Origin of the sequence: Carboxylicivirga mesophila, assembly GCF_018271975.1 — a bacterium.
Classification (GTDB): Bacteria; Bacteroidota; Bacteroidia; order Bacteroidales; family Marinilabiliaceae; genus Carboxylicivirga; species Carboxylicivirga mesophila.
The window spans coordinates 1-57,671 of the sequence record NZ_JAGUCN010000019.1; the positions used below are offsets into that span (position 1 = coordinate 1).

36 protein-coding genes (1 of these 36 running past the window's edge) are annotated in these 57,671 nt (G+C 41.8%); 17 read left to right on the plus strand and 19 right to left on the minus strand.

Annotated features, from left to right (window positions below):
* Positions 1 to 202: 202 nt before the first annotated feature.
* Positions 203 to 2,854, minus strand: a complete 2,652-nt coding sequence (locus KEM09_RS15495; protein ID WP_212229658.1) for a hypothetical protein — start codon at positions 2,852 to 2,854, stop codon at positions 203 to 205.
* 219 nt (positions 2,855 to 3,073) lie between these two features.
* Here KEM09_RS15495 and KEM09_RS15500 point away from each other — a divergent pair, with 219 nt between their 5' ends.
* From KEM09_RS15500 to KEM09_RS15525, 6 genes are all read left to right on the plus strand, one after another.
* Complete coding sequence (locus KEM09_RS15500) at positions 3,074 to 4,186, plus strand: efflux RND transporter periplasmic adaptor subunit (protein ID WP_212229660.1); 1,113 nt, start codon at positions 3,074 to 3,076, stop codon at positions 4,184 to 4,186.
* A gap of 152 nt (positions 4,187 to 4,338) precedes the next feature.
* Entirely contained in the window at positions 4,339 to 7,503 is a 3,165-nt protein-coding gene (locus KEM09_RS15505; protein ID WP_212229662.1) for an efflux RND transporter permease subunit, read from the plus strand.
* Positions 7,493 to 8,842, plus strand: a complete 1,350-nt coding sequence (locus tag KEM09_RS15510) for a TolC family protein (protein ID WP_212229664.1) — start codon at positions 7,493 to 7,495, stop codon at positions 8,840 to 8,842. Before KEM09_RS15505 ends, KEM09_RS15510 begins: the two co-directional genes overlap by 11 nt.
* A gap of 3 nt (positions 8,843 to 8,845) precedes the next feature.
* Positions 8,846 to 9,904, plus strand: a complete 1,059-nt coding sequence (locus tag KEM09_RS15515; protein ID WP_212229666.1) for a sensor histidine kinase — start codon at positions 8,846 to 8,848, stop codon at positions 9,902 to 9,904.
* Positions 9,897 to 10,664 (plus strand): LytR/AlgR family response regulator transcription factor, encoded by a 768-nt coding sequence (locus tag KEM09_RS15520; protein ID WP_212229669.1) that lies wholly within the window; start codon positions 9,897 to 9,899, stop codon positions 10,662 to 10,664. The genes KEM09_RS15515 and KEM09_RS15520 overlap by 8 nt, the downstream gene beginning before the upstream one ends.
* A gap of 90 nt (positions 10,665 to 10,754) precedes the next feature.
* Positions 10,755 to 12,401: a diflavin oxidoreductase gene (locus KEM09_RS15525; protein WP_212229671.1), complete on the plus strand. Its 1,647-nt coding sequence runs from the start codon at positions 10,755 to 10,757 to the stop codon at positions 12,399 to 12,401.
* A 31-nt stretch (positions 12,402 to 12,432) separates the two neighbouring features.
* On the opposite strand, the gene dnaB is transcribed toward KEM09_RS15525, so the two are convergent.
* Positions 12,433 to 13,983 (minus strand): replicative DNA helicase, encoded by a 1,551-nt coding sequence (dnaB, locus tag KEM09_RS15530; protein WP_212229673.1) that lies wholly within the window; start codon positions 13,981 to 13,983, stop codon positions 12,433 to 12,435.
* A gap of 150 nt (positions 13,984 to 14,133) precedes the next feature.
* Between dnaB and KEM09_RS15535 the strand changes: the two genes are divergently transcribed.
* From KEM09_RS15535 to KEM09_RS15545, 3 genes are all read left to right on the plus strand, one after another.
* Entirely contained in the window at positions 14,134 to 16,563 is a 2,430-nt protein-coding gene (locus tag KEM09_RS15535) for a LamG-like jellyroll fold domain-containing protein (protein WP_212229675.1), read from the plus strand.
* Positions 16,564 to 16,640: 77 nt separating this feature from the next.
* Entirely contained in the window at positions 16,641 to 17,108 is a 468-nt protein-coding gene (locus KEM09_RS15540; RefSeq protein ID WP_212229677.1) for a DoxX family protein, read from the plus strand.
* A gap of 97 nt (positions 17,109 to 17,205) precedes the next feature.
* Positions 17,206 to 18,708 (plus strand): Gfo/Idh/MocA family protein, encoded by a 1,503-nt coding sequence (locus KEM09_RS15545; protein ID WP_212229679.1) that lies wholly within the window; start codon positions 17,206 to 17,208, stop codon positions 18,706 to 18,708.
* A gap of 333 nt (positions 18,709 to 19,041) precedes the next feature.
* On the opposite strand, the gene KEM09_RS21960 is transcribed toward KEM09_RS15545, so the two are convergent.
* Both KEM09_RS21960 and KEM09_RS15555 read right to left on the minus strand, forming a co-directional pair.
* Entirely contained in the window at positions 19,042 to 22,374 is a 3,333-nt protein-coding gene (locus KEM09_RS21960) for a 3-keto-disaccharide hydrolase (protein WP_244825049.1), read from the minus strand.
* Positions 22,375 to 22,432: 58 nt separating this feature from the next.
* Positions 22,433 to 23,749: a Gfo/Idh/MocA family oxidoreductase gene (locus KEM09_RS15555; protein ID WP_212229681.1), complete on the minus strand. Its 1,317-nt coding sequence runs from the start codon at positions 23,747 to 23,749 to the stop codon at positions 22,433 to 22,435.
* Positions 23,750 to 23,938: 189 nt separating this feature from the next.
* Here KEM09_RS15555 and ispE point away from each other — a divergent pair, with 189 nt between their 5' ends.
* Positions 23,939 to 24,754: a 4-(cytidine 5'-diphospho)-2-C-methyl-D-erythritol kinase gene (ispE, locus tag KEM09_RS15560; protein ID WP_212229683.1), complete on the plus strand. Its 816-nt coding sequence runs from the start codon at positions 23,939 to 23,941 to the stop codon at positions 24,752 to 24,754.
* A gap of 32 nt (positions 24,755 to 24,786) precedes the next feature.
* Here the strand turns inward: ispE and KEM09_RS15565 are convergent, their stop codons facing one another.
* From KEM09_RS15565 to tgt, 4 genes are all read right to left on the minus strand, one after another.
* A complete protein-coding gene (locus KEM09_RS15565) occupies positions 24,787 to 25,110 on the minus strand; it encodes a biotin/lipoyl-containing protein (protein ID WP_212190620.1) in 324 nt (107 codons plus the stop codon).
* Between the two features lie 11 nt (positions 25,111 to 25,121).
* Positions 25,122 to 26,666: an acyl-CoA carboxylase subunit beta gene (locus KEM09_RS15570; protein WP_212190618.1), complete on the minus strand. Its 1,545-nt coding sequence runs from the start codon at positions 26,664 to 26,666 to the stop codon at positions 25,122 to 25,124.
* Positions 26,667 to 26,837: 171 nt separating this feature from the next.
* Complete coding sequence (locus KEM09_RS15575; RefSeq protein WP_212229684.1) at positions 26,838 to 27,920, minus strand: LptF/LptG family permease; 1,083 nt, start codon at positions 27,918 to 27,920, stop codon at positions 26,838 to 26,840.
* A gap of 125 nt (positions 27,921 to 28,045) precedes the next feature.
* The gene (gene tgt, locus KEM09_RS15580; RefSeq protein WP_212229686.1) at positions 28,046 to 29,176 is read right to left on the minus strand and encodes a tRNA guanosine(34) transglycosylase Tgt; all 1,131 of its coding nucleotides are present in this window, start codon (positions 29,174 to 29,176) and stop codon (positions 28,046 to 28,048) included.
* 217 nt (positions 29,177 to 29,393) lie between these two features.
* On the opposite strand from tgt, the gene KEM09_RS15585 reads away from it, so the two are divergent.
* The 7 genes from KEM09_RS15585 (at position 29,394) to KEM09_RS15615 (ending at position 35,269) form a co-directional block, all read left to right on the plus strand.
* Positions 29,394 to 30,512, plus strand: a complete 1,119-nt coding sequence (locus KEM09_RS15585; protein WP_212229688.1) for a glycosyltransferase — start codon at positions 29,394 to 29,396, stop codon at positions 30,510 to 30,512.
* Positions 30,503 to 31,111 carry an RNA polymerase sigma factor gene (locus tag KEM09_RS15590; protein ID WP_212190605.1) on the plus strand — a complete coding sequence of 203 codons (609 nt, stop codon included), beginning with the start codon at positions 30,503 to 30,505 and terminating at the stop codon, positions 31,109 to 31,111. Before KEM09_RS15585 ends, KEM09_RS15590 begins: the two co-directional genes overlap by 10 nt.
* A 59-nt stretch (positions 31,112 to 31,170) precedes the next feature.
* Positions 31,171 to 31,791: a 16S rRNA (guanine(527)-N(7))-methyltransferase RsmG gene (gene rsmG, locus KEM09_RS15595; RefSeq protein ID WP_212229690.1), complete on the plus strand. Its 621-nt coding sequence runs from the start codon at positions 31,171 to 31,173 to the stop codon at positions 31,789 to 31,791.
* Between the two features lie 190 nt (positions 31,792 to 31,981).
* Positions 31,982 to 32,140 (plus strand): 50S ribosomal protein L34, encoded by a 159-nt coding sequence (gene rpmH, locus KEM09_RS15600; protein WP_212190601.1) that lies wholly within the window; start codon positions 31,982 to 31,984, stop codon positions 32,138 to 32,140.
* Between the two features lie 171 nt (positions 32,141 to 32,311).
* A complete protein-coding gene (locus KEM09_RS15605) occupies positions 32,312 to 33,100 on the plus strand; it encodes a PASTA domain-containing protein (protein ID WP_212190599.1) in 789 nt (262 codons plus the stop codon).
* An 86-nt stretch (positions 33,101 to 33,186) separates the two neighbouring features.
* Positions 33,187 to 34,266: an RluA family pseudouridine synthase gene (locus KEM09_RS15610; RefSeq protein ID WP_212229692.1), complete on the plus strand. Its 1,080-nt coding sequence runs from the start codon at positions 33,187 to 33,189 to the stop codon at positions 34,264 to 34,266.
* 31 nt (positions 34,267 to 34,297) lie between these two features.
* The gene (locus tag KEM09_RS15615; protein ID WP_212229694.1) at positions 34,298 to 35,269 is read left to right on the plus strand and encodes a D-alanine--D-alanine ligase; all 972 of its coding nucleotides are present in this window, start codon (positions 34,298 to 34,300) and stop codon (positions 35,267 to 35,269) included.
* A gap of 116 nt (positions 35,270 to 35,385) precedes the next feature.
* On the opposite strand, the gene KEM09_RS15620 is transcribed toward KEM09_RS15615, so the two are convergent.
* The 11 genes from KEM09_RS15620 to gcvP form a co-directional block, all read right to left on the minus strand.
* Positions 35,386 to 36,402 carry a hypothetical protein gene (locus KEM09_RS15620; RefSeq protein WP_212229696.1) on the minus strand — a complete coding sequence of 339 codons (1,017 nt, stop codon included), beginning with the start codon at positions 36,400 to 36,402 and terminating at the stop codon, positions 35,386 to 35,388.
* A gap of 170 nt (positions 36,403 to 36,572) precedes the next feature.
* Positions 36,573 to 37,292, minus strand: coding sequence for a helix-turn-helix transcriptional regulator (locus KEM09_RS15625; RefSeq protein ID WP_212229697.1), 720 nt, complete (start codon positions 37,290 to 37,292; stop codon positions 36,573 to 36,575).
* Between the two features lie 627 nt (positions 37,293 to 37,919).
* Positions 37,920 to 42,293 carry a hypothetical protein gene (locus KEM09_RS15630; RefSeq protein ID WP_212229700.1) on the minus strand — a complete coding sequence of 1,458 codons (4,374 nt, stop codon included), beginning with the start codon at positions 42,291 to 42,293 and terminating at the stop codon, positions 37,920 to 37,922.
* Between the two features lie 21 nt (positions 42,294 to 42,314).
* Complete coding sequence (locus KEM09_RS15635; RefSeq protein WP_212229702.1) at positions 42,315 to 47,048, minus strand: hypothetical protein; 4,734 nt, start codon at positions 47,046 to 47,048, stop codon at positions 42,315 to 42,317.
* 163 nt (positions 47,049 to 47,211) lie between these two features.
* Positions 47,212 to 48,492, minus strand: a complete 1,281-nt coding sequence (locus tag KEM09_RS15640) for an MSCRAMM family protein (protein ID WP_212229704.1) — start codon at positions 48,490 to 48,492, stop codon at positions 47,212 to 47,214.
* A gap of 361 nt (positions 48,493 to 48,853) precedes the next feature.
* Entirely contained in the window at positions 48,854 to 50,407 is a 1,554-nt protein-coding gene (locus tag KEM09_RS15645) for a hypothetical protein (protein ID WP_212229706.1), read from the minus strand.
* An 80-nt stretch (positions 50,408 to 50,487) separates the two neighbouring features.
* The gene (locus tag KEM09_RS15650) at positions 50,488 to 51,975 is read right to left on the minus strand and encodes a hypothetical protein (protein WP_212229708.1); all 1,488 of its coding nucleotides are present in this window, start codon (positions 51,973 to 51,975) and stop codon (positions 50,488 to 50,490) included.
* Between the two features lie 40 nt (positions 51,976 to 52,015).
* Positions 52,016 to 53,404, minus strand: a complete 1,389-nt coding sequence (locus tag KEM09_RS15655; protein WP_212229710.1) for a hypothetical protein — start codon at positions 53,402 to 53,404, stop codon at positions 52,016 to 52,018.
* 196 nt (positions 53,405 to 53,600) lie between these two features.
* Complete coding sequence (locus tag KEM09_RS15660) at positions 53,601 to 54,209, minus strand: response regulator transcription factor (protein WP_212229712.1); 609 nt, start codon at positions 54,207 to 54,209, stop codon at positions 53,601 to 53,603.
* Between the two features lie 357 nt (positions 54,210 to 54,566).
* Positions 54,567 to 55,583 (minus strand): DUF4097 family beta strand repeat-containing protein, encoded by a 1,017-nt coding sequence (locus tag KEM09_RS15665; protein WP_212229713.1) that lies wholly within the window; start codon positions 55,581 to 55,583, stop codon positions 54,567 to 54,569.
* Between the two features lie 126 nt (positions 55,584 to 55,709).
* Positions 55,710 to 57,671 carry the 3' portion of an aminomethyl-transferring glycine dehydrogenase gene (gene gcvP / locus KEM09_RS15670; RefSeq protein WP_212229714.1) on the minus strand. Its footprint extends 909 nt past the window's final position, so the window shows 1,962 of its 2,871 coding nt (coding positions 910-2,871); the start codon falls outside the window, past its right edge; the stop codon is at positions 55,710 to 55,712.

The following is a 57,671-nucleotide window of genomic DNA, read 5'->3' on the forward strand; positions in this document are numbered from 1 at the left end:
TTGCTTATGAAATAATATGAGCACTTTATTCGTTCATTATCAATCCTTTATATAAAATCATTCCGCTTAACAATAAAGCGTATAAAGGGTAGTTCACCAAGGGGGAAATCCATTAGGCATTTAATATTGCACGATGCCGCCTGGGGTAATAAGTTCAAGGTAAAATCTTGAAATCAGGTTGTTATAATGCAACAACAAGTTCTTAATTAATCACCTCATCGATGCTCACCGTACGTTTGGTATGGTCGGTATCGTAGTCGAACACCATTTCACCGTTAGGTGCTAATGCAATAGAGTTTAAATCGTACCACACAATAGCTTTACCCACCTGTACACCATTCAGGCATTTCACCAAATAAGCGTTTTCTTCCGGCCTGGTAATTTGCAGGTTACTATTGTTTTTAATCTTCATAGAAAACAGCGACACATTACGTCCTTTGTAGGTTTCTACCTTCACAACACCTCCATCATTAATCACAAACTGCATACTCAGGAGACTTTTATACACATCCGGGTTATTCTTATAAAACTCGGGATTGTGCTTATTCATCAAGTTGCGCACGGTGATGCCCGATATGCGTCCGCCGTTTTGCGATAATAATTGCAAGGTGGAGAACAATGCCACCATGTGCCGGTTGACATCCTGCTGGCGGTAGTTATTCATGTAGCTTTCTATCTGGTCTTCGGCACTAAAAGTGGCACTCGACAACATGATAGGCACATCTTTGGTGAGGCCTTCAATCTCGCCAACCACACCACGCACGACCACTTCATTACGCGAGTCAACCGTAATTTTAGGTTCAAAATTCACTTTATCAGTCGGGAACGACAACAGATCTATCTTAGTACCATCGGCTTTGTACTTACCATAGAAGGCCAGCTTCTTACCCTCAGGCGCTTCAAAGGTGAGATTTTCGCTCAGGATGGGTTGCGCCCGATTGGACAAGCCCAGTATCAGGTGAGCTGCTTTGTCACTGCGAGCTACCTCACGCCGGTTGATATTAACCGAACCAGTGTAGTTAATCAAGGCATATACATTGCCCTCCTTGCCTACGTTAAAAGCCTGGGTAAACAGGTTATCCGTACAGCTCACCGGCTGAAACCATTCGAGTGATCCACCCTGATCGAAGGTGGCAAACCACAGGTCGCGGGTACCACCATAGGCCGCATAATCACGATTACCAACGGTTACCGTATTACTGAACCATCCCGACACCATGAACTTGCCATTCTCAGCCACTGTACGATCCGCTATGAAAATATTGCCTTCATTGCCCTGCTCCACCGAACGGGCAATCATCTGCCAGATATTATTCAGTCGGCTATCATTATTTATTTTAATGGCCAGCGGCGTGTACTTTTCATACTCAGGCATTACCGAGCCAATAGGCGCATTAATATAGGTTGGATCAGCAATGGTATAACGGCGGCCATCCACTAATATGGAATAGCCTTCAACCGGCTCGCTAAAAGCAACAGCTGCTGCCATATGGCTGAAATAGGTTAATGCAACCGCATCGAGTCCTAAGAGCTCATTCACCAAACGGGTAAACAGCACAGTGCGATCTTCACAGTCGGAGTATGGGTAATAAAACAGCTCATCGGGGAAAAACATTTTCTCCCGGTTAAACTGATCCCGGTCGGTTTTATATTCGAACGCATGCAGGTAGTTGAGCAGGTAGGTAACAGCCTGTATTTTGCTCTTGCCCTGCAGGCGTGGCGCCATATAATCATACAGCGTCTCCTTAACTGATACCGACATGGCTGCATTCAAATAGACGGTATTCACCGTTTGAGGGTAGCTGTTCAGAAAAGCCATTACGGTTTTATCCATCTTCAGTTGCAGAGGCTCAGTCTCATTGGGCAAAGTAGTCTTTCGCACCACTGTATTCGATTCATCGGTGTAGTTGAGGGCAAAAGGCAAGTGCAGATCAATCTTTTTGGTAGCACCACCAAAGTCTTCAGTGTAGGTCATCATATTACTAATACCCTTCTTGTTACTCATCAGGTAAAAGTTGCTGCCATCAATGCTATAATAGGGTTTTTCATACACTTCCTGCATAAACGGCAATAACAGGTACACTGAGGAACCTGAATAGCCAATTTTAGCCTGATAACCGGCCTGATTAAGTATGGCCCAGCTCCACATCACCCGGCTATTGGCCGATGAATAAATTTGAGCTGCAGTCTTATCAACCAGCTGATAGATCCCCCAATCATTCAGGTTTTTCTCTTCGGCGTAGTTCACCAATGATTCGATGTACACCTGGTAGTAGGTCGCTGTAAAATCATCCCAGTATGCAGCAAAAGCATTTGGTTTCACCGACGAAAGAGATAAGTTGTGCATGCGCTTATCAATGACCAGGGGCGCCGCACTACCAAAAAAGTCAACGCTAATAGTACTTGCATAAGTCTCCGTACCTTCGGGTATGCGATAAATGGGACTGATGGAATAGGCGGCTGCTTCGGCAATCACCACTTCCGGTTTCACGGGCGGTGGGGCAACTACCGGCTCCAGCTTATCAGCCGGCTTTACTTCCGCCACATCGGGTTCATATTTGGGTTGTTCTATGGGCTTGGGCACCTCCACAGGTTTTACCTCGGGTGGAGTTTGCACTACCTCCTCAAAACCTTTTCGCAGGTAACGCTTAAAGGCCACATTCATCTGCTTCAGGTGGGCATCATACTCCTCCTGCATGCGCTTGAGCGTAGCTTCATAATCCTGATTCATTTGATTGAGGCGGGCATTGTATTTATCATCCATTTTCTTAAACGGATCATCCTTATCAATTTGCCCCTCTGCCACAAACAGCAGACCTGTGAGTACACACAATAACACTAATAATCGTTTCATAGCTTTGCTTTTGATGGTTAGCAATGACCCTTCGCCGGGTCACACAAAGTTACGTTATTCAAAAACTGTTCCAAGAACTAATTTTATATCATACCCCATATTCCGGTTTCATTCATCATTTTTCTTCCTTCATTGTTACAATGATAAACAGTATTATAAAGATACCTCATCTTTGCATGGTTGAAACGTAAAAAACCAACTTAAAATACAATCACAGTTATGAAGAAAAAAGGAGTGTCTCTGGTTATTGCTATCGTAATTATTATAGTAGCAATTGTATTTGTAAAGGCCATTACATCATCCAAAGACAGTAAAACGAAAGCCATCAGTGAAAATGCGGGTATGCTGGTTAATGTGATGTACCCACAGCCTGAAACCATTGAACAATACTACAAAGGCACAGGCAAGCTACGGGCTGTTGACCGCTTTGAAATTGTTGCCCAGGTAGAGGGACAGCTGCTGGCTTCGGCACGTACCTTTAAAGAAGGTAACAGCTACCAAAAGGGCGAGCTGATGCTGGAAATCGATCACCAGGAGTTTTACATGAACCTGCTGGCACAGAAAAGTGAGTTTATCACCCAGGCCACGTCCATTCTGCCCGACCTTAAATCAGACTATCCGGATGCATACCCTCTCTGGAGAAAGTATGTTTCTTCCATTGATGTAAATACCCCTTTGGCTGAAATGCCCAAAGCACAAAGCGAACAGGAACATTTTTACCTCTCGGGCAAAGGCATCCTAAGCAAATATTACTCGGTAAAATCGGCCGAAGAAAAACTGTCTAAATACATTATACGCGCGCCGTTTACAGGCGTTGTAACGGCTGTGAATGCAGAAGCCGGTAAGGCTGTTCGCCCAGGATCTGAAATGGGTACCATGATTAGCACCGCCCATTACGACCTGGAAATAACCATACCGCTTGGCAGTATGCAGCAGATAAAAGTAGGGACTGAAGCTCAACTTAGCTCATCGGATATAGCAGGCAACTGGCTTGGCAAAGTGGTGCGCATCAGCGGTGATATTGATGAGCAGTCGCAAAGCGTGAAAGTATTTATACGCACCCGGGGCGCAGAGCTAAAAGAAGGTATGTACCTGAATGCTGAGATAGCGCAGAAACCGTTGGAAAAAGCCATTAAGATTCCACGTAAAATGGTAGACGATAACAACCGCCTCTTCATAGTTGAAAATAATGCTCTGAAGAGTATTGAAGTAGAGGTTATCAGCCGTCAGAGTGATTATGCCATTGTTAAAGGACTACCTGCTGGCACCCCTGTTCTGACCACGGTAGTAAAAAGTGCCTATGATGGCATGCCGGTACGTGTGAATGAATAAGCAAGACATATACAGTAAGCTTTAACGGTAATCAATCATTGCTACCGCCCTTTATACGCTTAATTTTTACAACAATCATCCAGTAGCTTGATAGATATTTTACAGGCACATCAAATGAATATCTACTGACTACTGACCAATAAATAATACACATGAAAAACCTTATAGCCTACTTTATGAAATTTCCGGTGGCAGTCAACCTCATTATGGTGATGGTACTGCTATTTGGTACATTCTCATTAATTGGCATCCAAAAGAATTTTTTCCCCAATATCGCACAGCGGTACATCTATGTGGATATTGTTTATCCGGGTGCTTCTCCCGAAGAGGTGGAAGAAGGCGCCATTCTGAAAATAGAAGAAAATGTTAAAGGCCTTGAAGGGATGGAACGCATCACCTCCGTATCGCGCGAAAACAGTGGTACCGTAACCATTGAGATGCTGAAAGGCACCGACATGGACGAAGCACTGATTAAAGTAAAGAATGAGGTCGAACGTATTGCTTCCTTTCCGGTAGGTATCGAGTCGGTGGTGACTTACAAACATGATGATGTAAATTTCTCCATCAACTTTGTGATAACACCCAATGAAGGCAAGCATGCCAGCCTGAAACAGCTCAAATCCACAGCCCGGCAGATGGAACACGATCTCCTGCGTAAAGAGGGTATCTCAAAGATCTCCATTGGGGGCTATCCCGACGAAGAAATTGCCATCCTCTTAAAAGAAGATGCGCTTGAAGCCTACAACATTACGTTTACTGAGATTGCGCGTGCTATAGCCAAAACCAACCTGCTGATGACTGGCGGTAGTATTAAGGATGGCCAGGAAGAGCTGTTTATTCGTGTTCGCAATCGTGAGTATGAAGGAGAAGGACTGGAAGATATTGTTATTCGAAACACACCTGGAGGCGGTATTATCCGTCTTAAGGATGTAGCTACCATAAAAGACCAGTGGGCCGATTCACCTTCAGAAGTGTATTTCAATGCCAGGCAAAGTGTGGTCATCACCATACAAAGCACCTTCAGCGAAGATGTGATTACCGCTACCGATGCTGTTAAAGAATACATTGAAGAATTCAACAACAGCCAGGATTTATATACCGCCACCGTCATACGCGATTCCAGCGATCTCCTGAACCAACGCATCAATCTGCTGGTTAAAAATGGCATCATCGGTATTGTTCTGGTATTACTATTCCTATCCTTATTCTTAAATCCACGAATAGCTTTTTGGGTAGCAATAGGTATCCCCTTTTCCATGCTGGGTATGTTTATTATCATACCGGGCACGCCTGTTACCATTAATATGCTGTCCCTTTTCGGGCTAATACTGGTACTCGGTATATTAGTAGATGATGCCATTGTAGTCGCCGAAAACATCTACCGCCACTGGCAGATGGGGAAAACTCCTATACGGGCAGCCGTGGACGGCACACTGGAGGTAACGCCTGCTGTTGTTTCAGGTATTCTAACTACCATGATGGCCTTTTCTGCCTTCATCTTCCTGGACGGGCGCATGGGCGATATGTTTAAAGAAATCTCCATTGTTGTGATTGCCATCCTGTTTGTATCGCTTATTGAAGGATTGATTATTCTGCCGGCTCACGTGGCACACTCCAAAGCTCTTAAAAAAGGCTATAAGAGCCAATGGGTTAAGTACATGGGCTGGGCCGAGACAGGTCTGCTCAAATTGCGCGACATTACCTATAAACCATTGGTAGAAAAAGCCATTCAATACAAAACCATCACCTTTGCGGTGTTTACGGCCCTGTTTATTATTTCAATCGGTATGGTATCTGCCCGCTGGGTCAACGTCACATTCTTTCCTCAGGTGGATGGCGATAACATCACCGTGAGCTTAACTATGCCATCGGGTACTGATGAAACGGTTACGCAAAAGCAGGTTGATAAAATCACCAAGGCCATATGGGAGGTTAACGAGGATATGCGCGTGCTGCAACCCGACAACCAGAGCATCATCAAACAAACCTTTCAGCAGTTTCAGGGCATGGGTAGCAAAGCCACTGTTCAGATAACCCTGCTGGATGGCGAATCGCGCAACTCTACTACCGACGATGTGGTGCTGCGTCTGCGCGAAAAGGTGGGCGATGTGCCTGGTGCCGAAGCCTTACTCTACGAAGGCTTTAACCCCTTTGGCAAAGCATTGGTTATCTCATTATTGGGAGATGACAACGACGTTTTACGCGCTGCCAAAGAAGAATTGAAGCGTGGATTGAATGAAATGCCTGAGGTCACCGATGTTTCGGACAACACACCCATTGGTTACCGTGAAGTAGAGTTGCAACTGAAAGAGAAAGCACACCATCTGGGCATCAGCCTGCAGGACGTTATCGGGCAAGTGCGCGAAGCCTTCTGGGGCAATGAGGCACAGCGCCTGCAGCGCGGAAAGGACGAAGTGAAAGTGTGGGTGAAATATTCGGAAGATAACCGCCGCTCAATTGGGCAACTGGAGGATATGAAGATCAGGCTGAGCAATGGCACTGCCTATCCTTTATCTGAACTGGTCACTCTGAAAACAGTTAATGGCTTCTCAAATATTCAGCACCTCGATTTTGAGCGCGAAGTGCAGATTGAAGCCAACCAGTCGGATCCCAACGCTTCCTTACCTGATGTTATCAAAAAAATTGAGAAGGAAATTCTACAACCTATTTACGCGAAATACCCGGGTGTAAAAGCCGATTACGAAGGTCAGAAACGTGAAAGTGGAAAAGTAGCCAACTCAATGCAACAAGTGATGCCAATTATTCTGTTACTGATGTTCTGCGTGGTGATACTGACCCTTCGCTCTGTTACGCAATCCATACTGGTTTATATGATGATTCCTTTAAGTTTGGTCGGTGTCATCATTGGACACTGGATACACGGCATGTCACTAAGTTTGATGTCGGGTATGGGCGTTATAGCCTTGATTGGGGTAATGATCAACGATTCGCTGGTGCTAATCAACGCCTTGAACATTAACCTCAAGGAAGGTATGAAATACGAAAAAGCGTTATTGGATGCAGCCATTTCCCGCTTCCGCCCAATTCTATTAACCACCTTGACTACTATTGCGGGTATGGCACCTATGCTGCTGGAGACGAGCATGCAGGCCCGTTTCCTTATACCTATGGCTATTTCGGTGAGTTACGGCATGGCCATGGCCACCACTACAACTCTGGTGCTGTTACCAGTAATGCTACTCATTGCCAATGGCACTAAACTTAAATGGCAACAATTACGCAGTAGAGAAGTCACTCGTGAAGAATTAGAACCCGCAATTAAAGAAATGAAATACATCGAAGAATATGAAAACTAAATATATCTCAACACTTCTGCTAGCATGGATATGCCTGTCCGCTAATTCGCAGGAGGCATTACCTGATTCCAGCGAGCAACTGACACTGCAAAAAGCAGTGGAAATTGCCATGGTTAATAACTATGACATAAAAATAGCCAGTGGTGAGTTGCAAAAGGCTCAAAACCTGAACTCAGCCGGTAATGCCGGGCTTCTGCCTTCAGTGAGTCTTAGTGGTGGAGCCGACTACTCCAACAAAGACACCGAGATGGAACTGCTTAGCCAGGGAAGCGACGGCTCTGCATCGAGTGTAATTATTGAGCAGGACAATGCCGCATCAACCACTTACAATGCTAATGCTCGCATTGATTACACCCTGTTTGATGGATTTGGCAATATTTACACCTATAAAAAATTACAGAGTGCCGATGCTTTGCAGGAAACTATCTTCAGGCAGCAGACCGAAGCCACAATTGTGCAGGTAGCCCAGGAATACTACCAGGTATGTCGCTCGCAACAGAACCTGCATCTGGCCAAAGAATCGATGCGCATCTCACGGGAGCGCTGGCAAAAAGCCATTGACCAAAAGGCATATGGCCAGGCCACTCAACTCGACGTGCTCAATGCCGAGGTGGACATGAATAATGACAGTACAACTGTGCTACAAACCGAGCAGGCCTTTATTCAGAGTCTCAAAAACCTCAATCTGGTTCTGGGTATTCCCATACAAAGCTCCTATGAAGTTGATAATTCCATCAGCTATCGCGATGATTTAACGGCCGATAATGTAATTGCAGGTGCCCTGATGAACAACGCCAGACTGGTAGCACAACAACAGCAGGAACAAATAAGTGAGTTTGATGTTAAAATTGCCAATGCCGGCAAATACCCAACTCTTTCGGCCTATGGACAATATGGCTATTACAGGCAGGATAATGATGCCGGTCAGTTGCTGTATAACCAAAACCTTGGCACAACAGCGGGTGTTTCGCTGAAGTTTAATGTGTTCAATGGCAGCCAGCAGCGAACTCGTGAAAAAAATGCCAAACTAGATTTCATCAATCAACAGGAACGCACCTATCAGGTTAAATCAGAAATTGAACGTGATGCTTCTAATGCTTATACTGACTATATTTACAAACGGCGAATTGTAGAATTGCAAAAGAGCAGCCTGGAGCAGGCCCGGCTTAACTTTGAACAAACGCAAGAGTTGTTTCAACTTGGACGTGTGACATCTATAGAGTTCAGAACGGCACAGCAAAACCTGCTAAAAGTAGCCGCTAACTATAACGATGCGCAATTTCAGGCCAAAACAGCTGAATTCTACTTGTTACAGTTAACCGGTCAATTAGTACAATAAGTAATGACTAACAATATTATTTTCAGAAACAAGCGACTAAAGCTATTGCTGACGCCATTTATATTATTTGGCATCATACTGATAGCAATGGCACTTACTGTTGTATTTCAGTACCGAACCATTGAGGAAATAAGCCATATGCCACTCGAAAGAATGGCTATTGGCTTCCTCGAAGCCTTGGGCCTTGTATTTTTATACAATTACCTGGTTCGCAAGCTAAATGTCAGCTATCCATGGAAGCGCAACTGGCTTATTCGCTCCATTATCGACTTTGGCATAACCATTATTATCCCAACCATTTTAATTGGGACGATTAATTTTGCCATTAATGCCGGCTGGATGCCCGAACACCAGAATGAAGAACAATTCCGAATTATTGTTTTCATTATGCCACTAATGGTTAGTGCCCTGTTAATGGTTGTGGTTGAAATGATAGTGGCCACTGAGGAACGCAACCAACTGGAACTGAAAATAACGCAACTCGAAAAAGAGCAAATTAATACCAAATACACTGCCCTGAAGGAGCAATTGGATCATCACTTCTTATTTAACAACCTTAGCGTTCTATCGTCACTGATATACGAGAGTACAGAGAAAGCCGATAAGTTTATTCAGGACTTTGCGGCCATCTATCGTTATGTGCTTTCTATTAACAAGCAAGACCTGGTGACAGTAGAAGAGGAAATGGAATTTATTAAAACCTACCTCAACCTGTATAAGTATCGATATGAGGATCGCTTCGATTACCAATGCAACATCGAACGAGAACTTGCCGACTACCTCATCCCGCCCCTCTCATTGCAGGTTGTGATTGAAAACGTTTTAAAGCACAATGTGGTTTCACAGCAACATCCTTTAACCATCACTATTGAAACAACAGATGGCAAACTTATCATCAAGAACAACCTGCAGCTTAAAACGGATAAGTTTGTATCAACACAAACAGGCCAGGCCAACCTCATTGAAAAGTTTAAATTACTAAATTGCGAAGAACCGCTGTTTTACAGTCAGGATAATCATTACATCTCATTAATCCCACTTATTCCCCCGAGCCATGACTAATGTATTGATTGTAGAAGACGAGATGCCCTCAGCACGCAAACTCAAAAGTATGCTTGAATTGGTTGCACCTGATTTAAAGGTGCGTGAGATAACTGATTCGGTGCAATCTACCATTGCGTTTTTAAGCAATAATACGGTCGACCTCATTTTTTTGGACATCCATCTGGCTGACGGCAACAGCTTCCAGCTTTTTGAGCAATTAAACATTGAGACACCGGTTATTTTCACCACTGCTTACGATCAATATGCCATCCAGGCATTTAACCACAACAGCATTGGCTACCTGCTGAAACCTTTTGGCAGCGATAAATTAAAAGCCGTTGTTGATAAATACCGTCTCAATACAAAATCACCCATAGAACATTCCATTGATTATCAGCTATTGGGCAAGATGATTGCTCAACAACAGGTACAGCCCGAATACCGCGAACGCTTTCTGGTGCATTACAGAGGTAAATTAAAACCTGTTCCGGTTAACGACGTGGCCTACATCTATGCTGAAAACCGCGGGGTTTTTATATGCACGCACGAAGGCCGCATCTATGATATTAACCAAACACTTGAGCAGCTGACTGAGGAGTTAAATCCCCGACAGTTCTTTCGGGCCAATCGTAAATTCATCGTCAGTGTATTAGCCATTGTGGAGGCACACCTTTACTCAAAAAGCAAGCTGAAACTGGAGCTTAAGCCAGCTGCCAATACTGAGGTTATCATCTCAAGTGATAAAGCCAGTAAATTCAAGCAGTGGCTGGCCCGATAGGCAAACATTTTCATCCCAATATTTGTTAATATTAAGAAGGCTCACCTTACCGAAGCCTTCTTTTTTTTAATAATAAAACACGCATCATATATGGGATTTTTCAGCGCTCTGCTTAAAAAGAAAGATAAACCACTTAACCTCAACATTAAGGCTGACATTAAATGTCCGCCAATCACTATTTTATATGGCACTAAAACAGGTAATGCACAGCTGGTGGCCCAACAAGCCCACAAATATTATCATCAGTGCGGCATTGAAAGCGAATGCTACAACATGGAGAAATATGATGTGGGGCGCTTACCCGCAGAGCATAAACTATTAGTGGTTGTCAGTACAGATGGTGAAGGCGAATTACCACCGAATGCACGTAAGTTTTTTACCCTTTTGCAACATGAAGAAATGCCCATGCTGCCCAATCTGCAATACGCGGTTTGTGCCTTGGGCGATTCAAGCTACGACAATTTTTGTGGCGCTGGCAAAACCATTGAAAAACAACTTCAAAAACTAGGAGCACAAGCCATCATGAGTCGCGTCGATTGTGATTTAGACTTTAAAAAACCAGCACTTCAATGGATTCAGAACAGTTACGATACCATTACCGGTATTAAGAAGGAGGCACCCATAGCTGAACCTGAGATTACTGAGCCAGACTTTATTTCAACAACATTAACCAAACGACAACAGCTCACAAAAGGAGAAACCCCACAAGCTGTATATCATATCGAACTGGATAACACCACAAATAAGGTAGATTATGCAGCGGGTGATTGCATAGAAATCATCCCAAGTAACCCGATAAAACTGGTTGATCAGATTATTGATACACTTAACCTGGATCAGTCGCAGCAGTTGATTTCCAATAGCCATACACTTGAATACGCATTACTGCACCAGTTTGAGATTACTAAGTTAACACGTCCTGTCATCAGGCGATACATGAAAATTAATACCAATGAAAGGCTGAAAAGACTTTACAATGATAAAGAAGCACTACGAGATTACCTGGTATCATCTGATGTGCTGGACTTAATTAAAGACTATCCGTGCCAAATGGATGCAGATGAGTTTATTAGTATTTTGCAACCACTGCACTCGCGCTACTATTCAATTGCATCAGGTGCTAAAGCTAAAGCCAATCAAATTGATCTGACAGTTAAAACCATTCGCTTTCAACAGAAAGAACGGGAATATGAAGGCGCTGGCTCAACCTATGTTAATGAAAGTCTGGAGGAAGGAGCCGAAATTCATTTCAGGCTGGTTGCCAATCCCTCCTTTCACTTACCTGACGATGCGGCAACACCGGTTATTATGATTGGTGTTGGAACCGGCATTGCTCCCTACAGAGCATTCCTGCAGGATTTAGAGGCTCAAGGCATCAAAAATAAAGCCTGGCTCATTTGGGGCGATAAACACCAAACCTCCGACTTTTTATACGAAGATGAGCTGATTGATTACTACAAGAATAATACCCTGGCCTTTATCAATACGGCATTCTCACGTGATCAGGAGCAGAAAGAGTATGTACAACAACGCCTAATCGATTATCAGGATCGCCTACTAGAATGGCTGGATGATGGCGCTATGATTTATCTTTGCGGGCACAATAAGATGGGTGACCAGGTGAAGCAAACATTGGTACACATATACATGAATGCTAAAGGCATGAGTGAACAGGAGGCCAGAGCCTATCTGCGTGAGCAACGCAATAATAATATAATCCGCGAAGATTTATATTAATCTATATCTGAAGCAATAAATCAACTACAGCTTAAAAAGGCACATCACTATTAAAGCCCGGGCCATCAGGAAACTCGGGTAATTGTTGCCCACCCGGTTGCGATACAGCATCTGACTCGGCATTTTGATTCATTTTAGAACCAAATGTCTGAGAGGGCGCACTCTGCCCAAAACCGCCATCATCAAATTCAGCATCTTCCACATCCTGGAAGCGTGCCAGTTCGGCGCGGAATCGTAAGCGCACATCAGCTGTTGGTCCAGCACGGTGCTTGGCTATAATTATCTCAGCCATACCAATTAATGAGTTACCCTGCTCATCCTCAGTAATACGATAATATTCAGGACGGTGAATGAAACACACCATATCGGCATCCTGCTCAATCGCACCCGATTCACGAAGGTCGGACAGCTGCGGACGCTTTCCTTCGGCTCCGGCACGGCCTTCCACACCACGGTTAAGCTGTGACAGGGCAATAATTGGCACATCCAGTTCTTTAGCCAAACCTTTTAGGTTACGTGATATCAAACTCACCTCTTCCTGACGAGAGCCAGGATTCATACCACTGGCATTCATCAGCTGCAGGTAGTCAATAATCACACATTGTATATCGTGCTGCTTTTTTAGTCGACGACATTTGGCACGTAACTCAAACACCGATAAGCCGGCTGTGTCATCCACAAAAATAGGAGCATCAATCAGGTTCTGTATTTTATGGTCAAGCTGTTCCCATTCATATGGAGCCAGATTACCTTTCTTGATTTTATCTGCCGAGAGCTCTGTTTCCGATACAATCAATCGGTTCACCAATTCGACATTAGACATCTCCAGCGAGAAGATGGCCACCGGAATCTTATGATTCAGCGACATCTGACGGGTCATGGATAACACAAAAGCTGTTTTACCCATCGCCGGACGTGCCGCAATAATAATCAAAGCCGAGCCCTGCCATCCGGATGTTATACGGTCCAAAGCTGTAAATCCTGATGCCACACCACTTAAACCATCCGAACGCTCAGATGCGGCCTTAATACGATCAATTGCATCCTGAATAACCGGGTTAATCTGCGTAGCATCGCGCTTCATGCTTCCCTGAGAAAGCATAAAGAATGTGCTTTCTGCCTCTTCCAGCAGGTCATTTACATCAATACCATCGTCGTAAGCTTTACTCTGCAGATCGCTTGAGATGTGAATCATCTGACGCTGCAAGTATTTCTGCCAGATGATACGCGCATGGTATTCGATGTGGGCAGCCGACGCCACTTTACTGGTCAATTGCGTGATGTAGAAAGCACCTCCGCACTCCTCCAGCTTACCCATTTTCTTAAGCTGTTGTGTCACCGTCAACATATCTACCGGCTGTTCATGCGCCTCCAAATCCATAATGGCTTTATAGATATGCTGATGGGCTTCCTTATAAAAATGCTCTGGTTTCAGTAGTTCCGACACATTTAGGAAAGCCTCTTTTTCCAGCAATAAAGCACCCAAAACCGCTTCCTCCAGGTCAGTTACCTGTGGTGGTAGTTTACCCATTTCTAAGCCCGCAACAGGCTTCTTGCGATTTGAATATCTATTATCTGCCATATATCTAACTTGGAAAAATTCGGAGAGGCAAAGATACAAAAAGCACACAAAGATATGTCTGTTTACATTTATTTTAATCCACGATTATTACCTAAGCAGAATTCATTTACTCTTTAAAAACTTATATTTGCCTTACAACACTAATTATCTATGAACCCAGAAATTCGCTATCTACAGCTCGTATTAAGTCTTCTTTTTTCCACCTGTCTATATGCTCAATCTACATTAGATAAAAACATGCTGGGGTGTAATAGTAGAGTTGTACTAGAAGTTGAATCGGCGTTGGAAGCAACATCAGGTATTGAAAAAGGTATTGATACTTTTATTCCGACATGTACTGATTATAACTGTTTAGAAAGAATTTTTAAAATACTATCAAGAAAATTTGAACAAGCCCCCAATTCGCATTTCATCATAATCAATCAGCATCATAGTGATGATGTATGGAATAAAGCCATTGAAAAAAGCGCTCTTGATAAATTACTTATTGAAACTAAACAAAGACTCAGTAAACAACTATACACATGCACATTAGACTCAAGCACTCTCATTTCTTTCTCAAATAAAACAACTCGTTATAGTTTTAATTTCAATGATTATATAACTAACAGTGGTGATCGTATTTCATTCCATGAAAGAGCTAATGACTTCCTACTAACAAAATTAAACCTTGATTCTTCAGACACAATTATTAATGAACCATTAAACACCTGGGTTAACAGTTTAAATACCGATTATAGCCAACCAGTTATTAACCTGTTAAAGCTTTGGGATAACACTGGTAAACGACCGCATTTTATTGTCTGTAAAAGTCATGAAGCGGAACAAGGCATAAGCATCACCAATATCATTAATCAAACGGCCTTTAGAACGGTTAAATTCACTATGGATAACAAGGTGTTTGCGCCGGTAAAAATCAGTGAGAAACCAGATTTCTTAAGCGGAGGTCGTGTTAGCTTCCCCATTGCGCCAGAGCAACAGTACAAATTCGAAATTACACCTAAAGCAAAAGGCTACAGATTCTCTCCGGATATTTTCAGATTTACGGCAGAACATGAAATGATTGAAGTACCTATAACTGCTATTCCTTTACCACTTAATCACAAGCAAATAATACTATTTAACTTTGATAATTCTGAGGCGCCAGGTGCTAATCATGTCGATAACGTATATGCATCGTCAAATGCTATGTTGCAAAAAGACGATGAGCGAGGCAAGGTGTTTTATTTTGATGGCCATGGAGATTATATTGATTGTGGTTCTCATTTAAACATTGATTTTAAAAAACCTATTACCATAAGCATCTGGGTGAAACCAGAAAAGATGGATCAAGACCATAGTCTGGTCGGTTTGGCAAATATCTTTTCAATGAAGATTAGAAATAATCGATTAACCTTTACACATACGGATGTTTTAGATATAAACTTTAAAGACTACCCAATTGAACCCAACAAATGGCATCATCTGGCAATTGTTAACGAACCAAATAATCAGCTCACATTTTTTCAAAACGGTGAAAAGATTGGAATATCCAAAATAGGTGAGATAGAAAATACAGACCATGCCCTTTTAATTGGCACAAACATCTGGGGTGAATACTACCAGGGATTTATGGATGATTTAATTATCTGGAACCGGGCACTTTCTGACAACGAAATTATTCAGCTTAGCCAACTTGAAACCAGTCATAAAAACCATAATCTAATTATTGTTTTAATTGCACTTGCTTTAGCAGCTCTGACATCTACTATTTGGTGGCTCAGAAAACGATCGCCAAAATCAATAAATCAGCCTGATAAAGTCAGTAATACGACAAACTCCCCGGCAATTAATACAGAGCAGACTCGCCAGGTGAATTCTTGCATATCAACATTCGGCGAATTTCGGATCATCACCAGCGATGGTCATAACCTGGCTACGGAATTATCGCCAAAGGAAAAACAATTGCTGATTTATCTGCTGTGGCACACCTATCGAAACAACAAAGAAGGTGTTTCATCCAGACAGCTATCAGAAGACCTCTGGCCCGGTATTTCTAAAGACAGGGCAAAGAACAACAGGAGTACCTACATGCAACGATTAAGGAAATTATTAAATGATTCAACAGGTATACAAATCACCTACTCATCCAATAAAAAATGGATTTTAGAGCTACCGCCTTCTTATACATGCGATTTAGTCACCTACGAAAAGGTTAAACAACAACTGAGCAAAGAACGTAACATCGACAACCTTCAGATGTTTCTTAACACTTTGCTTGATGGTAATTTTCTATCGCAAACCCGAAATGAGTTAATCGACACCTTTAAAAGTGAAATTGAAAATGAAATCATTTTACTTTTAACTGATCCTGATATTATTGAAATAGCTAAAAACTCCAATCGAATTATTCCAATAATTACTGCCGCGATCAGGAAGTACGATCCCTTAAGTGAAACAGCCTTATCACTAGAAATTAATTGGCTATCTAACATCGGGCACCATGGGCGGGCACTTGAAACTTACCAAAAATTCTGCAACGATTATGAAGCTTTATATGGTGAAGTTTTTAATCGAAAAATGGATAAACTGCTCACTTAATTAAGGAATTACCCTATTCATTACTCCTTCCTTTTATCCTTCAAACCTCATCTTAGTCAATATTTAATAGTATTAAGATGAGGAATAATAAATCAGAGAAAATTGCTTTAACCTTATTAAGAATAGCTATTGGCTGGTTATTTTTTCATGAGGGCATCAACAAACTTATCACTGAGGGATGGACAGCAAAAATGTACCTCTTGCAGTCAAATGGTCCGCTACAATCCCTTTATCATTGGATAGTCTCCAACGAGTCTATTCTGCAATTCACCAATTACAGTTTAATCGTTGCTCTAACGCTAATCGGGCTGGCTCTGATAATTGGTTTATATGAACGATTTTTCACAATCGCCGGCATCATTATTCTGGCTTTGTTTTACTTTGCTTACCCACCCTGGGGCGAATTAATCAATAACCATACTGAAGGTAATTACCTGCTGGTAGATAAAAATATGATTACCGCCTGTGCTTTACTGGCGCTATTTCACTTTAACATTGCTAAGGAATTTGGTCTCGATCGATTCCGTTTCAAACCTAATAATTAATCCGGTTCAAGCTGAAACGAACCTGTAAATCGGATTCTAATTGCTCAGTTAAAAATCGATTTACGAGTTCTGCTTGAACTTAAAAAAAATTCAAATCATGAAGAGACGAGATTTACTTAAAGGGCTGGCAGGAGTTCCTTTTTTAGGAGCTTATGGCTATCTGCTCTTAGATAAGATAAAACATACTCCAGATATAAATGACAATCCATTTATTCATTTTTTAGAAAAGAAACTACCATTACCGGCAGAACAAACACCGTATTCTAGCGATGGTAAAAAATTAAGAATCGGAATTATTGGAACAGGCAGCAGAGGCAGCTATTTAATGAAAGCTTTAGGCTTTTTGCCACCTGAAAGCATTGATCAGATGAATGAAAAACAGCAACTGCTTTTTAGTGAACAGCCCGATCTTAATGTTGAAATTGTTGCCATTTGCGATCTTTATCAACCTCGCGCCGAGAAAGCAGCACTGGCAGCAGCAAACATTGACAGGCATGGCACACTAAAATTCAATAGGCCAGCTGTTAGAATCTATGCATCATATATGCAATTAATTGCTGACAATACTGTAGATGCCGTTGTGATTGCAACAAGTGACCAATGGCACGCCCCCATTACAATTGAAGCTGCCAAAGCCGGTAAACATGTTTATTGCGAAAAAGCCCTCACGCATAATCTGGAAGATGTTTTTAAGGTAAGGGATGCGGTGCTTAGCAACAGAATTACCTTTCAATTGGGACATCAAAACAGGCAAACTGAAAATTATATCCGTTCTAAACAAATTGTAGATGCCGGCCTGCTTGGAAAGGTTAATCTGGTTGAAACATCAACTAACCGTAACTCAGAAAATGGTGCGTGGCTTTACAATATACCTGAATCAGCCAACGAGCAAAATGTGGACTGGAAACAATTTCTACGCAATGGAAATAGACACTTCAATAAAGAACACTTTTTCAGATGGCGTTTATTTTGGGAATACAGCACCGGTCTTGCCGGCGACTTATTAACTCACGAATTTGACTGTATTAACCAAATCCTTGGAATGGGTATACCCGAAAAAGTAAGCGCTTCGGGAGGTATATACCATTGGAAAGACAACCGTGAAGTACCTGACGTTTTTCAGGTCATGATGGAATATCCAAGTAAGAACATGTCTCTGATGTACTCAGCATCTCAGGCCAACAGCGCCAACCGGCCACGCCTGATTATGGGAACCGATGCATCACTTGAAATAGGCGGAAAAATTAATTTAAACGTCGATCCGGGCTCCAGACTCTATCAAAAATATTTAAAAAATAACCTGGTACAGCCAAACAATGCTGTCTGCTTAAACAATGCTGAATCATTGAAACTTGATGGTATTAGTTCGGCTACTGAAAAATATTTTGCTTCACGAGGATTATTATATACAACGCATAATGGTAAAATGATGGATACTACCCACCTGCATTTGGCTGAATGGTTACATGCCATCAGAACGGGTTCAAGCACCAGTTGCAACATTGATCGCGCATTTGAAGAAGGCATTACAGCACAAATGGCCACTTTAGCCTACCGCGAAGAAAAAGTCAAAAAGTGGGATGGTGACAGAGTCATTTAACCTGAGTTTGATTTAGATATTAAGATGCCGATTAAAATAAACACTTGAAACCACGACGAAAAGAGATGCAACGGAAGAGAAAACATACTTTACCAGCGTCAAGGTGCGTTTCGCTCCGGTTTGGTGATTTTCGCTCACATTTGGAGCAGTTCGCTCGCATTTAGAGCAGTTCGCTGCTGACGAGTAAATGTTTTCCTTTGGCGTGAAGTATATTTATTGCCTTCCATAGGTGTTCGCTCTAATGTGGCGTCCTTCGCCTTGCATTAACACAGAATGTATAAAAAAGCCTCGCAGAAACTATCATCTACGAGGCTTTCTTATTTCTCTTTAATTCTACAACTCCTTAATTCTAATGTTTCTAAAAAAGACCTCAGAACCATGGCCTAAAAAGCCAATATGCCCTTTTGTACGCTTAAGTCCCGGATGATCTTTCCCATCCAAAGTACCATTGGATGATGCTTCAGCAATATCACCATCCACAATTACTTCACCGTTCAATATTACTTTTACTTTGTTACCTTTTACAATCACTTCTTCAGTATTCCATTCTCCAACGGGCTTTAAGTAACCTCTTTTGGCAGCTATAACACCATAAACCGAACCATGATACTGGTAAGGCTGCAGCTTAGCATAGACAGGAGCCGTATTATCCAGAATCTGCAACTCCATCCCCACATAGGCTGCATCTCCTTCCAATGGTGCCCTGATACCCAATCCATTATTAGCCCCAGGTGTTAGTTTAAATTCAAAGCGGTAAATAAAATCAGCATATTCCTTTTCGGTGTATAAATTACCATGGCCTCCATTCTTTGGTTTTATTACAATCTCGCTATTCTCAACCAGGTAATCCGTTTTATTACCAACCCAGCCATTCAGGTCGGTCCCATTGAATAAGGCTACAAACCCATCAGCTTTTTCTTCTTCAGTCAGGTTAAAACCGGCCACATCCAGCTCCCTAATGTACACATCCCGAAAGGCCAGGTCGGTACCATGAGCCTGCAACTCAATTGGACCGGAGGCAAAAATAGGTAGTGAACGATCCCAGTAGTTTTCCATCACCACATTATCAACTACCAGCTGTCCATTCAGGTATACCGTTACGCGTTCGCCAACCATGCGAATCCTAAAGGTATTCCATTCACCAATTGGATTATCTGCCACTAATAATGGCTTGCTTTCATGCTTCTGGTTATTGTACAGTCCACCAGAGCCAACCTGTGCCCCAACATCAACCCGTGAAGTATCCCATACCTGCACCTGAGGCGTTCCTCGCAGATAAATACCACTGTCGCCATGCTTCGTTATTCGCCAATCAACTATCATTTCAAAGTCACTGTACTCTTTCACCGAACACAAATTATGACCTTTACCATTAAACACGATATGCCCATTCTTCACCGACCAGTTCTGAGCCATCTTCTTATCGGCTTCCTTTTGTAACTGACTAAGTTTATAAGGAGATAACTTCTTAAGCTTAATCGGATTGTCAACAAACCCTTGCCAGCCACTCAGGTCTGTGCCATTAAACATTGACACATAGCCTTTATCAGTCGTCATAGAAGCCAGATAAGTCTCAATATCAATTTTTAAATACTGGCTATCAGGACCTGTTATCAGTGGAAGAGCTTTCATTAAACCATCCCTGATGATGTTACCATCCAAGCCATTTCGTTTCCCTGCATCATGCATAGCCACTTTCACCAAAGCATTGGCTGCTTCATTTTTCAAGGCACTATCATCAAGATAAGTTGACAAGTAGATGAACGTCAGATAGGTCTTAACTGATGACAAGGCATTCAGCACCTCTTTTTTCTCTGCATTTCCTTTTGCCAGAGGCATTACCTTGCGCATTAACAACAGTTTTTGATCATCGGGCAATTGCGATGATGCAACTTTACTAACATAGCCACTGAATGCCTTTTTGTATGTTTTGTCAGATGACGCCCCTTCGACAATGGAGTACAAAGCAGGCAATGCAGCTGTTCCGCTCCATTGTACCAAAGCCTCCAATGCTGCTGGTGAGTGTTCATTTTGATAAGCCTTATACACCAATTGAACAGCTTCCTTGCCACCTATCGCGCTGTACACCGGAATAAACTTATTGAACTCATCATACTTAGCCGCCTCAAATATTTTATTCTTTGCTACCTCTTTCTTTTCCGTTTGCTCGTAAGCAGCAACAATGGCTTTAGCAATTAGCTCACTATCCTCAGATGCTTTTACGCCTTGAAATAATGCTAATAAAGCTTCCAGATCCTTTTCTCCCGAAACTGAGGCCAAATTTTGCAATGCCACACTGCTTTGCTCACCTCCCTCTTTGACTATATCCATCATCTTATCAAATGCACCTTTATACTGTTTGGCACCCCAAATGTCCATTAACACAGCTTGCCCCACTACCGGAACCTGATTAAAAATGTTTAAAGTCTGCTCAACATTGTTTTTACTAACACTTAATAACAGCGCCTGTCTGGCTGCCTCCACATCCGCCTTAGCCGTATGGTTTGCCAGAAAATCAAGAATTACAGTAATACCTTCTTCCCCGTTGAGAATTGCATAACAAATGAGTGCCTCCTGACGAACACCGCCATCCTTTGAATTTACCAACACCTCAACAGATGTAGCATCAGTTGCCTTTCCAGTCTGTGATACCAGGTAGAGAATTTCTTTTTGCACTTCCGGTGATTTTCTGCGTTGCATTTGCTTAACCCATGGTTCCAAAGGTGTCTTCTGTCGAATAGATTCTTCAATAGCTGCTCCTCTATAAACCTTATCCTTACTCTTTAATGCTCCTAACAGGAGAGCATTCGTTTGAGCCATATCGCTCAGCTCGCACATCAGTATCAACGCACCGGTTTTAACCTGCACGGTCGATGTTTTTTTATTAATTGTTGTAGCTATCTGCATAGCTTTTACAGGATCTGTTGATGCTATTTGCTCAACATAGTCAAGTAATGCAAAAACAGCCTGGTTAGCTGAAGGATTGTAACTTGCTACTTTGGCTTCCTGCATTATCAATTCTTCTGAAGCTTCGCACGGCATACTTGCCAAAGCACGTAAAACATCTGCTTTAAGCTCGGTTGTTCCATTCGGATATAAACCAGCTAATTGACTGGCATAGCTAACATCATTACATTGCCCCAGAGCTTTAACCAAACTAAGTTGAGCGGAACTTCCTGCATTTCTTAAAGCCTCAGAAAAGTACTGAGCCGACTTAGAAGCATCTGATAATAGCATGCTTTTAACGGCTGGCTCCCTCAGCACATCATCACTTAAATAGCTGCTTAAAGCTTGTACACATTCCGAAGAACCAACAAATTCCAGTTGACGAATAAAAAAGGCTTTCACCTCATTGGTTGTTGACTGTTCAATCATTTTCAATAACTGATGTTCCCATTCTTTGGACGCGTTCTTCTCCAATGATTGGCTGATATACTTAGAGTAACTCTCAACAGCAAAGCGGGCTTTGGTATCATCACCGGTGCCCGGTTCCACTATTTGCAGACAAATTAACTCACGAACATCAGGTCCCAACTGCAACATGTCTTTCATTAGCTTATCGCGATAAGCCATATTATTGACTGGCATCTGCACCAGCAGGTCGGCCACCTTGGTATCAACAGTTCGATTTATTTGAGATTGCGCTGATGTTATCACCAATAACATCAACAAAAGATTAAGTATTCTTTTATATAAGTACATAAAATTCATTGTTTAAGGTTGATTAGATGCTCCAGTTGCCACGCATAGGTTGATTCAACAGACGATTTGCTCCATCGTCATTAATGAACTCCTGCTTTACCGGATCAAAGTGTAAAGTTCGTCCAAGTCGTAATGCCACTATTCCCATGTTTACAATGGTACAAGAGCGATGACCGTTTTCTTCGTTAAGTGCGAACTTTTTACGCGTGCGCACCGACTCATGGAACGATGTAATCTGTGGCTCCGGATCCGGCATGGAATCAATGATACCTTTCAAATTCGGAATGGTTGAACGGAAACCTTTGTATATCTTACCTTTGGGTCCTTCAATATATGCAGCATCCTGATCTTTGTTTTCGCCATCCAGAATTATCTGGCAACCATCTGCATAGGTATAGGTAATTTTTCGCCAGGTACCTACTGCATCCGGGTGTTGCTGGGGAGCATCCACCTCTACCTTAACCGGACTGGTGTCATCTTTACCCAGAATGTATTGCACCGGATCGATATAATGCTGGCCCATATCACCCAAACCACCACCATCATAATCCCAATAACCACGGAACTTTGTATGTACCCGGCGAGAATTATAAGGTTTAGCCGGAGCTGGTCCTAACCACATATTATAATCCAATGTCTCCGGCACTGGTTGCGGAGGCAAATTATGCTCACCTTGCCAATAGAACTTCCAGTTATATCCGGTTACGCCACTGATGGTTACTTTTAACGGCCATCCTAATACACCACTATCAATAGCCTTCTTAAGGGGTTTAACAGTGGTTCCTAATCCATAGAAATTATCTTTAAACCGAAACCATGTATTTAGTCGAAACATACTGCCGCTCTTCCTCACAGCCTCAACTACTTTTATCCCCTCCCCAATGGTACGGGTCATGGGTTTCTCACACCATATATCTTTACCTGCCTCTGCTGCCATAACCGACATAATACCATGCCAGTGAGGAGGCGTGGCAATATGAACAACATCAACATCTTTTTGCTGTAACAAATCCCTAAAATCGGTATAAGCTGGTATACCTTTACCAACTTTATCAATTGCTCTTTTAAGATGATTCTGATCAACATCACAAATAGCAACCAAGCGGCCTTCCCTTGTAAGGTGATGACCATAACCAATACCTCCCATTCCAATGATGGCCTTGGTAATTTGATCACTCGGAGCCGTGTAACCTGGTCCGCCTAACACATGTCGCGGAACAATCGTAAGAGCAGTCAATCCAAGCAATCCTTTTTTTAGAAAATCTCTCCTTTGAATTCCATTTTTATCACCCTGCTGTTCTTCAGAACAACAAGTGATTTCTTTTTTATTTTCCTTCATTAGATCTGAATTATGATATAATTTCCAATTATTCAATGATATGACTTCAGATCAAAACTACTTAGCTACAGGGTATTTAGAGGGGTAACAAGCTGAGTAACGCCCTTTATTAACCGTCAGAAATATTTCGATTATTAACTTTTTCTCAAACAAAGAGAAATAGTTACTTTGCAATCAAAGAACAACAATATGATTTGCTATCCCAACGCTAAAATAAATATAGGGCTTAATGTGGTTGAAAAAAGGCCTGATGGCTACCACAACCTTGAAACCGTATTTTTCCCTATTCCATTAAGCGATGCTCTTGAGGCTGTCCGTAACACAGAAAGTAGTGAACAATACCAATTTAGTTCCTCTGGGATTGAAGTTGACGCTGCTCCAGAGGATAATATTTGCATAAAAGCTTATGAATTACTAAGAGCAAGATACGAACTGCCAGCATTAAAAATTCATCTGCACAAAATGATACCTTTTGGTGCTGGATTAGGAGGTGGATCGGCTGATGGCGCATTCATGCTTAATCTACTGAACAAAGAGTTTAACCTTAATGCTAAGGAAGAAGAGCTTCTTGAATTGGCTGCCCATCTAGGAGCTGACTGTGCTTTTTTTATCAAAAATAAACCTTCGTATGCCACCGGAATTGGCAATATACTACAAGACGTTGAATTGGATTTAAGCGATTATTACATTGCTCTTATAAAGCCACCTATTCACGTTTCCACGCCGGATGCTTACAGAGGTATCATTCCAACTCCTTCATCGCATTCGTTAACCGATTTAATTCAGCTCCCGGTTGAACAATGGAAACACCATATTAAAAACGACTTTGAGCAATCGGTTTTTGCCAAATATCCGGAGATTGGCAAAATAAAAATGGAACTCTATGAAGCTGGTGCCAGTTATGCCTGCATGAGCGGAAGCGGTTCCAGTGTCTTTGGATTGTTTAAGACAGAACCTTCTTTGAATATGCCGCCATCCTATTTTACCTGGATAAAAAAGCTATAAAGTAAAAGGGCTGCAAATTGCAGCCCTTTCTCTTATTCTATCACCACCATTAAGTGGTTCTTCGGAATTCTATCACCTTGTGACACTTTTATTGAAACAACCTTGCCATCGTGTGGCATGGTAATCTGGTTACGCATCTTCATGGCTTCCAGAATCAAAAGTGATTCACCTTCTTTCAATGATTGACCTTCTTTCACAAACACCTCACAAATTGTTCCAGGAATGTAGGACAATATGTGGTTTGGATTTGGCGCCTCATATTTTATACGATTTTCGAATTTCTTGGTGAGTTTTGTCTTATACTTCATGCTAAGTATAGCAAAATCAACCAATCCTTCTGTTTTCTGTGTACTCATATGCGCAACTATTAAAATGGAGGAATACCATGCTTTTTAGCAGGACGATGATCATCTTTACCGGCCGATACCTCAATGGCATGCAGCAATAAAGCACGTGTTTCGCTTGGCTCAATTACCGAGTCAATGTAACCCTTAGCAGCAGCGACATATGGATTAGCAAACTTCTCTTTGTACTCTTCCACCTTGATGGCACGCATCGCATCTTTATCCTCAGCTTCATCAATATCTTTCTTGAAGATGATGTTAGCCGCACCTTCTGGTCCCATAACAGCAATCTCAGCCATTGGCCATGCAAACATAAAGTCTGCACCCAGGTGACGTGAGTTCATGGCGATATAACCACCACCATATGCTTTACGAAGAATAACCGTTACTTTAGGTACAGTTGCCTCTGAGTATGCATACAGTACTTTCGCTCCGTGACGAATTACACCGGCATGCTCCTGGTCTACACCTGGCAAGTAACCTGGCATATCCTCAAGAGTGATAATAGGCACATTAAAGGCATCACAGAAACGGATGAATCGAGCCGCCTTATCTGAGCTGTCACAATCAAGTACACCGGCCAATACCATTGGCTGGTTGGCTACAAAACCAACTGTTTCGCCGTTTAAGCGACCAAATCCAATGACAATGTTCGCAGCCCAAAGTTCCTGAATCTCGAAGAAATCAGAATCATCAACAATAGCTTTGATAACATCACGAACATCGTAAGGTGTTTTAGGATCAGAAGGAATAATATCTTCGATCTTACCTTTGAATTTAGGTGGTTTTGGAGGGAAAGCCTTTGCTTTCTTACTGTTATTCCAAGGAATAAAGGTAATCAGTTTCTTAATCTGCTCGAAACATTCAGCTTCGCTGTTTGAGAAAAAGTGAGCATTACCAGTAGTTTCAGCGTGTACACGTGCACCACCCAAATCTTCCATCGAGATTTTTTCACCAAGCACTGATTCAATTACGCCTGGTCCGGTAATAAACATCTTAGAAATATTCTCAACTACAAAAACGAAGTCTGTCAATGCTGGAGAGTATACTGCACCACCCGCACATGGACCCAAGATAACCGACAGCTGAGGTATAACACCTGAAGCTAAAGTGTTACGGTAGAAAATCTCACCGTATCCGGCTAAAGAGTTCACACCTTCCTGAATACGAGCACCACCTGAATCGTTAATACCGATCAAAGGCACACGCATTTTGAGAGCGTGATCCATGATTTTTGTGATTTTACGGGCATGCATTAATCCTAATGATCCCCCGGCTACAGTGAAATCCTGAGCAAAGATACAGATAGGTGCACCATAAATGGTACCTGTACCGATAATTACCCCATCACCATGCAACTGCTTTTTGTCCATTCCGAAGTCACGAGCTGTGTGCTCAACAAAAAGGTCGTATTCGGTGAAAGAATCTTTATCAACGAGTGCAAGGATTCGTTCGCGAGCCGTCATTTTACCCATGGCTGCTTGCTTTTCAATGGCTTTGTCGCCACCACCCTTTTGCACTTGTTCCTTTCTTTTCCGAAGGTCAAGGATGTGTTTTTTCAATGACATAATCCAAAAATTTGATTTAACCTCTATTAATCAAAATATTAATTTAGCATCCTGATTAATAATTTTTCAGAGTGCATAATTACTAATTTATTTTTTTTAACAAAAGGAATAAAGTAAGATAGTACGCTTTTCAACAACGGAACAACCTGTGCAAATAGTCAGTTTCTTAGACTATTTAGGCGCCCTCATGTACAAATAAAATCCTATGGCAGCAAAAACAATATTGGGTAACCATACAGCCAACATTGGATTCATATTACCATTTACGGCAAAGGTGGTTGAAATTGTCATGAACAAAATATACGAAAAACTCAACGCAATACCAACTCCAATGTGCAGCCCCATACCGCCCCGCACTTTACGCGATGCCAATGACACCCCAATTAGGGTTAGAATAAAGGCGCTGAAGGGTGATGCCACCCGCTTATATTTCTCAATAAGAAACTCCTCAAGATTTCCCACGCCGCGCGCTCGCTGCTCATCAATATAATTATCCAATTCGGTATTGGTCATCATCTCAAAATACTTGCGCTCTTCCTGAAAGTCTTTAGGTGTTACATTGGCAATCAGGGTATCCATTTTGGAACCGCTGCTTATCTTATGCTCTACCCCATCGGTAAACTCGCGTAGCACATAGTTCCTAAGCTGCCATTTACCCGAAGTAGTATCGTATTTGGCATAACGGGCTGATAACTTGGATACCAATTCTTTTTCGTCGTATTTTTCCATCGAAAAGTGATCGCCATTCCCGCTATAAGCCCGGTACTTATCCAGGTAAACAAACACACCCGGTTCTATTTGCATATGAATCTTGTCTAGCCCTTTGGCTTTCCTGTTTTTAACATAGACATTTTCAAACTGTATACGAGTTTGGTTGGCCGGCGGAATTACATAGCCACCCAACAGAAAAGAGAACAACCCAATGATAGCAGCTCCCAGAAAATAGGGGAACATCATACGCCGGAAGCTAACGCCACTCGACAAAATGGCAATAATCTCTGTTTGATAGGCCATCTTTGAAGTGAAAAAGATAACCGCAATAAATACAAATAGCGGGGTAAACAGGTTGGCAAAATAGGGGATAAAATTCTTATAATAATCAAGCACAATCGCCTTTAAAGGAGCCCCGTGTTCAAAGAAATTATCAATCTTTTCGGTGACATCAAACACCACTGATATACTAATTATCAACAGTATGGCAAAAAAGAATGTCCCTAAAAATTTCCTAAGTATATAAAGATCAAGTTTTTTCAAAACTTTCTGTTTAAGTTTAGTGAAGCCTGCTACAAAAGAACGAAAAAATAGTTACAAGCTAAATAGTAAAACTTCAATCACTCCTTTGTTATAGACAACTAATAGCTCTTGCACACTCATTACCATTAAAGGCGAGTTGTCAATTTTTTAACCATCACATCTTTCCATTGCGCAAAATCGCCTTCCAATATGTGCTTACGTGCTTCGCGCACTAACCATAAATAAAAGGTCAGATTGTGCATACTGCCAATTTGCGCCGCCAACATTTCTTTAGAAACATATAAATGACGCAGGTAGGCCTTGGTATAATGATGATCAACAAATGATGTTCCATTAGGATCGACAGGTGAGAAATCGTTTTTCCACTTCTCATTGCGCATATTTAGTATGCCTTCGGAGGTAAAAAGCATGCCATTACGCCCATTGCGTGTAGGCATTACACAGTCGAACATATCTACACCCAATGCAATATTTTCAAGTAAGTTAGCAGGTGTACCCACTCCCATCAGGTAACGCGGCTTATCTTTAGGCAAAATACCATTGACCAGCTCTACCATTTCATACATCACCTCTGTTGGCTCACCAACTGCCAGTCCTCCAATGGCATTACCCTCACGATTCTGCGAAGCAATAAATTCAGCCGACTGAGTTCTTAAATCACGATAACCGGCTCCTTGCACTATCGGAAAGAATGTTTGAGAATGTCCATACAACGGTTCTGTCCGGTCAAAATGATCAACGCCTCGTTTTAACCAGCGATGCGTGAGCTCCATCGACTTTTTGGCGTAAGCATATTCAGCATCTCCCGGCGGGCACTCATCCAGAGCCATAATAATATCAGCCCCAATGACCCGCTGAATATCCACTACATTTTCGGGCGTAAATAAATGCTTTGAGCCATCCAGGTGTGAACGAAACATAGCACCTTCTTCAGTCAGTTTTCGGTTATCACTTAATGAGAATACCTGATAGCCTCCACTATCGGTCAACATTGGTTTATCCCAACCGTTGAATTTATGTAATCCGCCTGCGGCTTTTAATATATCCAATCCAGGACGCAGATACAGGTGGTATGTATTGCCGAGAATAATTTGGGCCTTCACATCATCTTCCAAATCACGAAAATGTACCCCTTTAACCGAGCCAACAGTTCCAACTGGCATAAAAATAGGCGTTTCAATTTCACCATGATCGGTTGTTATTTTCCCAACGCGCGCACTACTTTTGGCATCGGTATGTTGTAGCTCAAATTTCATTTTCCTTGTATTAATGACATTTCTAAATCTGCCTATCATTGTAAGATAAAACAGCCTGCAAATATACAACAGCCGCTTTATAAATAAAATGCAGAAAAGAGGTTCTTACACTAAAAACTGTTTCGTCGTCTTTTTTTTGAAACGATGTGCAAAAATGACTTGATAAGAACAGGCTTTTCATAAAAATATGTTGCATTTTTGACTAAAATTCAAAACTGTGGACGAATCAATACTATATACCTTAGGTGGCATTTTTATCTTTTCCTGGCTTTTTCAGCTCTTTTACCTGCTATTCTTTCTTTTAAAGCCATCGCGATTTAAACCTCTAACGTATGATAATAAACAGCGTCCTTTATCAGTGATTATTTGTGCTAAAAATGAAGCTTCAAATCTTAAAAACTTCATTCCCAAGATATGTAATCAGGATTATCCCAATTTTGAGGTCATTGTGGTAAATGATTGCTCAACGGATGACTCAGAAATGGTGTTAGCACAATTAAAGACTGAATTCAGCAACCTCTATTACACCAGCATTCCACTTAGCAAGCAACATTATCAAGGTAAAAAATTAGCGCTCACAATTGGTGTAAAAGCAGCTAATAATGAACATTTAGTGTTTACTGATGCTGATTGCTACCCAACATCCGACCAATGGCTAACAGAAGTAAGCAGTCAGTTCACCGATGAAAAACAAATAGTAATTGGCCATGGCCGCTTTGAGAAGCAAAGATCATTCTTCAACCTGTTTTTGCGCTACGAAACCTTTTTCAACGCAGTACAATACATGGGCTTTGCATTGCGTGGCAAACCATTTATGGCGGTTGGCAGAAACATGGCTTATACCAAATCTTTGTTTGAGCAAAGCGATGTTTTTAAGCCATACTTAAACATGGCTTCGGGTGACGATGATTTGTTTATCAGACGTTGCGCCAATAAACATAACACAACCGTTCAATTAAATTATGAGAGTCAAACCATATCACTGTCACCACACAATTTCAGTGAATGGATAACTCGTAAATCGAGGCATTTAACCACGGCACCTGCGTATAGGTTTGGGATAAAATGCTGGCTGATTATGGAGCCCCTGACTCGTCAAATAATGTGGCTTCTAACACTTTGTTCACTTTTTTTTCATATTTTTGTTCCTTTAACAATTGCGTTATTTGCTCTCCGCATGCTGACTTTACATATTGTATTAGCCAAAGCAGCAAATAAAATGGGAGAAAACAAGTTATTCTGGGCAACCAGTATTTTTGATTTTATAACGCCTTGGTTAGTTGGGAGTGTTTGGGTAATTAATATTTTTAGTGCAAAGAAGAAGAAATGGAAGTAAATCCGAATCTATCTGATAAGGCAAAATACGACTTAGATTTAGTGGAAGTAGCAGTTAAAGGCGATCAAAAAGCCTATGCTGAACTCATGGGCCGCTACAGAGATGCCATTTACTTTATGCTCCTGAAAATGGTGAATAACAAAAGTGATGCCGAGGACCTGACGATTGAGGCCTTTGGTAAAGCTTTTAAGAACATTCACCAATACTCACCAAACTATGCATTTAGCACATGGCTGTTCAAAATAGCCTCTAATAACTGCATTGATTTTCTTAGGAAAAAGCGCAATAACATCGTTTCTATTGATGGTGGCATTTCGGATGATAAAGAAAACGATCAGCCGATACACCTGAAGGATGAAACGCCCGACCCGGAAGAAAATCTGATAAAGCAGCAAAAGAAGATATTAATGCGGACGGTGGTAAAGAAACTTAAACCCCGCTATCGCATTTTAATTGAGCTTCGCTATTTCAAGGAGTTCTCATATGAAGAGATTGCCGAAGAGCTGGATCTTCCGCTTGGAACCGTAAAAGCCCAATTATTCAGAGCCAGGGAACTTCTCTTTAATACCCTTAAAAACTCTGATATCAAACTGGGGTAAGCTCTTAATTTCTATTCTAACATTTAGCATTCAGGATAAGTTATCCTGCACATCATATCATGGAATTAATTAAAAAGTACTTTCCGAATTTAGATCCTGCTGTTGAAGAAAAACTCAGCCGACTGGGAGATTTATATGCCGACTGGAATTCGAAAATCAATGTCATATCGCGCAAAGACATGGACCACTTCTATGAACGTCATGTTTTGCATTCATTGGGCATAGCAGCATTCATTCAATTTGAAACAGGCACTCAAATCCTGGATGTTGGCTGTGGTGGTGGTTTTCCGGGTATTCCTCTGGCTATAATGAATCCTGGCAGTCAGTTTCACCTCATCGATTCGATTGGCAAGAAAATTAAAGTGGTGAAAGGCGTTGCTGAGGCATTAGGCTTACAAAATCTTACAGCTGAACAAATAAGGGTTGAAAATCATCCAAAGCAATATGATTTTATTATCAGCCGGGCAGTAACCGCCTTTCCTGATTTCGTAAAACTTTGTCACAACAAATTCCTTCCAACGAATAAAAATGCCATTACCAACGGCATCATCTATTTAAAGGGAGGTGACTTTGAGGGTGAAATAAAGCCTTTTAAAAAGAGGGTATCCGTAACTCCATTAGCCAACTACTTTGAGGAGGAGTTTTTTGAGACGAAAAAGATCATCCATCTGTCGATGTAAGCAACAGTGGGTTTAAACTTTATACAAACCTAAAAAAGCATTCATTTTTTTTTGGAAGATAAAAAAAACATGTATTTTTGCAGTCCGAAAAGTTAAGGTAACAACATTGACTTAGCTCTTCAAAGGAGGAAGATCCCGAACGAATCCATTTGAAAAGCGACTATTACGAAGAATAAAAAAATTACATACAATGAAAAGGACATTCCAACCATCGAACAGAAAGAGAAGAAACAAGCATGGTTTCCGCGAAAGAATGGCTAGCGCAAGTGGTCGTAAAGTATTAGCTGCAAGAAGAGCTAAAGGACGTAAGAAATTAACTGTTTCTAGCGAAAAAAGACATAAAGCTTAATTAAGAGCTTTCACGATATAAAAAGTAAAGAATCCACTATGGGTTCTTTACTTTTTTTATGCCCATAACTCTGATAGCAGAAGTTTTACTATTTTTGACCATCTGTTACCAACCAGCATTTTTTTACTCTTGAAATAAAAGTAAAAAAGCGGTATACAAATCAACATGCTTATGTCAACGATCAAAGGAATAATCAATAACGTATTTGTCAAAAATATTGTCATAGCAATTGGAGTCATCACACTGGCATTAATCGCCACTTTTGTTAGCTTAAATATTTACACCAACCACGGTGAATACTATCCTGTACCCGACTTTAAAGGCCTGACTGAAGAGCAATTCAGTCAATTAATTGAAGAAAAAGGCTTTCGCTATAACATCATCGACTCGGTACATATTGATGGCTACCTGCCCGGTGCAGTCATTGAACAAATACCGGCTCCTGGTAGTATGGTAAAGGAAAATCGTAACATACACTTTACCATCAAGGCCATTGCGCCCGAAAAAGTTCAGATTCCTAATCTGGTGGATTACTCCTTACGAAATGCCAAAGTAATATTGGAGTCGTACGGACTGGTAACCGGTGAACTTATCTATGTACCAAGCGAATACCGCAACCTGGTTATTCAGCAACTTTATAAAGGCAAACCGGTTGAGCCGGGAACTGTGGTATTAAAAGGATCGGTGATCGATCTGCACATTGGTAAAGGCCTTAGTACCGAACGAACCAATGTACCGGATTTAAAAGCGCTTACGCTTGAAGAGGCTAAAAACTATTCTGCCTCTGTTTCTTTAAATATTGGTGCGGCCATATATGATGAATCTGTCATTACAGCAGAAGATTCCATAGCGGCATTTATATGGAAACAACAACCATCAGCCGAAACAGGCGAACGCATACCTCTTGGCGCTTCCATTGATGTTTGGTTAAGTGTGGATACTGCCAAAGTGAGTTATTAATGGCTGAACGGAAGACCGAGGACTGAAGTTGGCCGGTTGTGAGTGAAGAGGTATACAAATAGAAGAATTAACTAATTGATAATAGAATGACAGAGCACATACAGGACGATGAGTTGGATGAGTTGGACGAACTGGATGAAGCAAATGGTTCGGACGATGGTAATGAGTTGTATGAGCACTATCGCTTTGTAACTGATCCGGGACAAAAGCCACTGCGCATCGATAAATTTTTGGTCAACCGTATTGAGAATGCCTCGCGCAACAAAATACAGGATGCAGCGGCAGCCGGTAATATTCGCGTCAACGATAAACCCGTTAAATCCAATTATAAGATAAAAGCCAATGAGGTGATCACAATCGTGATGTCTTTTCCTCGTCGTGAACTGAAGATTATCGCACAGGATATACCTCTGGACATCCCCTACGAAGATGAACAGCTGATTATCATCAACAAGAAACCAGGAATGGTTGTACATCCGGGACACGGAAACTATACAGGTACTATGGTTAATGCTTTGGCCTGGCACCTGAAAGATCTGCCGCTTTTCAATTCAGAAGATCCTCGCCCGGGATTGGTTCACCGTATCGATAAGGATACATCAGGATTGTTGGTCGTAGCTAAAACAGAAGAAGCCAAGAACTTCCTGGCCCGTCAGTTTTTTGAAAAGACATCGACACGAACCTATGTAGCACTGGTGTGGGGACAACCGGCCGAAGATGAAGGTACCATCATTGGCAACATTGGTCGCAGCTTGCAAGACCGCAAGCAGATGGCCGTATTCCCGGATGGAGAGCGTGGTAAGCATGCCGTAACACACTATAAAGTACTGGAGCGTCTGGGTTATGTTTCGCTGGTAGAATGTAAGCTGGAAACAGGACGTACGCACCAGATTAGAGCGCATATGAAATACCTTGGTCATCCACTGTTCAACGATGAACGCTATGGTGGCGATCAAATCTTAAAGGGTACTACTTTTACCAAGTACAAGCAATTTGTGCAAAACTGTTTTAAGATTCTGCCAAGGCAAGCTCTGCATGCAAAAACCCTGGGTTTCATTCACCCGACTACCAAAGAATACATTGACTTTAACACGGATATTCCAGAAGATATGATGGAAGCCATTGAGAAGTGGAGAGGTTATATTGCAGGAAGAGAAAACGACTAATCGAATAACAATCAATCATATATTGACCACAATGAAAAACATCGGTATTATTTACGGTGGCTATTCTTCTGAAATCATAGTTTCTGAAAAAAGCAAGGAAGGCGTTATGTCCTTTATTGACGCATCGCGCTATAATCGCTACCCCATTTTGATTACCAAAGAGAAGTGGTGTGCCAAAGTAGATGACAACGAATACCCGATTGATAAAAATGATTTTTCATTTACCAAAGATGGTCAGAAAGTCAATATTGATTTCGCATACATAACCATACACGGCACACCTGGCGAAGACGGCTTGTTACAAGGCTACTTTAATATGCTGGATATTCCGCACAGCACTTGCGATGTGCAGGCTGCCTCCATCAGTTTTAACAAGTTTACCTGCAACACTTACCTCAAGGGATTTGGTGTGGCTGTGGCCGACTCGGTATTGGTGCGCAAAGGCATCGATTATGACGATAAGGCGATTATTGAACAGTTGGGATTACCCTGCTTTGTTAAGCCCAATGCAGGCGGCTCCAGCTTTGGCATTACCAAAGTACAAGAGGGCGGTCGGTTAATCGAAGCCATTGAGAAAGCCTTTACCGAAAGTAACGAGGTGATTATTGAGCAGTTTATCAGTGGTACTGAGGTGACTTGTGGTTTGTACAAAACCCGAACGAACCAGGCAGTTTTTCCAATAACAGAGGTGGTGAGCAAAAATGAATTCTTCGATTTTGAAGCCAAATACACGGCCAGCAAAGTAGAAGAAATTACACCGGCCCGCATTGAAGATAAGGTACGAGATCGCATCCAATCCATCTCGTCACTCATTTACGATATTCTGGGATGTAAAGGCATTGTACGAATCGATTACATCATTAGCGATAATAAAATATTCCTACTCGAGGTGAATACAACTCCAGGCATGACAATAACCAGTTTTATTCCGCAGCAAATAGAAGCTGCCGGATTAGATATACAAAAGGTATTCAGCGAGATAATTGAAGATGCTAGCTTGTAACTACTTCATTTAATAATTCTATCATCATTCACTGCAAATCTAATATGTTAGAGCTATACTAAGAAAGGCTACCCATATTCAGATAGCCCTTTCGATTGTTTATATTACTCAAAAAATTAGTCGACCTCTAACACATCATCCTGATTTGTCCAAGGATCCCATGTAAATGTAAACATCTGTAAGTCAGCTTGTATTGCATCTGCTTTGACTACAACATTAAGCCACTTACTAACGCCTCCAATAATTTTAGTATTTTCAATATCTAATACAATCCATTTAACAGGCACATAGTTACCTCCTTCATAAGAATATATCTCAACAGCAATCGGCAGGCATTTTCCTGCTGTTGCATCTGCATTCGACCAATAGATTGTGCCAAGGTTTTTTTCTGATGTAAAAAATCTATCCCAGTTATTTCTAATTTTAAGATATTCATAGTCAATACCAGCTTCGTACGCCGGCTCCTGATAAAATAACCTAGCGTGATAATTTTGAATATCTACACCACTTTCAAATTCAAATGTCACAATTAACTGTCCATAATTTGTTGACATGGGGATATTAATGCTTGAAGGATTAGCAGCATAGTCATCATTAATAACAACAGGAGCAGATTCGCCACTAAATTCAACAAAAGGTACAACATTTGTGCGCAACTCCTCCGCCATTTGCGCTGAAGACCAACTTCCACCCGGTCTTACATCAGTAAAGGCAACAAGACCTGGTGCAACTTCTTTAAAAACGCCACTAGGATATATTACATTACCAAAGAAAATTTTATGGTCCCCAATAGTTGGAGTTGGGGGAGTGACGGCAGTTGTAGTTGCTGTAAAAATATTTGTGCCATACCACACATTCTGAAGTACGGGCCCATCATTACCTGACCCATCATCAACAATATTATACTGATCAATCACATCCGGATGAACTGACTCAGCCTTAAGCTCCATAGCAGTAACGGTAACAGGAATATCTCCTCTGTTAACATCGCCTCCTTTTAGGCCTGTTTCATTTAAACCATCAACAACATTGAAGTGCACATCTGTGGTTTTTACATCGCTCACTTCATTATCTTTCTGACAGGCAGACAACACCATTGCTGTGACTACAGCAAATAACAATACTTTTTTCATAGTTAATAAGTTTGAAATTAAAAGTTAATAATCATGGTGGTTAAATAGCATGAGATTTAGGATTTCTTATATTTGTGTCTCCCAGACTTTAAAACCTGAAGTAAAATTATGGCTGGCTATAATAAAGTTCAATAACCCCAAAGAGGTATTTTACGGTGATTATACGAAATTTAACTAAATAAGCTTGATTTTCCAGCCATGTAAGCCAGACATGCAGTATTTTTTACACCAAGCTTATGTAGAATGTTTTTACGATGTTTCTTAGATGTATGGGTACTAATATTTAAGACCTCACCAATACACCTATCTGTTTCGCCCTTAACAATCAACTGCAATATCTCTTGTTCACGCATAGATAAGGAGCTAACTAATTTTTGGTAATATTCTACTTCTGATAATTCATGCTCCAGATTAATTTTCAATGGCGATTGCTTTAATTGTATTCCTATTCGAAAATGTTCAGTGTCATAGCCCTTAACCTCAGGCTTTGTAACCATAAAGTAATAAGGAACATATGACAAATGCTGTTTAAACCTAAGTATTCCATTTAAGAAAGAGGCATGCCCCTTTCTTTTTGCTATGCGTTCCAATACTCTAATACGGCGAGCATCATCAGGGTGGATAGCAGAAAATATGAAACGCCTCAAAACCGGTCTTTTAAATACGTGCTGATTAAGGTTATTACTTTTCACAAAACGCTCGTCAGCATAAACTATTTTATCTCTATGCGTATCAAATAAAAACACGCCTAAATTCAATGAATCAGGTATCTGTTGAAAGATATAATTGTTTCGAAGAAAAACATCGGTAATTTTCCTATATAAGCTCTCCATACTATCGAGAGTGGCAGGTACAATAGCTTGCTTCATCTGCTCGCGATCAGTTATCATTTTGTTTGATTTGTATAGTCCCTCAGTCAACACGAATAAGTCGACCAAAATTATCTCGCAGGCAAATTATAATTCATTGACATAAAAGTCAACTCAATAACAGACCATTCATCAACAACCAAAGCATCTTAATATAACTCAGAATGCAACTCATCAATACTGAAATTGGATTTATCAAATTTAAGTAACTCGCATGCATGAATATTTAAATTTTAATAATCACATTATAATACTTGATGAAGTTAGAATTGTACAAAGAACATAAACCCTTCCCTCTTCACACAGCACAACAGCCTATATATAATACATACATCGAATCTGAGCGAGATAATTGAAGATAGTATCCAAAGATAGTCCAGCCAGTGGCTTTCAGTCCACTGAATGACTGTTACAATCCATTGAGAAGTTTTTACAAGGCAGTGCGCAGCGATTACAAACCATTGCGCAGGCAAGATAATCCCTTGCACAACCGTTACAAAGCATTGCGCAAGGGTTACAATGGGGTGTACAAGCATTACAATGGTATACGCAGAACATACAAAGCGTTTCTACACTGTAACAATGACAGGTAACACTGCCTCAATGTCAGCCCGCCAGCCTGAGATTTATCTAAGTACACCGAAGAGACTATCCGGAGATCGTCATCTCTGTTTCATTGATATTAAACACATCCGCATAGATCAGACGGTCGGTTTGCTCCGACTGCTCTAGTCTGTTCTGATAAGCCTGTGGCAATCCCGGTATTTGTTTAGGCCCCCGCTCATATTCTTCTATGATAATCTGATAGGCTTCCTTTTTATATTTCGAAGGCAGTTTAAATTCTTTGGTAATGGAATAGCGATTATTTGTTACCTGCTTAGATGAAATGCGAACAATCAGTGTTTCTTCCTGTAATTGTTTGTCAACATTACCGTCGCTTACCATGCCATATATCGGGCGCGAATACTTTGTATCCTGGAAACTAATCTTTATGAAATTATAGTTGCCGTATTTGGCATAGCGCTCGTTGTAGATGGCACCTTCCACCTTAATGGTAAACTTCGAATTCACATCCGCCTTATTGAAGTGAATGGTTGTTTGCCGCTCGGGCACCAGCTGGTTAAAATTAGCCGATACAACCGACGACAGACACACATCCTCCTTATCCTTGCGGACCGAATAGGGCTGATAACGCGCCAATATCAATTTCACAAAAGGAAAGTACATGCTCTTGGGGTCAATCCGCAAATCGGAGAACCACACCTGCCGCTCTTCATCGAAATGAACCGGATAAGCTACCACCTTTGCCCGCTGATTCTTATCCGGGTATTGCAAATCACTATCAATAACCGGATTCATATAGAAATCCTCTACTGTTGGCGAATACGAGGTCGGTTGCACCGAATACAAGAGCGGATCCATACCCCAGCTGGTGTAATCGGCATTGTACCCACCTTTGCTTACGAGGCTGGCCGGGTTATAGCCTTTTTCGGGCAGGATGACTCCCAACATCTCATCATCGCCAGATGAAAACCAGGGCCGTTTGATAAAAATACGCAAACCACCACCCATGCGTTGATGGCGCATAGCGGTTTCATTTTCTGTCTTTCGCCACTCAAAAGTAGGGATGATGTAATCAATCTCCGGCGCCTTGGGGCGGGCCGAGCTTGGAATACTTACTTTCTCTTTCCATTCGCTTAGGCGTACCGTATTTAACTCCGGATGAGCAGTCAGAATCTTATCAAAGTATTCATTGTAACGTGAGGCGGCGAGCAAGCGATAATCAACCCAACGATGCCGCGTATCGCCATACTGATGTTTCAATGGTGAGAAGCGCAGGTTGAGCCGTTTATAGAAATTGAACTGGTATTCCTGTACATCAAACTTCACACGGTTCACCAGGCTGTCACGTGCTTTTGATTTATCGGTCTGAAACTTCTGAAAGGCTACGTTCTGAACCTGATAATCCTTATTAATCCTCCTGGCTTTTGGTTGCGGTTCTGCATCAAACTCAGCCTTACTCCTCAAAGGATAGGCTTTAATGGGTTGCACCTTGATGTTTTGAGTGGGCGCCAGTTCAATCTTCTCCGGCTCAGGAATCGTTCCTTTTGTCACCACATCATCGTGATAATTGATTTGAATATCAGGAATACTATTGCTGCCTTCCCTTTCCTTAATAGTTACCGAGATACCATCGTCCCACTGCTCTTTCCATCGTGCCTGCAGCTCAACTTTCTCCGTGCTTTCGCCATGGATATCAAAGCGAATATTAATATCGGCATGGTTGGTTTTGAAATCGCGGTTGGGCAACAGTTCCTCAATAACTGGAGCATCAATAGGCTGTTGAACCGCGTGCACCAGCTCCATTTCGCGCGAAGGACTCAACATCCAATGCTGTCCGCTAAAAGCGAGGTCACGCGCCTCATCAATATTGTTGGTCGCATCATCCTTCACCATTTGCCATATGGCCGACAGCTCTTTCACATCACTCTCGCGCCAGAATGTGCTGAAGCGAATGCGTGTACGAATGCCTTTGGGCAAATAAAAGGTTAACTGATGAGTTGATGGGTTCCAATGGGTATTGTACTCTCCCTCTTCCAAACGCAAGCGGATGTAACCCGACCGGTACCAGTCTTCAGGTATCTCAACTTCATCGGTCTGCCCCAGCCTTATCTCATCCTTGGAAAAGAAGCTGAAGAGACGTGGCTCAAAAGTCTGCGTATGCGTATGCTCACAGTCATCAGCTAAGAACAGAGCCACACCTGCAGCCATTGGATCGGGCAGATAGATGATTTCCACCTCCGAAGGCTGATACACTTTCTCCTTGTTCTTTTCATCCTGCTGGTACAAACCTTCATGAGCCGTTATAATCTGATAAATTTCCTTCGCTTTCTGCGCATCACCAAAGGCTTTTTCAAACATGCCGTGACACTCGGCCATTTGCTGACTGTTCTTTGGCGGCAGCAAAAACCTCAGTGAATGGTCATCCAGCTTTAAACCATTCACCTGATGCGTGGCTTCATACTCTGCAACCGATTGGTTGTAGTTGGAACGAATGACCATGCTTTCGAGAAACTCACCATCCTTTAGCTGATTGCCCACCAATACGATGGGACTGGCCAATGGTTCGTAACGAAGGTATTTAATGTTGGTGCGTTCCGAAGAGCTTTTGTCACTGGTGACGACCGTATGTGCCACACTATTACCAGCCAAATCGACGGTCCGTATCCGTAACCTGTAAGCTCTGCCAAAGCGTAATTTTGGTAAGGTGCCCACCACCGTTTTCGATTGGGCATGAATGCGAAAGTCCAGCTCACTATCGTAGGCGTACTTTTGCGCTTCCAGCGTTTTGGATTTATGCACAAAGTCCTTCTTCACCGTTTCGTCCTGCTCCAGTTCGTAGTCGTCCGACTCATTGATGGCATAGCCAGGCTTACGTACCGATAAGCTCCATCCCTCCCAGCGGGCAAGCGTTTCGGACACAAAAACATCATCCGGCTCGTCGGGATCTTCCGTTAAACCCAATTGAATATATCCTTCATCGGGCACTACTCCTTCAATCGGATGTGGATTGTTACTCTCATCAAACCACTGATAAACATCTTGTCGCCAGTGCAGTGAATACCATTTGTCGGGCTCATTTTCGTAAGCAATATCCATGCGGTAGCCTTGCACCACATCATCGGAATAGAGTGCTTTGGAAGGCAGTTTCACTAAGAAAGGTTTCACCTGAAACTGCGTATTTTTGACTTTAACACCCTTTACATCAAAAGGCTTCACACTAACGGCCTTAAACTCATTTTTCAGTTGTACATTCTGCTCAATGCGTCTGAAAAGATGTTCGGCCATGCCGTTTTTGGTGATGGCAATACCGGCCGAACGCATATAGGGTAAGCCTTCTTCCTGCGGTGGCTCCACCTCATCCAATATTTCAGGTCGTAACACCTTACTACGGGAAATCTCAGCTTTCACCTCATAGAAGCGGGCGATTTCCTGCACCTTACTCTCAGCCATATTATTGGTTTTCAGGGCAGCGCCATCAGCATCGATCTGTACCACCTCAAAATCGCCCGAGTTCACCTTCACAAAACCTTGCTTAAAGAGCGAATCGACCTTATCGCGCACAAAAAATCCGGTATCGGTCAATTCATAGGCCGTGGCAGGAATCGATAAACTGTAGTCTTCACTTAGCTCCAGATTCTGAGGTACAAGACTCAAGGTGCTATTGGCAGGCAATTCGTCGGGAGTAGCAATTGTAAAATCCAGTACAAAGGCCATTTTTCGCATGATCTGCGGATAACTATTCATGGTAGCCACCACATCGTGAAACTCAAAACGAGGCTTCTCCAATTGCAATTTAGGTGTTGTTTTAATGGCCTTATCCACCCGGTGGAACTGACGTAGCTCGGCAAAATCGCTTTGGGGATTCATTTGCGCCTCGAAGCGCTTAAAGCGATCGCTCCTGACCCTTTGCTGTATCTTCACATCCTCCTCCTGCCGACGGGCCACAAACGGTACAGGTTTGGTTGATCGAACCTGTTTTTGAGCAACAGCTCTTACCGCCTCGTCCTGCAGTTTATATTGACTGATGGCTCCCAGCTGCACCTCATCCACAAATCGTTCAGGTTTCACTTTCCGTGACGGATTAACCACGGCTTCCTCCTTCATTGTTTTAAAAATAAAATCCTGCACATGCTTCACCGGAAACGAATAAATGCGCTTCTGCATCAAATCCTCATCATCCTTAAAATCATCCACCTTAATGTCGGGGTGCAGAATACGCTTATACAGCCCGGCATTGATTTGATCAGTATTCAGTTGCGCATCGATTAAGGTGCCATCGTCTAATCGAAATGCATATTCCGTACTCATGACTTTTTCGGGCCAAGCCAATATATCGGGAAATGCGCTCAGTGTTGTGTCCTTGGGCGTATTGAGTTTCACTGAAACAAAAACGGATAGCTTCAGCCGGTTATTCTCTATATCGCGTTCGTGGGGTAATGTGGTTAATATAATTTCCATGTCTTTAAGTTTCAAGGGTTATTATCCGGCAAAAGCCAGGCAGTATTCCTGCCAATCGTCTTCATCAATCATCTCAATAAACTTAGGATCAGCATCGGCACCTTTTAGTTCACGTCGCACCGTCACCGAAACCGTTTTGCTAAAGAACAGCACTTCCACCTTTACTTTCACGGTTGCAATACCTTCCAGTTTTTCCACTTTACCATCGGCAAACACAGCAGTAAACGCCAGGTAGAACTCCATGGACAAGGAGATTATTCCAAGGATAGACAGGTGACCGTTGATGCGCAGGTAACCGGTGATGGTTGATGAACCTATTTCCTCAATGATCTCGCCATCGGGCGACGGCAGGGCTTTTTCGATCAACTCGAACTTGTAGTAGATGCCGCCCATGACAGAGACGCCACCTGAAGCAACGCCTACGTTCAGTGACATGGCAGCTCCAAATTCAAAGGCTGCTTCGATGGATTTAAGCCCTTTCAGAGTGGTGATCATCATAAAATAACCACCTCCACCAAAACAGGAAATCGTGAGCAAGAAAGGATTCTCTCGTTTGCAAAAATTAAAGCCCATCTCCAATGGTGCACCGGTAAACGGCAATGTCACATGCGCTCCCAGGCTGATGTTACTGATCATGCAGATGCCCACTTCCACATTGGGAATACTAATGGTAAAGCCAGCTGTTACTTGTGTAGGCTGCAACTTAATGTAAGGCCCGTCATCGGAAAAGCCGGTGCTTGGAATGATGTTTTGCAGGTTATTCACAAAACTCAGTGCCCCTTTAAACTCAATGGGTTTTTCGGCATCAATATCCACCTTCACATTGGTTTTCTGTGCATTGCCTGTTTTGAATTCCATGTAGTTGAAATTCACAGCCAGCAGCGGCACCAGGTCGATGCCAAACTTTTCGAAACGTGCCGAACCGGTAAATGTTGCTTCTTTACCGCTATCAAAAGGTTTCTCTATGGCCGTTGTAATAGTCAGCGCCTTGTTTGGATCATCCACCCGCACATGCAGAATGTCCTCGATCACTTTAATGGGGTTGGACTTAAACTCGGGCTGCCACTTGTACTCGGCATAAAAAGCTTCGGCCGTCACAAAGGTTTTAAAGTTCGGTATCTTGGGGATGTTACCATTGAGCAGGTCAAGCAGTTGGTTGGTTTTATCCTTTATGCTTTGCTTCAGGACATCAATTTGATCGGTCAGATCCTGCTGCAATTCTTTGGCCTGATTCTCCAGATACAATATTTCCGTCTTGATATCCTCTATCTCATTTTTTGCCGTTCCAACAGCCGACTTAACACCATCGAAGGCACTACCCATATCCATATCTCCCAGCAGCAAGTCAAAGATTTTTATCACACCAAAAATCTTGGCCACCGGAAAGCTATCCAAGGCCTTGAAGAAATCATCCGGGTTAAACGTTAAGGCTTTGCTATCATTCATATTGCCCCCCACGGGACCTTGCAACTTACTCAATGCGGTAATGCCCATATTCGGCGACAGGAAACCACCTGCCTTATCGGAACCATTGCTAAAATCGACCACCGCATCTTTCACCGAAGCGAATACCGTTCCCTCATTGGCATCATCTTCCAATTGAATAACAGCCGCCTTCCTTACGCCTGTCATCTCATTCAGTTGTTTGATAAACACTTCGGCCTGCTGAATGATGGGATGAAACTTAATATCCGCTTCGTCGGTGGCGGGATATACCTCAGCACCAAACTGAATGGATTGAGTTTCGAAGGAGGTATCGCCATCCAGCATGCATTCGGCATAGGCGATATCCTGCTCATTCAAATCCATCTTGTTGTAAATGGTATTGGGATTGTATTTTGTAATGATCTGCTGAACCAGGTTGCCGGTTCTGGCCACTTTGTTTTCGAGGAATACCAGTGGCATCCGCAAGGCATGCTCCTCCCCTTCCTTATCCGTCAGTACCAAATCAAACGGAAATCCTTTTCCATTGACGTTGATGTAAAAGTTATAAGAAGAGTTGCCACTGCCGGCAAAGCGTTTGGCCGTACCCGCAGATAGCCTCATCACCTTCACGGTATTGCCACCTGATGGCACATTGATGATGGGTTCTTCAAGAGGATTATCAATATTAGGTGTTTGCGTGGTATTGATCTGTACCGCCTGGAAAGCAAAGGGAATATACTGGTTATTGGGGTTATTGCGGGCGTAAAGCACTTCCTTCTCCAGCACCACAATGTACATTCGCTGCCTGTTGACCGCCGCTTTGGTTGACTGATCAAACTTTCGCTCGGTGACTTTTACCAAAGCAGCCCGATGACCAAAAGGAAACAGATATCCTTCTCGCACCACCTTCACATAATGGTCGCGCCCCAGTGTTGCCAGGTGCTCCCATTCGATGATGTTCAGCTCATTATCAGCAAGTGATGGCACATCAAAAAATGCATGCCAGTCGAGGTAAGCACCCAGGGCAGTCAGCATCAGATTTTTGACATTGACGGCTTTCGGATAATAATAGGGTATGGAATAATTGGACGTGGTATGCACCAAAACATGTCGGTCGTTGCCATCCAGCGAGGCCATAAACGGTTCGCCTAATGGTGGTAACTGTTTGTAATCCGTGCTGGCTTCATCTGCCCATAAGGCCCGAATGGTTTTGAAAACTGATAATTCGCGAGTGGCCTGTCCGCTTTTCAACCGAACGCCTAAAATGGTGTGCCACAACTCTGCTATCATTCCTTTATTGGTAGATAAATTACTACCTGTCAAGTTGATGTTCTGAGGTGCCATCCCTTTTAACAAAGTCAACTCCTGGTGCTCGCGCTGATTCAGGCTTTGCTGGTGAATAAAACCACTTACCTGATTGGGAGAAATATACATCAAGGCCGGGGCTTCGATGGAGGTGTCAGTTGGCGGCACCGGCCCGACATTCAATTCAATATTTTTAATCGCATAGATGTTAAATCCCGGTTTCACCGTCTGTACTTTTTCGGACGCCAACAACTGGCCCAACTGTCCATCATTATACAATGACTGTTTTGCACTTTTCTGACGCGAATTGGCGTAGAGCTTAATCGCATAATCTTTGGAGTCGCCTTGCAAATATTGACGTTTATTATTCGGCACAGCAACAGCTGCCTGCTTGTTGACAAATTCATTACGGCTGGTGGGTTTGATTTGTGGCACTTTAATCCAGGCACGTGGATTAACTCGCAGCTTCAGCTGGCTCCAGTTCAAAAGTTGCTCAATCGTCAGCGGAATGCCTTTGCTCTGAGCAGGTAACTCATACACGAGGCGACTCTTTCGCGCCCGAAGGTGTTTGGCTGGCAGAGTTACGCTATCAGAGCTTGCAATACCTGGAATCTTGTTTGACTCATAGTAAGCTTCCTCAAGCGTGTGCTGAGATGTGAAAGAGATAATGATCAGCCCCTTCTTATTGGCATTGGACAGTTCAGCCATGGAGATGGCTCCTTGACGCACCAGCGTGAAATTATGCAATTCAAACTCCAATATGAGCAAATCCTCGGGCCGAAGCACACGGAAGGTTAATGCTTTCTTGGGACGAAATACCACTTTATCCTGCTGAATGGTCAACTGATTGCCGGCGGACTTTCGCTTGACGGGTTCTTGTGGCAATATGTTTATTTGCTCATTCACCATTTGCATCGAAGTCAGCCCTACTGCTCCATCAACCAGTGGTTTAAAGCTTTTCCACTGTGGTTGAAAACGCTCACTGGTAACACCGTTCAAATCACCGAAATACTCATAGTCCGGCACTTGATTATCGGGATTAAGATGAAAAGCTCCCAAGCCGGTTGGCAACCAACAATTACCAACACTGGCGGACAGGTATACTTTTGCAGGCTGATTCCTGTAATACTCAGTAAAAACGAAGGCATTGGCAAAAGCTTTCGTTTCACCTCCAACTTTGTATTGAATTTGTCCATCCTGATCGGTTGTCCAAAAAGCTACTCCATCGGCCAGCTGCATATTTAAATCCGGTTTAACTGCGTCTGAATTGGTGATAGGATGTGCAGGCAAATGAATTGTGAGAAAGCGACGCCACTCTTCAAATTGTTTGAAATATATATGCGTAGCTGCATCGCCTGTATTTTTCAAAAACGCTTCCTCGTTCTTTTGAGGAGAAATAATCAGCTGACTTGTTGTATATCTACCTGTGCTACTTTCTAAACAAATTGCCGAATCAGCTTCTAGTGACAATTCCCATCGTGCATTTAGCGAACAGTTGGTATACCTCTTTGTTGTTAAGGATATCTGAGGTGAATGCACCAAACGCATTGGTGCGATGATACCTTTCACACCCACTGTGGCATCTAACCATGCCAAAAAATCAAACTCCTTAGTAATGTTCAGTTGAGGAATTGACATTTGACAACGCCACTCGCCATTCCTAAGAAATATATTGGCTGTAAGAGAAAAGTAAAAATCCGTATGATGGTACCTGAGATGACTTGCTTCTATTAAATACTGGTCTCGGTCTTTTTCAAATTTCAGCCTATAATCACTGGCAAATATAGTCTCAGATATTTCCCACATCTTCTGACCTTGCCGATATACTAAAATTCGCTTCTTCCGCTTGACAATCACAAAGGGTTTGCGCGATAATGCCCAAACAGACTCTGCTAATGGGCTCCATATTAATGCTCCTAAACTAATATACCTGATGAATGAGCGACGCGATGGCGCCTGTACCTGCTCACTTTTAGCTCTAACCAAGCGGTGGCTTTCCTTTACCTTTAAATACCTTAAGCCCATAATCATACATTTTGAAGTTACAGGCAAGATTAAGTTGAACCATACAAGTTAAGCGATAAATATATGAAAGGGAAGGGCATTAGTCGTCGGTACAATTTGCTAATACAAAAAAGAGGCTACCCAAACAGGACAGCCTCCGTAATTTATTTAGTTGATTCGACCGTTAATCTATGATTTGAATTAATCCCATTTGATCTTCACTCACCGAAATTAATCGCCAGCCAGTCGCTGCCTGCTTATCATCTTTGCTGGCATAAATTCTCCACCTGTATGTTTCACCTGCAACTAAATCTTCAATAGCACTGCCATCATAATTAAACTCTACAGATGTTGTTGAAGAAGGTATAACAATGTTCTTTGTTGACCAATCATTACTAAAACCTCCCCAAATCAGATTGCCATTTACATCTGTTACTTCAATTACATAATCACTTGCCGATGAATAAGGTGTCCATCGGAAAGTAATTGCGCCGGATGAAACTTCTACGGGAACAACCAATTCTACACTGTTAGTTGGCGACACAACCGAAACAGCTCCGGTAACACTATAATCCAATGTCATGTCACCACCTGAAATAGTTACCTGAGGTTGTCCGTTTTTAACGATCCAATCCGGATCCATTACCACATTATCATTCTCATAAGAGGCTCTACCCCAGTAATCACCTTCAGGTACATTTTCAATTGTATAAACACCACCCGTTGTAGTAGAATTCAAGCCCGGGATGGTTTCACCGGTAAGTGGATGAACAAGGGCAACATCCACCTCAATATTTGAAGTAGCCAGGAAGGTCACCATACCTGAAACTTTTGCTGCTGCATCATTAGTCACTATAACTGTCAAATCACTAACAGTCGCATTCTCTGTTACACTAACAATTTCAGTTGAACTATTATAGCCGGCTAACCAACCTTTCACACTGTAATCACCAGGTGTTACATTATAAATATAAAAGTAACCTTCCGAATCTGACACAGATGAAACTGCTACTCCGTTTGCCTCTGCAATGACTAAAGCACCTTTAACTCCATCATTTCCTTCTGTAACCTGTCCCACAATTACACCTCCATTGAGTATTGCACTTCTGTTCAGAGCATAATTCTGATTAATTTCGGAACCCTCTACAACATTAATTGGTATTGCATTAATACCTGTTGCAGGTATAGCATCATAGCCATTACAATAGATTTTAAAGAAATAATTTCCCGGTTCCATTTCAATGGAATAATTTCCCTTGTCATCTGTCCAGATTGCTTCACCGGTTGGTGAATTGGTGTTGGCATTAAATATAATAATTCTTGCTTCTGCAAGACCCGAACCATCGTTTTTATCGCTTACGATACCAGCAATAATTCCAGGTTTTGGACCTTCTTCTTTGTCCTTACTACATGAAAAGATAAGCAGTAAAACTGCACATAGTAAAAAAACGTTCTTAAAACTCATATTTTATATTTTGGGTGAATGGGGGGGTTACGCAGCTAACTGTTGCGTGTTACGTTTTTTCATAACGAGTTATTAACAACCAGTGAGTTTTTTTTAAGGCAGTACGCTGCCCTATAAGACATGAGTACAAAAACACCCTATCCGACAATGAAAGAACACCTGGTTTCAAAAAAAGTAATAATCCACTTATAGTTCTAATGATGCAGCGATAGTAAGCGAATTTCGCAGCACCTCTTCTTGAATGATCTTTCATTGAAGAGCATCTATGAACAAGCTATCAACCTTCAGCCTGTCTTTTAGTTATACATCAACAAAAAAGCCCCGCGTTTGCGAGGCTTTAACACTAATAATACTAGATCTGTCATTCAAACACTTCGATACAAGGAGAAGCCATTGGGGTAAATAATACCTGAATAGAATTATCCTCATGGAAAATAATTGCTATCATATCGCCAACTTCTGGTACATAATTAGGAGGTGTATTAGCAACTGCATAATCAGCAAAAGATTGTGCCTCGGCCTCCTGGCTTTCATATCCACTCACCAAAGGAACTCCAGGGTTTAGTATTTTCCATACTAAAGCCTGAACAACTTTACCGGCATGCGCAGTACCAATACTATGATCTTCATTATAATCAGCTAACATACCAGGTAATTCATTAATAATGAAATTCAATTGATTTAGCTTTTCCTGGGTTAAATGACCTCCAATACTCTCATCCCAATTAAGTGATGAATAAATTCTTACGCCTGTATAGGTATTACCAGATGTTATGTAATTTTCCAAATCACCACACCATCCTAAGTAATTTCCATTTGTTATGCTATAGCCATCTCCAATTCCAGCCAGATTAATATTGAAATACCTGTATTCACCACTGGCACTATGATTTAAGAATGTAGGGGTCATACTAACTAAATCAGTTGGCAAGTGCAAATGAGCAGGAAAAACATAATCAGCATCAAAGTGACAACCACCAATTACAAAATCCAATACATTATCTGCTCCTGCCACTGGGATATCTTCGTAACTATCAAACACCCATGTTTTGATACTTACCCAATCCAGAACATCCCCAACTGGCAATAATACTTTAAGCTCAATGGTAATCTCATCATCCAACAAATCGTAATCAGGCCAATAAATAGGCAAGCAATCATTGGCGTTATCAAGGTTATCAAATTCAGCACTCCAGTCATTCTCTGAACTTGAAACAATAATCTTCATATAGGCAATCAAGTCGTAAATGGTACCTCCGTTAACCTGATCAACATATGGGAATACATCACCATAAGGCAACCTATATGATTCGGGTTCACACACACAGATATCACCAAAGAAACACATCTGCCTTACTGTAATTGGCTGTATATTAAACCATATAAATCCAAAGTTATCATATACCAAATCATCATAACACAGAACATCAATGATAATTTCTTCTTTTGTGAACTTACCCAACGTTATTGTTCTTAATCCATTATTTGGGTTTATAAACTGATAGTACTCACTATCGATATGGGGCGTTGCCTTAACCATGATATCATCCCCTCCTTCTACCTCATGCCATACGGTAAAATCAGTTATCTCAATATCAACACTATTGACTCCCTCTCCCAAAATAATTTTAATGGGCTGGGTAACATACTTACCATTAACAACAAATATTGGTATAACAACATCGTCAGGTACACCATCTTTTTCAAACCATACGTGCGCATAATCCAAACTTAATTCCTCATCACATTCAGGAATAAAATCATCTGACAATGGTGCACTTTTTAGTGTGACAAAGTCGGCTTCGCTAATGCCTATTGAAAATTCAGCATAAGCCTGCTCAGGATCATTAACTTTTTCATTACAGCTGCTTACTATAAAAGCAAAGGCTGCCAATGCAAATAAAATTTTTTTCATAACATTATTGTTTTAGGTTATTAAAAATGGATATAGGTATTACGCGGTCAAGGATTGTCTATAATGATTCCACATTGTATTTAATCGCAATGCCCAGATCCTAAGATGCCGTTATTAAACAAGTCAAGAACCGTAGACCAATTCACCATATCAGATTTCTGCTGCTCTGTAAATGTTTGCTCCGGCACAACATCATCAACACCATCATTATCAAATAATTCAGCCGCATTATCAAAGGCTTCTTTTACATCCGGCCAGTTATTAAGATCAACAGGGCCATTTTCAACATTCAGCAGTGCAGCTATATATTGATGAGCCAGAATATAGTATGGATTACCGCCGGCTGCAGATGTCTCCAACACCTCTAAATAGGTTTGTGTGGCGTTAAACGGAGTATCGGGCTGAGTTGCACCTTGCCATGCATTCGTTTGGTTACCGGGTCCGTCACCAGTGTGATTTTTCCAGTAGCCTTGTGTAAGGGTACAACCATCGTTATCAGGCGGTATAATAATTATAAAAGGTTCGCTAAAGCAAGAGCCGATAACAAAATCTACAACCCCATCATCACCGGTATTTGGTGCCTCATTATTGTAGAAAGAGTATGAATTCTGGAACCGGTAGTCGAATTGCTTATTAATATCAGGCAGATAGACATATAGATCAAACCTGAACAGTTCATCTATGTCATCATTATCGGGCCAGGCTATAGTCATACAATCACCTTCTCCGTTTTCTCCACCGTTACCGAAGGTGCCCATATTGTTATAGCTATAAAGAAACTCCCAGTTCATGTCGGGCCCATAATCACCTAGGCCATTACCAATAAATCTCAGAACATCTATTTTCATTATAGCAGGCATGTCAATTTGAAGGCCATTCTGCTGTTGTTCATAAACCGAGCCTTCAAACAGTGTTTTGTCAGCAACACAAATATCTCCAAACCAGCATTGGCTTCGAACTGTAATAGCGTTGATATTAAACCAAACGAAGCCGAAGTTATCATACACCAGATCATCGTAACACAATACATCAATAACGATTTCTTCTTTGGTGAACTTATTTAATGTAATAGTTCTCAAACCATTGTTGGGATTGATAAACTGGAAATAGGCGCTATTGTTACTTCCGCCAAATACGCCATGCGGTGTAGCTTTAACCAGAACATCATCGGATATATCAAGGCTTAAGTCTTCATCAATTTCTCCATCATCACCCATATTATATACCAGGAACTCACTAATGGTCACCTGAATGGATTCAGCTGTTTCCATATTTATTTTAACAGGTTGTGTAACATATTTACCTGCTACCTTAAATATTGGAATGGTTACCGTTTCATCGCCTTTACCGATATCAAAGGTGACCTTAGCATAGTCAAGGCTCAAACTTTCATTGCATGTTGGGATATAATCTTCAACACCCAAGGGGGCACTTTTTAGGGTGACAAAATCGGCTTCACTTATACCAATAGAGAACTCGGCACTGTTTTCTACCGGAGAACTCACATTCTCTTTACAAGCACCTAGTACTAATACCAGAGTTGCAATCACTACTACAATTTTTCTCATGTTCGGTTGTATTAGATTAATATTAAATTCAAATCAACACTTAGTCGCAATGCTTACTACATAATACGCCATTGTTAAACAGGTCAAGGGTTTCAGCATACATTATTAAATCATCCATAACCACTGAAAGATCATCAGTGGGTAAATATTCATTAAGCAGTTCGCCGGCAGCGTCATAGTGTTGCTGCACATCAGGACACATGCTTATGTCCACTCCTCCTACTTCGAGGTTCAGCATGGCTGCTATATACTGGTGTGCAAGACTGTAATATTTACTTTCTGAAGGTTTTTTCGCATATATATCCAGATAGCTTAATCCGGTATTAAAGAACTTATCAGAGGGATTGATATGCCCCCAGTAAGCCTGGCCTGATTTTTTATTAATTCCGGTATGGTTTTTCCAGTAGCCCTGTGTAAGCGTACAAGCAATAAAAGAGTTTGTTACGCAATCGCCAATTTCAAAATCGGCGACGCCATCGGTACCTACATCGGGAGGAATCGCATCCCAAAAAGCATACGAGTTGTAATACTGATAACTAAACTCGTTATCTCCATCTGGCATTAACACATATACATCAAAACGAAACAGATCATTCCGCACATCATGATCGGGCCAAAAAACCTCCAGACATTGATCGGTGCCATAGGCTTCTGATGTGCTATTAGAGTGCGTAATAATCAGGTCCCAATTGATATCATCTTCATAATTGCCGTCGGCCGCGCCTATGTAGTTCAGAACATTTACCTTTAATATTGCTGGCATTTGCTGGCTAACTTCGCCTGGTGACAAGGTTTCGTAAAGAGAACCGTTAAGTACTTGCGGATTGTCAACACATAATGTACCCATCCAGCACTGACTGCGAATTGTCACCAAACTCATATCAAGCCACACAAAACCAAAGCTTACTATATACATTGGTTCAAAGCACAGTACATCAATTGGTACTTCGTGTTTAGCAAACTTATTGATAGTAAAAAGAGTATTCAGCTTATTGCTTACCAGCGGATAAAACTTACTGCCTTTCATTGGGGCAGCTCTCACAATTATATCTTCAGAACTAAGGTCATCAGTATGATATATAAAGAAATTGATTATACGAGCATGAGTACTATGCTCATCATTCAGCATCACTTTTACAGGCTGAGTGACATGTCTGTTATTAATCGTATAAATTGGGGCCTTAATTTGCTTCTGAGAGCTTACCTGACCGGTTTCGGTAATAAATTCAACTGTATAAAGTGCGTAGTCCATGGACAGTTCAGCACATTCGGGCACACCACCTACATCACCATTTTTTAATGAGCCAAATCCAGGATTCTCGAACGCAACAGAAATTTCAACTGAAGGAATCAGAATTTTTTGCTCAGTACGCGTACAGCTATTTACAATGAGGCATACAATGATGTAAACTACAATTGACTTTCTCATTATTAAGTTGGTTAAAAGTTCTATTGGTTCGATTGTAAATACAGGTTAGATAACCCATATCTATCAACCAACCACCTCAATAACACATTCCCTTTCAGGCACATATTGTTTTGAGACAGTAAAATTATGAGGGCTTTTAAACGAGCTCAATACCCATAAAGGGGTAAATCTGAAAGTCAATAAGGGCCATCGATTTTTAGACTAATCGATACTTTCCGATGATGAATGCTAATTTAGCCGTATTTTTAAACTCGAGTTTCTTGAGAATATTCTTACGGTGCCGCTGAGCAGTATGCGGACTGATATTTAAGTAATTGCCAATCTCTTTATCGGTGGCACCATCTACAATTAATTCTACAATTTCTTTTTCGCGTTTTGACAAACGTTTCGTTTTATCGCGATAAGTACCCCAATGAGGATCAACTGTTTCTTGCTCACTCCAGAATTCAGGCACATTTATCACAATACCTAAACGGTAATCTGATAAACTTCTATCGATGTTAGCGATACTAAAAACCAATAGGTGAAGGGGTTTGTATGATTGGTCCTTTTGACGCAATCTCACCACCCGGTTGATTGGTTTCGACTGTTTATTTTGAGAAGCATTCCACTCTAGAAAACGAATATATCGGGCATCATCTTTATGCAGTTTCATAAAAATCAATCGCCTGATAGCTGAGTTATTAAGCCGTTCAATGGATATTTGATAGGTTTGAAGAAATTGATGATTGGCACATACAATTCTATCCTTCTCTTTGGAGTAGATAAATATGCCTAGTTTATCCTCTTCAGGCAAGATTTTCATCAAGGTGCTATTTTGAACAAACCAATCAATGAACTTACCAAAAACATGGGAGTTCTTTGAACCGATTTTGTCAAAATTACAACACGCTAACTGACTCGCGTTGGGCAAATCCATAGCAATTAAACTTAAAGAAGATTCTTAATCCTTAAAGTACTGATTCTCAAAGCCCAAATTATGAATAAAAAAGATGCATTTCAAGAAATAACCTACACTACACCACACACAAACAACCGCTTATCAATCGAATAATAATATTCATCAACAATTATTATCCGTTTGTCATAAATTCCCCATTCCATTATTTAGCAAAAAAAAGCCCCGCGTTTGCGAGGCTTTGTAGTAGGTATTATTTAGTGCTTATTTATTAAAATTCATGGCGCCGGTTGTACTTATTGCCGTAATTACAATCGGTCCTTCTCCCATTTTAAGTTTCTTCTTCTTAGACTTACCATAAGCCACCATGTATGCATGCTCCGACTGACAGGCAAAGGTAAACTGCTCTTGTGGATTGATGAACTTCATCTTGATTTTTCCCTCTGTGGTATTAAACGAAGATGATTCGGTTAGCTTTACCCGGCTACCAATGATAGAGCCTTTAGTGGCCACAAGGTTAAATACACCAGTTACATCAAACAGGTTTAAGGTTCCCGATACTGATAATGAGCCAATTTTCCCTTCGGCATTTGACAGCTTCATGGCTCCTGACTTTGTTTTCAGATACACATCACCCTTGATCTCTTTAATGGTTTGTGCACCATCGGTAGATTCGGTTTTTAATGCGCCGTTAATGTTCTCTACAATCATCTCACCACTGCTTGAATATAACGAAACTGCGCCTTCTACATTACGGACCACATGTGCACCTCCTTTGGTGGAAACATTAAGCTGGCCTGTAATATTCTCGGCTTTCACCGAGGCGGAACTGGTCTTAAGCTTAAGGTTTACTTTCATGTTATTAGCCTGTATTTTACCCGATTTTGATTGAGCAAGCACATCGGCACCTGACAATCCTTCAAGTGAAATATAACCCGATGTGGTTTGTACATCCAGCATTACACCAGCCGGAATGATTACATTAACAAAACCACTGTGTGAAGTCCAACCGGATGCCGGCTTTTGAACCTCCACTTTCAGAACACCTGCTTCCTCTGTACACATAACAGCATAGCCATCCATTTCTTTGGCGGCTCGCAACTCAGCCGTTACTTCAAGTTTTGCACCCTCTTTAACGTCTACCTTACAAAATTCACCAATAACCGATACAGAGGTTATATTATCGAACGACTGATTAACACTGGCTACCTTTGGCATCTCCTGTCCCAATAGCGTTATGGGCAGCATTACTAATAACAATAAGCAAATATTCTTCATCATTTATATTTTTATTAACACCCTTTTTACTACGCATACGTCGGCTAAAAGTTTCTGCATAACACCATAAAAAAAGCCTGGTAAATCTTGACGAAATACCAGGCTTTAATAATATCAATAAACTATTAATTAGTCTTCCATGTAGCTCTCGATTGGCTCACAGGCACAAACCAGGTTACGGTCACCATAGGCATCGTCTACGCGCGCCACATCAATCCAGAATTTATTCTCGCGGATGAATGGTAACGGATAGGCTGCTTTTTCGCGTCCATATGAGTGATTCCATTCATCAGCTACAACTTTATAAGCCGGGTGTGGTGCATTTTTCAGCACATTATCCTCCTTATCAGCCGTGCCATTCTCCACCTCTTTAATTTCTGCATAAATCGATTTCATAGCAGCAATAAAGCGGTCCAGTTCCTGAAGCGACTCACTTTCGGTTGGCTCCACCATCAAGGTACCATATACCGGGAATGATAAGGTTGGTGCGTGGAAACCATAGTCCATCAATCGCTTGGCAATATCAGTTTCGGTAATGCCCGACTCTGCTTTAAAGTGGCGGCACTCCAGAATCATTTCGTGCGCAACACGACCATTTTTACCGGTGTAAAGAATGCCATAATCATCTTTCAGCTGTGATGCCATGTAGTTGGCATTTAAAATAGCAATTTTGGTTGATTCGGTCAGGCCTTCACCACCCAACATTTTGATGTATCCATAGGTAATTGGCAACACGCTGGCACTTCCCCAAGGTGCTGCTGCAACGGCCGTAATACCCTTACGTCCATTGTCAACTACCGGATGCTTTGGCAGGAACTCTACCAAGTGCTTGGCTACTCCAATTGGGCCAACACCAGGTCCGCCTCCACCGTGAGGGATGGCAAATGTTTTATGAAGGTTCAGGTGACATACGTCGGCACCAATGTGTCCGGGGCTGGTCAAACCAACCTGTGCATTCATGTTGGCTCCATCCATGTATACCTGACCACCATTATCGTGTATAATCTGACATACTTCGATGATAGACTCTTCAAATACACCATGAGTAGATGGGTAAGTCACCATCAGGTTCGACAAATTATCTTTGTGTTCTTCAGCTTTGGCACGCAAGTCATCCACATCAATGTTGCCCTTATCATCGCATTTGACCACCACTACTTTCATGCCGGCCATTACCGCACTGGCAGGGTTGGTACCGTGTGCAGATGCTGGGATGATTGATACATTACGATGCCCTTCGCCACGGCTTTCGTGGTAAGCCTGAATTACCATCAAACCAGCATATTCGCCAGCAGCACCTGAATTAGGTTGCAAGCTTACATCAGCAAAACCAGTAATTTCTGACAGGTCGCTGCGCAGTTCATCCATCATCATGTGGTAACCCAATGCCTGATTAGTTGGGATGAATGGGTGTAATCCATTAAACTCAATCCAGCTTAATGGGAACATTTCAGTCGATGCATTCAGTTTCATGGTACAAGAACCCAATGAAATCATCGAATGCGTTAATGAAATATCGCGACGCTCCAGCTTTTTGATGTAACGCACCATTTCAGCTTCTGAGCGGTATTTTTTAAATATATCTTGTGTCAGGAAAGAGCTTGTACGCGCCAATTCAGGCTTAACAGCCAAATCTTCGCTAAAATCACCAATAACAGGCACATCTTTACCAGCCGCTTTGGCGAATACTTCAACGATCCAGTTCAAATCGAATAGGTTGGTTGTTTCATCAATACTGATGCCTACCTGACCATTTTCGAAATAGCGGAAGTTCATCTCCAAATCAAGGCTGAAACGCTCAATATCCTCCACCTTCACGCCTTCTGGCAATTCAAAGCGAATAGTATCAAAATAATCAGCATTCAGCTGCTCATAGCCTAACTTCTCAACTTCACGTGTGATTTGGAATGCAATTGAATGAATACGCTCAGCAATGCGCTTGATACCTTCCTCGCCATGATACACAGCATAGAAACCTGCCATAGTAGCCAATAAAGCCTGAGCAGTACAGATATTTGACGTAGCTCGCTCACGTTTAATGTGTTGCTCGCGCGTTTGAAGCGCCATACGCAATGCGCGCTTGCCATTCAC

Coding starts and splice junctions, on each gene's coding strand:
- KEM09_RS15615 (WP_212229694.1), top strand. CDS start 34,298: ATGAAAAACATCGGTATTATTTACGGTGGCTATTCTTCTGAAATCATA.
- KEM09_RS15535 (WP_212229675.1), top strand. CDS start 14,134: ATGAACCCAGAAATTCGCTATCTACAGCTCGTATTAAGTCTTCTTTTT.
- KEM09_RS15610 (WP_212229692.1), top strand. CDS start 33,187: ATGACAGAGCACATACAGGACGATGAGTTGGATGAGTTGGACGAACTG.
- KEM09_RS21960 (WP_244825049.1), bottom strand. CDS start 22,374: ATGTTATTGGTGATAACATCAGCGCAATCTCAAATAAATCGAACTGTT.
- KEM09_RS15500 (WP_212229660.1), top strand. CDS start 3,074: ATGAAGAAAAAAGGAGTGTCTCTGGTTATTGCTATCGTAATTATTATA.
- KEM09_RS15640 (WP_212229704.1), bottom strand. CDS start 48,492: ATGAGTTTTAAGAACGTTTTTTTACTATGTGCAGTTTTACTGCTTATC.
- KEM09_RS15660 (WP_212229712.1), bottom strand. CDS start 54,209: ATGAAAATCTTGCCTGAAGAGGATAAACTAGGCATATTTATCTACTCC.
- KEM09_RS15495 (WP_212229658.1), bottom strand. CDS start 2,854: ATGAAACGATTATTAGTGTTATTGTGTGTACTCACAGGTCTGCTGTTT.
- KEM09_RS15540 (WP_212229677.1), top strand. CDS start 16,641: ATGAGGAATAATAAATCAGAGAAAATTGCTTTAACCTTATTAAGAATA.
- KEM09_RS15525 (WP_212229671.1), top strand. CDS start 10,755: ATGGGATTTTTCAGCGCTCTGCTTAAAAAGAAAGATAAACCACTTAAC.
- ispE (WP_212229683.1), top strand. CDS start 23,939: ATGATTTGCTATCCCAACGCTAAAATAAATATAGGGCTTAATGTGGTT.
- rsmG (WP_212229690.1), top strand. CDS start 31,171: ATGGAATTAATTAAAAAGTACTTTCCGAATTTAGATCCTGCTGTTGAA.
- KEM09_RS15625 (WP_212229697.1), bottom strand. CDS start 37,292: ATGATAACTGATCGCGAGCAGATGAAGCAAGCTATTGTACCTGCCACT.
- KEM09_RS15545 (WP_212229679.1), top strand. CDS start 17,206: ATGAAGAGACGAGATTTACTTAAAGGGCTGGCAGGAGTTCCTTTTTTA.
- KEM09_RS15520 (WP_212229669.1), top strand. CDS start 9,897: ATGACTAATGTATTGATTGTAGAAGACGAGATGCCCTCAGCACGCAAA.
- KEM09_RS15620 (WP_212229696.1), bottom strand. CDS start 36,402: ATGAAAAAAGTATTGTTATTTGCTGTAGTCACAGCAATGGTGTTGTCT.
- rpmH (WP_212190601.1), top strand. CDS start 31,982: ATGAAAAGGACATTCCAACCATCGAACAGAAAGAGAAGAAACAAGCAT.
- KEM09_RS15570 (WP_212190618.1), bottom strand. CDS start 26,666: ATGTCATTGAAAAAACACATCCTTGACCTTCGGAAAAGAAAGGAACAA.
- KEM09_RS15555 (WP_212229681.1), bottom strand. CDS start 23,749: ATGAAGGAAAATAAAAAAGAAATCACTTGTTGTTCTGAAGAACAGCAG.
- dnaB (WP_212229673.1), bottom strand. CDS start 13,983: ATGGCAGATAATAGATATTCAAATCGCAAGAAGCCTGTTGCGGGCTTA.
- KEM09_RS15635 (WP_212229702.1), bottom strand. CDS start 47,048: ATGGGCTTAAGGTATTTAAAGGTAAAGGAAAGCCACCGCTTGGTTAGA.
- KEM09_RS15505 (WP_212229662.1), top strand. CDS start 4,339: ATGAAAAACCTTATAGCCTACTTTATGAAATTTCCGGTGGCAGTCAAC.
- KEM09_RS15665 (WP_212229713.1), bottom strand. CDS start 55,583: ATGATGAAGAATATTTGCTTATTGTTATTAGTAATGCTGCCCATAACG.
- KEM09_RS15650 (WP_212229708.1), bottom strand. CDS start 51,975: ATGAGAAAAATTGTAGTAGTGATTGCAACTCTGGTATTAGTACTAGGT.
- tgt (WP_212229686.1), bottom strand. CDS start 29,176: ATGAAATTTGAGCTACAACATACCGATGCCAAAAGTAGTGCGCGCGTT.
- KEM09_RS15510 (WP_212229664.1), top strand. CDS start 7,493: ATGAAAACTAAATATATCTCAACACTTCTGCTAGCATGGATATGCCTG.
- KEM09_RS15565 (WP_212190620.1), bottom strand. CDS start 25,110: ATGAGTACACAGAAAACAGAAGGATTGGTTGATTTTGCTATACTTAGC.
- KEM09_RS15515 (WP_212229666.1), top strand. CDS start 8,846: ATGACTAACAATATTATTTTCAGAAACAAGCGACTAAAGCTATTGCTG.
- KEM09_RS15630 (WP_212229700.1), bottom strand. CDS start 42,293: ATGGAAATTATATTAACCACATTACCCCACGAACGCGATATAGAGAAT.
- KEM09_RS15605 (WP_212190599.1), top strand. CDS start 32,312: ATGTCAACGATCAAAGGAATAATCAATAACGTATTTGTCAAAAATATT.
- KEM09_RS15590 (WP_212190605.1), top strand. CDS start 30,503: ATGGAAGTAAATCCGAATCTATCTGATAAGGCAAAATACGACTTAGAT.
- KEM09_RS15655 (WP_212229710.1), bottom strand. CDS start 53,404: ATGAGAAAGTCAATTGTAGTTTACATCATTGTATGCCTCATTGTAAAT.
- KEM09_RS15645 (WP_212229706.1), bottom strand. CDS start 50,407: ATGAAAAAAATTTTATTTGCATTGGCAGCCTTTGCTTTTATAGTAAGC.